Here is a 54,950-nt window from a genome sequence, read left to right on the forward strand (position 1 = left end):
GCGGCCGAATCTGCAGTAGAACCGATCGGGGGTTCCGACTGGTGACCCGTACTGTCTGTCCCCAGTGAACCGACTGTACGAAGGCGTTACCGTGTGTATAATCGTTCTTATATAATCGGGTCGATGGGGTAGATCGCCTGGGGCCCACGACCGACGGAGAACGGGCCGATACTTTATATAAGAATGCTTACTATCGGGGGAACGTCGGTATCGAGAGCGTGTCGGGGGTAGTTCCGGTCGTCGGGGTCCGAAGGAATTAGCCGCGGGGCGGCCAACGGACGAGTGTGACACGGGACCAGAACGTACTCGGAACCGAACTAGCGACGTGTAGCGAGGACCCGATGACCGGCTACGGCCGCGACGGCTGCTGTCGGCACTTCCCGAACGACGCTGGCCGCCACGAGATCTGTGCCGTGATGACCGACGAGTTCCTCCAGTACAGCAAATCCCGGGGCAACGACCTGATCACCCCGCGGCCGGAACTGGAGTTCCCCGGCCTGGAAGCCGGCGACCGCTGGTGTCTCTGCATCGACCGCTGGCTCGAAGCCGAGGCCGCCGACGCCGCCCCGCCCGTCGTCCTCGAAGCTACCGCCGAGGAGGCTCTAGAGCGAGTGCGCCTAGAGACGCTCGAAGCGTACGCCTACGGAGAGTAACAGTACGCGCGGATCTGACGGGAGCCGCCGACGCTTCTCGCCAACACTCTGGTACGACCGACTGCCAGCGAGCCAGAGGCTCGCGAGGAAACGCCGTCCGGAAAACGGTGGTAGTGGACTCGCGGGGGTCTCGCGAGCGGAGCGAGTGAGACCACGCGAGGGAACGAACGAAGTGAGTGGACTCGCGGGGATTTGAACCCCGGGCCTCTTCCTTGCGAAGGAAGCGATCTGCCACTGATCTACGAGCCCGCGTATATCGCTCGCAGCGCGGAGGGGATAAGTCCTGCGCGTGAGAGCGGCTTCGGCAATCGGTCACACGGTCGCGCCGTCGGGCGACCGGGCGACGGCGGTGGCCGCTGCCACCGTCCCCTCTAGTCCTCGAGGACGATCTCGATGGAGACGTCGTTCGGGACCTGGATCCGCATCAGCTGGCGCAGCGCGCGTTCGTCGGCGTCGATGTCGATGAGCCGCTTGTGGACGCGCATCTCCCAGTGCTCCCACGTCGCCGTCCCCTCACCGTCGGGGGACTTGCGCGTGGGAACCTCGAGCGTCTTGGTCGGTAGCGGGATGGGCCCCGACAGCTCGACGCCGGTCTTGTTGGCGATGTCGCGGACCTCGCCGCAGATCGAATCGAGGTCTTCGGGACTGGTACCGGCCAGCCTGACGCGTGCTTGCTGCATGGATCAGTCGCGCTCGTTGACGGACATGACCTGCCCGGCCGCGATGGTCTGACCCATGTCGCGGATGGCGAAGCTCCCCAGTTCGGGGATCTCGTTGGCCGACTCGATGCTGAGCGGCTTCTGCGGACGGATGGTGACGACTGCGGCGTCGCCGTTCTGGATGAAGTCCGGGTTCTCCTCCTCGGCCTCGCCCGTCGCGGGGTCGATCTTCTGGTCGATGGACTCGATGGTACACGCGACCTGCGACGTGTGGGCGTGGAAGACCGGGGTGTACCCCGCCGTGATCACGGACGGGTGCTGCATCACGACGATACGAGCCTGGAAGGTCTCGGCGACCGACGGCGGGTCCTCGGCGGGACCGCAGACGTCACCGCGGCGGATGTCGTCCTGACCGATGCCGCGGACGTTGAACCCGACGTTGTCACCGGGGCCGGCCTGGGGCACCTCTTCGTGGTGCATCTCGATGGTCTTGACCTCGCCACCGACGTCCGAGGGCTGGAAGCTCACGTTGTCGCCCGTGTTGAGCATGCCCGTCTCGACGCGTCCGACCGGCACCGTACCGATGCCGGAGATGGTGTAGACGTCCTGAATCGGGAGGCGCAGCGGCGCGTCCGTCGGCGGCTCCGGCTCGGGCAGCGCGTTGAGCGCCTCGAGCAGGATCTCGCCGTCGTACCAGCCAGTGTTCTCGGACTCCTCGGCGATGTTGTCGCCCTCGAAGGCCGAGACCGGGATGAACTTCGCGTTCTCGGTGTCGAAGCGGACCTGATTGAGCAGGTCGGTGACTTCCTCGACGGCCTCCTGGTAGCGACCTTCCTCGTAGTCGACGAGGTCCATCTTGTTGATGGCGACGATCATCTCGCCGATGCCCAGCGTGCGGGCCAGGAAGACGTGCTCCTGGGTCTGGGGCTGGACACCGTCGTCCGCGGCGACCACGAGCACGGCGTTGTCCGCCTGGGACGCGCCCGTGATCATGTTCTTGACGAAGTCGCGGTGGCCCGGACAGTCGACGATGGTGAAGAAGTACTCGTCGGTGTCGAACTCCTGGTGGGCGATGTCGATGGTGACACCGCGCTCGCGCTCCTCGGCGAGGTTGTCCATGACGTAGGCGAACTCGAAGCCGCCCTTGCCCTTCTCCTCGGCCTCTTCCTTGTGCTGCTCGATGACGTGCTCGGGGACGCTGCCTGTCTCGTACAGCAGTCGCCCGACGAGCGTGCTCTTCCCGTGGTCGACGTGGCCGATGATGGCCAGGTTCTGGTGCGGTTTGTCGCTCATTGATTATCTCACGCGCAGAGGCGCTATGTGGGATTCTTTTGGCGGTTAGTGTTAAAACCATTTCGATAGCGATTCCACGCGATCCCCGCGCCGTCTTGCGATTTGGCAACCGGTCTCACGGACCACGGGCCGACAGTCGAAAAGCTGGGACGGCTGGTGTCGGGGGTCATCCCAGCTCTTCGACCAGTTCGCGGGCACGACTCTCCCGGACTGCCTCTTCGGCGACCATCCGCGCCGCGACCGCCTCGACGAGTTCGGCCGGAGCGCCGGCCTGCCGGGCGACGTTCTCGGCGTGAAGTTTCATGTGCCCGGCCTGGATACCCTCGTCGACGAGCGCACGCAGGCTCGCCAGGTTCTCCGCAAGGCCGAGCGCCGCGACGACGCCCGCGAACTCGTCGGCCCCCTCGACGTCGAGCACGTCCATCGCCGCGCGGCCGGCAGGGTGGACCGCGGTCGCACCGCCGACCGTCCCGACCTGGACCGGGAGTTCGATGCTGCAGACCAGATCGCCGTCCGCGCCGACCTCGTAGGTCGTGAGCGGCCCGTACCCGTCTCTCGCGGCGTACGCGTGCGCACCCGCTTCGAGCGCGCGCCAGTCGTTGCACGTCGCGACCGCCAGCGCGTCGACGGCGTTCATGATCCCCTTGTTGTGGGTCGCGGCCCGGTAGGGGTCGCCCGCGGCGAACGCCCACGCCTCGACGATCCGGTCCCGGACGGTCTCGCCGTCGAGGCTCGTCTCTCCATCGAGGCCGTCTCCGCGGTCGACGAGCGCGTCGTGCTCGACGCGACACCGCGCGCGCGCCAGCCGGCAGTCGGCCAGGTTCGACAGGACCCGTAGCGAGACGCGGCCACCGGTCGCGTCCGCGACGACGGGCGCGACGGCCTCGCACATCGTGTTCACCGCGTTGGCCCCCATCGCGTCGCACACGTCCACGAGCAGGTGGACGACGACCATCTCGCCGGCGGGCGTGTCGACCACGCGCGCGGTCACGTCCTCGCAGCCGCCCCCGTGGCTCACGAGGACGCCCTGGTCGTCGGCGACGGCCGCGATCTCGTCGGCGCGGTCGAGGACGCGCTGGCGCGCCGCGGTGGGGTCGGCCACGTTCGCGACCTGGACCTGCCCGATCATGTACGGTCCGTCGGTGTCCGTGGTGAAACCGCCGGTCGAGCGAGCCAGCAGCGCGCCCTTCGAGGCGGCGGCGACCACGCTCGACTCCTCGACGGCCATCGGAACGAGGACGTCTTCGCCGTCGACGACGAAGTTCGTCGCGACGCTCAGCGGATAGGAGACGCTCCCGACGACGTTCTCGCTCAGTCCGTCGACCGTCTCGGCCACCTCGTCGTCGGCATCGAGCGCATCGACCGCGTCGTCGTCGAGCCCACAGCGGTCCGCGACGGTCGCGAGGCGATCGGAGCGATCGCGCACGTAGAATTCGGGGATTCGCGAGTTCATGGCCGCCAGAACAGACGGGTCCGCATAGGGCGTTTCGGTCGACTGACAGCCTGCGACGGAGCCGGCGAGTCGTCGGCTATCGCCCCGGCAGCCGACCCACGTCGGCCAGCACCGCACTCGCGGTTTCGGGACCGCCCGCGCCGCGCCCGGAGATGTTGAGCTGGCCGGCGTGCTCGGTCTCCAGCTGGACGATGTTCTCGGTGCCCGTCACGGCGAGGGTGCCGTTTTCGGGGACGAGGCGCGGGCCGACGCGCACCTCGCCGGCGGGGGTGACTTCGCCGATGAGCCGGACGGTGCGGCCGTCCTCGGTCGCCAGGTCGAGGGCGCTCCCGGGGATGTCCTCGATGCCCTGGACCTCGGCGTCGTCGAGCGTGTACTCGCGGCCGTTGCCCGCGAGGACGTTCGCGACGATGACGCACTTCAGCGCGGCGTCGGTTCCCTCCACGTCGAAGGCCGGGTCGGCCTCGGCGACGCCCAGGTCCTGGGCCTCCGCGAGGACGTGCTCGTAGTCGAGCCCCTCGGCGGCCATCCGGGTGAGGATGAAGTTCGCCGTCCCGTTGAGGACCCCGCGGGCGGCCGTGATGTGGTCGGAGTCGAAGTCGGCGATCGTCGAGAGGACCGGCATCGCGCCGCCGACTGTCGCCTCAAACAGCACCTGCCCGTCGCTCTGGTCCTCCAGTTCGCGCACCTCGGCGTAGCGCTCGGCGACCGGTCCCTTGTTGGCGAGGACGACGTGGCGGTCGCGTTCGAGCGCGGTCCGGACGTGACCGAAGCCTGGCTGGGCGTCGCCGAGCGTCGTCGGCGTCGCCTCGACGAGGACGTCGTACGCGCCGTCCAGTGCGGCGTCGGGATCGTCGCCGCCAACGGCGCCGTCGGTCCGTTTCGAGTCGAGGGCTGCGGTCACGTCGATCCCCTCGGGGTCGACCGCGGCCGACGAGGAGTCGGCGAGCGCGGTGACGGTGTGGCCGTAGTCGGCGGCCAGCTCCGCGACGGAAGCGCCGACGGCGCCGGCGCCCAGTACCGCGAGTCTCACGCCCCATCACCTACCGTGAGCGGCTCGACCAGACGCAGGTCCTTTTCCGCGGCGATGTCGCGCACGGCGGTGAGCGTCGAGTCGGTCTTTCCCTCCTCGGTGGCCAGTCGCAGGCGCGCGCTCGAGACGTCCTCGGTCCCCTCCGGCGCCGACAGCGAGAGGTCCGTCACCGTCGCCTCGGTCGTCTCGCGGATGCGCGAGAGGGTGTTCGAGAGGTCGCTGTCGACGATGTGGCCCGAGAGGACGATCGTCAGCGACTCGCTGTAGTGTTGGGCCCCGGCCTGGATGACGTTGATACCGGCGTCGCGGAGCGCGTCGACGATCTCCTCGAAGCGCTCGGGGGTGGCCTCCAGGTCGACCTCGACGGGGATGTGCCCGCGCGGCGTGAGGTTGCCCCGCTCGTGGAAGATCGAGAGGAGGTTCCCGCCGTTGTCGGCGATCGGGTGCAGCGCCCGCAGGAGCTCGCCCGGCTCGTCGACGAGTTCGAGTCGAACTGTGTACGCGCGTACCTCGTCGGTCGAGTCGCTCATCGCCCGATCACCTCCTCGGTGCGCTCGCGTGCGCTCATTAGGGGAGACTCACAGCGGGCGGCTATATCAATCCGGCCATTCCGGTCGTCGGACTCCGGCCGCTCGGCCGCGACTTCGGTCCCGGCGACGGCCGATCCCCAGACCGATACTTATTACTGACATGTTTGCGTACGACCGAACGGAATGCCCTCCATACCAACAGGCACACTCAGTAGTACAGCGGCCAGGGTGGCCGTCGTCGCCGCGTTCGTCGCGGTCGTCGCGGTCGGCGGTGTCGCCGCGGCACAGATGGGCGCCCTCGACGGCGTCACTGGCTCGCAGGACTCGGCCCTGCTCGAGCCGGTGCCCGACGACGTCGACAGCGTCGCCGTCTTCGACGGCAGCGTCATCGAGTCCGACACGGCCGAGCGCCTCTACGCGACGGGGTACAACGCTACGGTCGACTCGGCCGACGAGACGGAGTCGAGCGAGGCCAACGAGACCGACGACGGGACAGACGACGAGACGTTCGAGACGACCTCACCGGTCGAGATGGTCCCGGCGAACCTGACGGGCGCGTTCGACGAGGTCGAGAACCGGAGCGGTCTCGACCCGCGCGCGGTCGAGCAGGTCATCGTCTACAGCCAGCGCCAGGCGAACTTCACGTCGCCGCCCTACCAGGGCGCCATCGTCGAGGCCGACTGGGACAAGTCCGACGTGGTCGACGCGGTCTCCGAGAGCGCCAACCGGACGTACCGTAACACGACCGTCGACGGCGTGACCGTCTACAAGCCCGAAGCCCAGGAGGAGGAAGACAACGTGACGACCTTCGGGCCGCCCGAGCCCGACCAGTGGGTCGCAGTCTTCGACGAGGACGAGTACGTCTTCGGCACCGAGCAGGCCGTCGCCGACGCCGTCGACGTCGAAGCCGACGAGGCCGAACCGGTCGACGGCGACCTCCGCCGCGCGTTCGACGACACTCGTGACGGCTATCTCAGGTACGCCCAGAGCTCCCAGAGCGTCAACGTCACGCGGATCAACGAGACGATGGGCCAGTCGACCGGCCTGAACGTCACCGCGTACGCCGAGGCGTACAACGACCTCCACATCACCTCGGGGACCTACTACATCACCGAGGACGGCGAGACCCTGGGCACCGAGTCGCGCGTCCTGACGAACTCGACCGACACGGCCCGGGACGTCAAGGACCTCGCCCAGGGGTTCATCTCCATCCAGGCCGGCGCCATCCAGAACGAGACCCTGGAGACCGAACTCCGCGAGACCGACGTCACCCGTGACGGGACGACGGTGACCGTCTCGCGGGAGACGGACATCGAGACCGCGGAGATGCTCGTCCGCTGGTACGGCTCGATCCTGTCCGGCGGCGCGAGCAACCCGACGACTGGCGTCCCGACCGGTGCGGCCGCGGCAGGGATCGCGTAAGGCGGTCCCCGCCACACTGTTTTCGAATGGACGCACCGCTCCTCCGGAAGGAACTGTTCTGGCTCCGCCGCAACTGGCGAGCCGTCGCCGTCGTCTTCCTGCTCGCGCCCGCGCTGTTCGGCGTCGCCACGACCTCCTTCGACCGAACCGTTCCCCAGGACGTACCGGTCGCGGTCGTGCCGACCGACGACGCCGTGACCGAAGACGAACTGCAGGCCGTCGCCGGCCTCGCGCGGACGGTCTCGGACCCGCGGGCGTACGACTCGGCCGAGGCCGCGCGGACCGCACTCGACCGCGAGCGCGTGTACGGCGTCGTCACCGTCGGTCACGGCCTCTACGAGTCGGGTGCGAACGTCACCCTCTCGCTGGCCGTCGACGGCGGGATGGTGACCTACGTCGACCCGTCGCTGGCGGTGACGGGGACGCTCCGCGACCGCGCGGGCGTGTTTCCCTCGACCGTCACCGTCCAACGAGAGATCGTCGGCGCCCAGCGGACCCTCCCGGAGTTCCTCTTCGCGACCGGACTCGTCTACCTGCTCGCCATCTACGCATTCACCTACGTCCCCTACCACCTGGCCCGCGAGCGGCGGGTGTTCGACCGCGTGCGCGTCGAGTCGTCGCTGTGGGCGCTGCTCGCCGCGAAGGCCGCGTTGTTCGCCGCGCTCGGCGCCGCCGCGGTCGCGAGTATGACCCTCGCCGGCGTCGCGCTCGGCTATCGCGTCTCGGTCGTCGACCCCGCAACGCTCGGCGTCGTCGGACTGACGGGCGCGGCGCTCGTCGCGGTGAGCCTCGGCGTCACCTTCGCGACCCGCTTCTCCGTCGCCGGCCGGTTCGTCAACGTCGCGCTTCTGGCCGGGGTCGTCGCCTTCTCGAACCCCGTCTACCCGACCGGCTTCTTCTCGGCGGTCCGCCGGACCATCGCCGGCTGGAGCCCGGTGTACCACGCGACGGTCGTCGTCCGTGCGGTCGCGCTGAAGGACCTCTCGGTCGCCCTGTTCGCCGACCGACTGCTCCTGCTCGGCGGCGTCGCCGTCGCGGCGGGTTGTTGGCTCGCGGCGAGCGTCGTCGCCTACGAACGGAGGGGTCGCGATGGCTGACCGCGCCGCGAGCGGGGAGCGGGACCGCGCTGGAGACGGGACGCGAGACCCCGACCGCGAGATACGACTCGACGGCGTGGTCAGGCGCTACGACGGCGTCACCGCGCTCGCGGGCGTCGACCTGCGGATCGACTCGGGCGACCTGCACGCGCTGGTCGGCCCCAACGGTTCCGGAAAGTCGACACTACTCGCACTCGTGCTCGGTCTCGACCGGCCGACGGCGGGGACGATCACTCGTCCGGACGGTCGGATCGGTTGTGGCTTCCAGACGCCGAGCGTCTACCCCGACCTGACCGTCGACGAGAACCTGCACGTCTTCGCCGCGATGGGTGACACCGACGACGATTGGCTCGCCGAGGTCCGGTCGGGCCTCGAACTGGACGAGGTCCGCTCACGCGTCGCCGCGGACCTCTCGGGCGGCTACCAGCGCCTGCTCGACGTGGCGCTGGCGTTCGTCCGCCGACCTGGATTCGTCCTGCTCGACGAACCGCTGGACGAACTCGACGACGCCGCCCGCGAACGCGTCGTGGGGTTCGTCGCCGACTACTGCGAGGGTGACCGAACCGTGGTGGTCTCGACCCACCACCTCGACGCCTTCGGTCCCTCGCTTGACCGGCTGACCGTCCTCGCCGACGGCGTCGTGCGCTACGACGAGCGCGTCGACGGGAGCGACGACTACCGCGCGATCTATCGCGACCTGGTCGAGTGAACCGGGACCGCTCGCGGACGCCGACGCAATTCTCTTTCGTCGCGAGCCGCGATCCGAGGACATGGGGACGCTCTCGAAACTCAAGAAGCTCCTCGGTCTGGCCGAGAAACACGACGACAGAGTGGCGAAGGAGGTCAGCGAGCGCACCGACAGGGTCGACGAGAGCCAGGTGAAAGACGCGGTCAACACCGCGGCCTCGAAGGCCCGCGAGAGAGACGAGTAGGTCGACGACGGCGGAGTGTTCCTGCCGAGAGCCGCCGAGCCGGCGAGGAGACGAAGGCAACGTCCGCGCGAGCGGAGCGAGCGCGGTTCACCGGAATCGAGTGAAACGGGATTCCGGCTTTTTCACCCATGTTTTTGCCGTTCGGCGGGTCGCGGGCACGCCCGCGACCGAATGACGTGGCGGCGGCGCCGCCACGCTGTCCCCGCAGCGAGCCTCCGGCTCGCGAGGAAACTCGGACGGCAAAAAGATAGAAACTAGATGATTTAGAAGTAGGTGATCGCTTCGTGGAGCTCCTGCTTCATGCCCTTGCGCTCGCGGATCTCCATGATGGTCTCGCGCTGGAGGTTGTCGGCCATGACCTGGAAGCCGGCGTTCTCGGTGTTCCAAGAGGCGCGACCTTCCGTGGCGCTGCGGATGTCGCTGGAGAAGCCGATCATCTCGTCGACGGGCGCGACGCCCTCGACGACCATCAGATCGCCTTCCTGATACATGTCGTCGACGCGGCCACGACGACCCTGGATCTCGCCGGAGGCGGCACCCATGTGGTCGTTGGGCACGTCGATGCGGACCTCCTGGATCGGCTCCAGCAGGCGGACTTCGGCGTCGATGAGGGCGTTGTGGATGGCCTGGCGGGTCGCCGGGATGACCTGGGCCGGGCCGCGGTGGATGGCGTCCTCGTGGAGGCGCGCGTCGTGGAGGCGGATGAGCGAGCCCTGGACCGGCTCGGCGGCCAGCGGCCCGTCGTTGAGCGCCTCTTCCATCCCTTCGAGGACCAGCTCCATCGTCTCGTTGAGGTGCTGAATCCCCTTCGTGTCGTCGATGATGACGTTGGTGTTGTGGATGTGCTCGACGTTCTGGGAGGTGTCCTTGTCCATGCCGGCCTCCTGGAGCGCCTCGCGGCGTTCCAGCTCGGGCATGTCCATGGAGGCCTCGCCGTGCTGGATGGCCTCGACGATGTCCTCGCCGAGCGGCGTCACGGTGATGTAGAAGCGGTTGTGGCGGTTCGGGGAGATGCCCTCGACCTCGCGCGAGTCGCCCTGGGGCGCTTCACGGAAGACGACGATCGGTTCGCCGGTGTTGATCGGGATGCCCTGGTTGCGCTCGATACGCTGACCGATGACTTCGAGGTGGAGCTCACCCTGGCCGGAGATGAGGTGTTCGCCGGTGTCCTCGTTGATCTCGATCTGGATGGTCGGGTCCTCCTTGGCGACCTGCTGGAGCGTCTCGATCAGCTTCGGCAGGTCGTCCATGTTCTGTGCCTCGACGGACTTCGTGATGACCGGCTCCGAGATGTGTTCGATGGACTCGAAGGGCGTCATCTCGATGGACGAGACGGTCGAACCTGCGATTGCGTCGCGCAGGCCGGTGACGGCGGCGATGTTACCGGCGGGGACGCGGTCGACTTCCTGGCGCTCGCCGCCCATGTAGATGCCGACCGACTGGATGCGGTTCCTGCCGGCGGTCCCGGAGACGTACAGCTCCTGGCCTTTCTCGATGGTACCCGAGAAGACGCGGCCGGCGGCGATCTCGCCGGCGTGGGGGTCGATCCCGATGTCGGTGACCATCAGGACGACCTCGCCGTCCTCGTCGACCAGCTGCATCGTCTCGGCCACGTCGGACTCGGCGTCGCCGCGCCAGATACGCGGGATACGACGGGGCTGGGCGTCGATGGGGTTCGGGAAGTGCTCACAGACCATGTCGAGCACGACGTCCGAGAGCGGCGTCCGGTCGTGGAGCTCCTGGCGCTTGTCCGCGCGTTCGAGCTCCATGATCTCGCCGAAGTCCATGCCCGTCCGCTGCATGGAGGGCATCGAGACGCCCCACTTGTACAGCGCCGAGCCGAAGCCGACGGTCCCCTCCTCGACGGAGACCGTCCAGTCCTCGTCGATGTCGTCCATCTCCTCGGTCATGCCGCGGATGAGCTCGTTCACGTCGCGGATGACGTCGAGCAGACGCTCTTGCATCTCCTCGGGGCCCTCCTGAAGCTCGGAGATCAGGCGGTCGACCTTGTTGATGAACAGGGTCGGCTTGACGCCCTCACGGAGCGCCTGTCGCAGGACGGTCTCGGTCTGGGGCATCGCGCCCTCGACCGCGTCGACGACCACGAGCGCGCCGTCGACGGCGCGCATCGCGCGGGTCACGTCACCGCCGAAGTCGACGTGGCCCGGCGTGTCGATGAGGTTGATGAGGTGGTTCGTGTCCTCGTACTCGTGGGTCATCGAGACGTTCGCCGCGTCGATGGTGATACCGCGTTCCTGCTCGTCCTCCTCGGTGTCCATCGCGAGCTGCTCGCCCGCGGTCTCGTCGGAGATCATGCCCGCACCGGCGAGCAGGTTGTCCGTCAGCGTCGTCTTCCCGTGGTCGACGTGCGCCGCGATGGCGATATTCCGGATCTGCTCCGGCTTGTCCATCAGTGTCTCGCATTCCTGTACGATTTTCTTACGTCGGCCCATTATACGGCCTTCTATCAATGGGGGCGTCAAAAGGGTGCTGTTTCCGTGTGACCGTGTCATCGACACGCGAACACGGAGGCTCGTCAGACGGTGACCGGCAGGGAGCCGTCTGGCGGTGTTTCCGTGTGCGGGGACAGCTGTCTCGATGGCGTCGGCAGCCGTGAATAATTCGACGCTTGTCGTAGTAAAATATATCCATTGTCGAATGAAACGGGCTGATGATGAGCGAAGCCCGCTACAAATGTCCCGAATGTGGGACAGAACTGAGCTACCAGACGACCAAGCACAACGGCTGTACCGGGTGCGGTTTCGTTCCGGCCCACGGCGCGGAGTAATCCGACCTGAGGCCGGAACCGACGCGTTCGACCAGCGACGAACGAGGTCGGTGGACGGTCTCGTCTCCACCTATTAGACCGATCCCGGCCACCGGCCCCGGAGAGTCGGGCGGCGGTCACGTGAAGTGCCCGCAAGAGTCATGCCCCAGTAACCCTTGCCTACGTGCGTATGGACGTGCGAGTGCGCGGCCCCGGCCCGGACGGGCCGATTCTGGGGGCGCGCGACCTGTTCGAGACCGAACGGACGCTGAAGCGACCGGTCACCGTCGAGATCCGCGAAGACCCGGACGAACGGACACGCGTGAGCCACGACGAGGAGAGTCACCTGTTCGTCATCTCCCGGCAGGCGGCCACGTCGGCGATGGCGCGGGAACTCGCGCTCCACGAGTTCGCCCACATGCACCACTACGAACGGGACCATCCCTCTCACACCCAGTCGATGGAGGAGGTCATCTTCCTCGCGCTCGCGGGTCGCTCCGTCGAGCGGCGCAAGCTCACTCACTGTTACCAGATCGCCAACCACATGAAGGACATCTACGCCGACGACGTGTGGCTGGAGGTCGCCCCGGCCGACAAGCTGGTCGCCTTCCTCGAATCCAGTCTCGCGGCGGCCGTCGCGGACCGACCCCGTGATCGCCCGGCTTGGGACCGCCTCACTCCCGCGGCCGACCCGGACATCACTGCCGTCAACGCCGCGTTCGCGCTCGGACTGGTCGAACGCCACGATCTCGTCGACGACGACCACCGGATCTACGACCTGGCGCACGCGGCCGCACAGGACGCACCGGAGATCGACGTGGCGGCGTTCACCCGGCGGTTCCGAAATCTGGTACGCGACCCCGACGACAGCGAGTACCGGAAGGCGCTGGTGGACGTGACTCGCGCCTACGCGACCGGCAGCGAACGAGCGGCGGACTGACCGGGAAAGGAAGCGACGGCGAACGGAACGGATCGCCGGCGAACGGTCTACGCCTGCGTCAGCCGCACCAGCACGTCGTCCCGCTCGCGGGGGAACTCGCCCTTCGCGCGGCCGTCGCGGTTGGAGGTGATGACGTAGACGTCGCCGTCGGGCGACTGTTCGACGTGACGGACGCGCCCGAGTTCGTTTTTCATCGTCGTGTGGACCGTCGCGGTGTAGGCCTGGTCCGACCAGTCGTCGGTCACCTGCGCGTAGGCGTTCTCGGCCGGCGGGAGCGTCCTCCCCTCCGGGGTGAGCGTCGTGATGATCAGCTGCTGGCTGACGAGCCCGCCGGTGACCATCCGGTTGCGCAGTGCGGGGACCGAATCGCCGGTGTAGAACAGCGACCCCGTGGGAGCGAAGCTCGTGGCGCCGGTGTTGAACAGCGGCGGGTGGAAACCGCTCCCGGGGTAGTCCTCGGGCTCGAACACCTCGTTCCAGCTGTAGTTGTCGCCGGGCACGAGGCGATTGATCTCGTCGCGACCCGTGGGACCGTGTTCGGAATTGACCGGCGTGCCGTCGGGCAGCCAGACGATCCCCTGGGGGTTGCGGTGGCCGTAGGTGAACACGCGCGGGTCGGCGCCGTCGCCGAGGTCGGGGTTCCCGGGCGCGGGATCGCCCGCGGGCGTCACCCGGAGGATCTTCCCGGCGAGGCTGCTCGGGTCCTGAGCGTCGTCGGGCTGGCCGCCGTCGCCGCAGGTGACCCAGAGGTAGTTGCGCGGGCCGAAGGTGATCCGCCCGCCGTTGTGGTAGCTGTTCGCCGGGATGCCGTCGACGACCGTCCCGACCGGCTCGCCCGGAGTCTCCGAATCGACGTCGAAGGCGGCCACCTTGTTGTATTTCGTTCGTTCGCCGCCCTCCGTGGTCGTGTAGGTGTAGTAGACGTAGATGCGCGCGGGGTCGGGGAACGTCGGATGGACGGCGACGCCGAGGGTGCCGCCTTCGCCGCCCTCGACCCACCAGGGCCGCTCGTCCGAGCCCGGTTCGATCGAGCCGGCGTCGATGGCCTCGGTCGGCTCGGCGACGGTACTGACGGTCTCGCCGTCGAACCGCAGCACGCGTCCGACGCGTTCGGTGACGAACATGTCCCCGTCGGGGGCGAACGCGATGTCCCACGGGACCTCCAGGTTCTCCACGAGGACCTCGGTGCGGAGCGTCGCGTCGAGCGGCGAACTCGTCGGCGGCGCCCACTCGGGGTCGTAGCCGGACCACGACTCGAGCGGACGGCCGAGGACCGACTCCGGAGTGGTCGTGTCACCGGTCGACTCGCCCCCCGTGTCGCCGTCCGACCCGTCGCTGCCGTCCGAACCGCCGTCGCCGTCGTCGTTCCCGTCGCCCGGGTCGCTGCCGCCGTCGGTCGGCGTCGCGGTCTCGGTCGAACAACCCGCCAGGCCGGCGACGCCGGCGGCGGTCAGGGCGAGGAACCGTCGGCGCGACCGTCCCCGAGCGGCCGCGACGCGGTCCGTCGGATCGCTTTGCATGTCCGATTCCTATTACCCGACCGGAATGAATCTTCCGGGACCCGAGACGGTGCGACCGGACCCCCGGGCGTGACCGACCCCGGCTCGGTCGCTTGGCTCCGGGCGTTTTATCAGCGACTCGGGAGTCCGTCAACCATGAACTCAATCCAGGTTGACGAATCTGGCGGTCCGTCGGTGCTCTCGACGGCCGCTCGACCGGATCCCGAACGCGGTCCGGACGATTTCCTCGTCGACGTGGCGGCCGCCGGGGTCAACTTCGCCGACCTCGCCAAGCGTCGCGGCGCGTATCCCGGCGGACCGAAGCCGCCCTACACGCCCGGGATCGAGGTCGCCGGCCGCGTAGCCGAAGCGGACGCGGAGGCCGACTTCGCCGTCGGGGACCGGGTGATGGCCTACGTCCGTCGGGGCGGGTACGCCGAGCGCGTGACCGCCGACCCAGGGCGGACCTTCCGTGTGCCCGACGCGCTCTCGCTGGTCGAGGCCGCGGCCGTCCCGATCCAGTGGCTCACGGCCCACAACGCGCTGCTCGAGTGGGGCGGCCTCGCCGGCGACGACCGCGTGCTCGTCCTCGCGGGCGCGGGTGGTGTCGGGTCGGCCGCGGTCCAGCTGGCCGACAGCGCCGGCGCTGCGGTGCTCGCGACGGCGAGCACGGCCGAGAAACGGGCGTTCGCACGGAGTCTCGGCGCCGACCGCGCCATCGCCTACGCGGACGTCGACCTGGCCGACGCCGTCGAGGCGCACACCGGCGGCGCAGGCGTCGATCTCGTACTCGACGGAGTCGGCGGGGGCGCCTTCGAGGCGAGCCTGAACGTGCTGGCACCGGGCGGCCGGGTCGTCACCTACGGTGTCGCCAGCGGCGAGGTGCCCAGCGTCTCGACGACTCGCCTGCTGTTCGAGAACCGGAGCGTCGTCGGCTACCACCTCGGCGAGGCGGCCGACCGCGAACCCGCTCGCGTGTTCGGCGCGATGGCCGACGTACGCGAGCGGATCGCGGCCGGCGCGGTCGAGATCCACGTCGATCGGACGTTCCCGCTGGCCGCGGCGGCCGACGCCCACCGCTACGTCGCCGACCGCCGGACGACCGGGGCCGTCGTTCTGGAGACCCGATGAGCGGCGCGACCCCACCCGCGAGCGACGGTCCAGCCGACCGCGAGGTCGCCGTCGCCGGCGCCGCGATGACGCGCTTTGGCGAGCGCGACGAGCGGCTGTTCGGCCTGCTCGTCGAGGCAGCGACCGGCTGTCTCAGAGAGGCGGGCGTGGATCCCACCGCCGTCGACGGCTGTTACGTCACCGAATCGGGCGGCAGCTACGACGGCGGACAGGGGCTCGCCGGACGACTGGCGGGCGACCTCGGGCTCGTGCCCGCCTACGCAACCTGCATCGAGCAGACCTCGGCCGCGGGCGCCGCCGGTGTCCACGCCGCAGCCCGGGCCGTCCGCGCGGGCGCCTACGACTGTGCGCTCGTGGTCGGCGCCGAGAAGATGACCCACGCCCCCACCGAAGTCGTCACCGACCGCGTCTCGGCGGTCACCCACCCCGCCGCCCACCGCCACGGTGTCACCGTCCCCGCCTTCGCCGGGATGACCGCCCGTCGCTACCTCGATCGGTTCGACGCGCCCCGGGCGGCGCTGGCTCGCGTCGCGGTCAAGAACCACCGCCACGGACTGGCCAACCCGAAGGCCCACCTCCGGACGGCCGTCGACGTGGAGACCGTGCTGGACTCGCCGATCGTCGCCGACCCGCTCCGGCTGTACGACTTCTGTCCCATCTCGGACGGCGCCGCGGCCGTCCTCGTCACCTCCCGGTCGTGGGCGCGCGAGCGCGGCCTCCCGCACGCAACCCTCGCCGGGGTCGCGGGGGCGACCGACACCCACGTCGTCCACGAGCGCCCGGACCTGACCACGCTCGGCGCAGTCGAAGAAGCCGGCGAGCGAGCCTTCGAGCAGGCCGGGGTCGCGCCCGGCGACGTCGACCTGCTGGAGGTCCACGACATGTTCACGATCCTCGAACTCCTTCAGCTCGAAGCGCTCGGATTCGCCGACCGCGGGACGGCCTGGCGGCTGGCCGAAGGGGGCGAGACCGCCCGGGACGGTCGGCTGCCGGTCAACACCTCCGGCGGCCTCAAGTCGAAAGGCCACCCGATAGCCGCATCGGGCATCGCGCAAGTCGTCGAGTGTTTCGAGCAACTGACCGACAGGGCGGGCGAGCGCCAGGTCGACGCCGACACCGCCGTCGCCTGCAACGTCGGCGGCTTCGGCAACTGCGCGATAGTCTCAGTGCTCGAATCGACGGCGTGACCGACGACCGTCAGGGGAGCAGTGCGAGCAACGGCGAAGCCGCCAGCGCCGCACCCAGCGCGGCCACCGGATAGTCCCGCCGTCGGAAGGCCAGGCTCGGTAGAGTGGGATTCCAGGCGAAACACCGCGCCCGCAGCGCCAGCGTCAGTCGGTCGGCCCGCAGGAACGACCGCTGGAGGCCACGCGTGAGGATGCGCCGGACACGGTCCCGGAGCGGCCGGCGTCGTCCCGCCCTGGCGTGGACCGCCCGCCGGGTCGCTCGCAGGTCAGCCAGCACGACCGGGAACAGCCGGAACACGAGCCCGACGCCGACGCCGAACAGCCGACCGACTCTCCCCGGAACGAGCCGCTGGATCGCCGCCCGCGTCTCGCGGACGGGCGTCGTCCGCACGTAGACCGCACCGACGAAGACGACCGGGACGACCCGTGCTACCGACCGCAACGACTCGACCGCCGGCCCGACCCGGAACCACGGGTCGCCCAGCGCCACGCCGCCGACCAGCGGCCCGACCGCGAGGAACAGGAAGACCGCCCAGTAGGCGCGAACCACCCGCAGTGGCGAGAGCCGACCCGCGGCCAGCGCGGCCAGAGCAACCGCCCCACCGACGGCGAACCCGCGGGCGGTCGGGTAGGCGACCACCGCGACCGCGAGGCCGAACTGGACGGCGAGTTTCGCCCGCGGGTCGAGCCCGTGGGCGAGCGAGTCGCCCGGCTCGTACGTCAGCATCGCGGGTCGCGAACGCCCGCTTCGTCCAGTCGATCCAGCGCCCGCTCGGTCTCGGCGTCCAGCACCACGCGGCCGTCGCCCATCCCGACGACGCGGTCGACCAGATCGACCACGTCGCGAAGGTCGTGGGTGACGACGACGAGTCCGGTCCCCGAGGCGCTCAGCGACCGCAGGTGTTCGAGCACCGACTCGCAGGTCGAACGGTCGAGGCCGACCAGCGGCTCGTCCAGCACGAGGTGGTCGGGCTCCATCGCCAGCGCGCCCGCGACGGCGACCCTCGCCTGTTCGCCGCCGGAGAGGCGGTCGATCCGCTCGTCGCCGCGGCCGGCCATCTCGACCGCCGCCAGCGCCTCGTCGACCCGCCGGTCGATCTCGGTCCGATCGAGCCCGAGGTTCTCCGGGCCGAACGCCACGTCGGCGCCGACCGTGCCAGCGACGAACTGGTCGCGGGGGTTCTGGAACACCATCCCCACGCGCGTCCGAGCGTACACCGGCTCCTCGGTCACGTCCCGACCGTCCACGCGGACGCTCCCCTCGTCGGGCTCCAGCAGCGCGTCGAAGTGGCGAACGAGCGTCGTCTTGCCGCTGCCGTTGGCGCCGACGACCGCGACGGCCTCGCCGTCGTCGATCGTGAGCGAGACGTCGTCGACGGCCGCGGTCTCGTCGTAGCGGTGGACGAGTCCGTCGGTCTCGATCATTCCCGGAGCGCGACGGCGCCGCCCTCGACGACGGCGACCGTGACGAACACTTTCACCACGTCCGGCACGGCGAACGGTGCCATGATCCCGGCCGCCGCGCCGACGGAGATTCCCAGTACCTCGGCCATCCACGGCACGCCGACGGCGTAGACGACGGCCAGGCCGGCGAACACCGCCAGCAGTTCCACCGCCGTCGATAGTTCCGACAGCGGCCGCGCCTCGGTCCCGCGATGGGCGACCGCGCCCACGACGACCGCCGACAGCGCGAACCCGACGAGGAAGCCGCCGGTCCGCCCCGCGAAGTGGCCGATCCCCGCCGCGCCGTTGGAGAACACCGGCGCTCCGGCCGTCCCAGCGGCGAGGTACAGCGCCATCGCGAACCCGCCCCACAGCGGCCCGAGCAGCAGGCCAGCGAAGAAGGGACCGAACGGCTGCAGCGAGAACGGCACCCCGACGCTGGGGATCGGGATAGATAGCTGCGCGAGCGCCGCCGTCAGCGCCGCCAACACCGCCGCCCCCGCCAGGTTCCGCACCGTCTCGTCACCCACCAGCTCGACCGATTCGTACTCCTCTGCCATGCTCCTCCCTGCACCGTCAACCGGTAAATAGCCACTGGTAGACGAGGTCGGACGGTCGGTACCGGTCGCGTCCGCCGCCGGTCGCGTCCGCCGCCGGTCGCGTCCGCCGCCAACCGGGGATTTACCTCCCGGCAGTTCGCAGTCGGCTCATGGAACACGTCACCGTCCAGGGTGCCGATATCCCCGCCGTCGGCCTCGGGACGTGGCAGCTCACCGGCGAGGAGTGCTACGAGACGGTCTCGGCCGCCCTCGAACTCGGCTACCGCCACATCGACACCGCCCAGCTCTACGAGAACGAACAGGAGGTCGGCCGCGCCCTCGCCGACTCCGACGTGGACCGCGACGACGTGTGGATCACCACCAAGGTCACGCCGGGCAACGCCCGCCGCGACGACGTCGTCGAGAGTACCGAGGAGAGCTTCGACCGCCTCGGCGTCGGCTACGTCGATCTGCTCCTGCTCCACTGGCCCAATCCCCTGGTCTCCTTCCGCGACACCGCCCGCGGCATGGCGGAGTTGCGCGACGACGGCCTGATCAGCCACGCCGGCGTCAGCAACTTCCGCCGCTGGCGACTCCGCCGCGCCCGCGAGAAATCGACCATCCCCATCCTCGCCGACCAAGTGCGCTTTCACCCCTTCTACACCCACGGGGCGCTGCGGGAGTACTGCCAGAAGGTCGATACCATGTTGACCGCCTACAGCCCGCTCGCCCACGGCGGCCTCCTCGACGACCCCGTCCTCGCCGAGATCGGCGAGCGCTACGACAAGACCCCGGTTCAGGTCGCGCTCCGCTGGGTCACCGGCTTCGAGAACGTCGCCACCATCCCCAAGACCACCTCTCGCGACCATCTCGCCCAGAACATCGAGATCTTCGACTTCGAACTCACCGACGACGAACGCGACCGGATCAGCCGTCCCTCCTATCTGAAATCCACCGGTCTGTTCCTCCGCAACGAGATGGGGATCTGAACGGAAACCGAGAGAGAACCGACTGCGGTGGCGCGCGCTGTCGCGCGTGCTCGAACTCTCGTGAGAGCCGCGCGACGTAGCCGTGCGAGGGATGAGCATCGCAGGCCGCAGGCCGAGAAGCGCAAGAGGCTGGGGAGGTTCGAGGCCATCTGCCGTGCTGTGCGGGGCGGGTGCTGTCGCGGGGCGGGTGCGGTGCGGTTCCTGGTGGACTGAAAGGGCGAGACGCGCTCGCGTCCAGTGTAGTCGTCTGAGCGACCCCTATCCGCGCGGGCTGTGTGGAGAGCGCGGATATGTCGCTCAGCGACCGCGAGCGGGTCGAGGGCTTTCATCGCCTGCTGTCGAGTGCGGTCACTGCGGCTCCTAGCGAGCGGGTCGAGGGCTTTCATCGCCCGCGGTCGAGTGCGGTCACTGCGGCTCCTAGCGAGCGGGTCGAGGGCTTTCATCGCCCGCGGTCGAGTGCGGTCACTGCGGCTCCTAGCGAGCGGGTCGAGGGCTTTCATCGCCCGCGGTCGAGTGCGGTCACTGCGGCTCCTAGCGAGCGGGTCGAGGGCTTTCATCGCCTGCTGTCGAGTGGGGTCGCTTCTCCAGCGCGCGAAAACGCTCGTCGATCACGACCGTTCACTCACTCTCGGACTCTAACTCCTCGACGCGCTCCTGCAGTTCGTCGATCTCCCGGTCCCGACGGAAGGCGCGCTTCAGGAAGACGCCGACGAGAAGCACCACGGGAACCGACAAGACGGTCGCGAACAGGAAGATAGTCAGCAACTCCGCGGAGCCGCCAGACTGGAGGGGGACCACGGCCGACGGTGCGAACGGGGACGTGTTAGCGCTTGCGCACTTCGACTCCGGGGACAGCCACGGCTCACGACCGAACGAAGACGGAAAAGCGGAGAGAGATTACCGGGCGGCGGCGGCGACGCGTTCCTTCTCCTCTTTCTGGTTGACGGCGTAGGCGGAGACGTCGTCGTTGGCGGCGGAGGCGAGCTGGTTGGCCAGCGCCTCCTCGGCGTCGGTCGGCGTCTTGAACGAGTCGTTGTAGACGCCCTCGGCGATGAACTTCAGGGCCTGGTCGACGCGGCGCTGGGGCGCGACGTCGACGGCCTTCGGGACGGAGATGCCACCATACTTCAGGCGAACGGTCTCCTCGCGGGGCGCGCTGTTCTCCACGGCGGAGACGAGGACCTGCACGGGGTTCTCGTCGGTGCGCTCGTGGACGATGTCGAAGGCGTCGCGCGTGATGCGCATGACCTTCTGCTTGTCGCCGGTGTTCTCTTCGGTCTGCATGAGACGGTTGATCAGCCGCTCGACGATGCTGATCTCCGACTTCTGGAACTGCTTGCCGGCGTGGCGACCCATCGTGTGGGCGATGGGCGTGACGGTGATGTACCGCTCGGTCGAGGGGTCGGCGTAGTCGATGTCGGTGACCTCCCACTCGCCGAAGAGCTTGGCGGGCGCGTCCTCGTCGTCTGTCCCGGCCGGGGCGTCCGGTTCGGGCGCTTCGTCGTCAGCACTCATGGTTATCGGACCGGTTTCTCCGCGTTGCCGCGAACGAGTTCGATCATCGAGACGCCGTTGACCTTCTCGACCTTGTAGTTGACACCCGAGAGGTCGCCCATCGCGCGGCCCTTCGCGCCGCCGATACCGGCGATGGTGACCTCGTCGTGCTCGTCGATAAAGGAGATGGCGCCGTCACCGGGACAGAACGCGGTGACCTGCTTCCCGTTCTTGATGAGCTGGACCCGCACGCATTTGCGGATCGCGGAGTTGGGCTGTTTCGCTTCGATACCGACCTTCTCCAGGACGATGCCACGTCCCTGCGGCGCGCCCTCGAGCGGGTCGGACTTCTGTCCGAGACCCCGCTCGCGACGCGCGTAGTCGGAGTCGGACCACCGATGCTGTTGGCGGTCCTTCTTCAGTTTGCGGGCGGCGTATTTGCCGTTCGCCATAGTGGCCGTGGGTACCCGACGGAGGTACTTAAGCGTCCTCTTTCGGCGCGTGGCCTGTGACGGTCCCACGTGACCCGTCGACACCGGTTCCATCAGTTCGGGTCGCCGGCGAAGCCGGCGACAGTCCGGACCACACCGGGTCTTATACCGCTGGGCGTTCCATGCACGGTATGTCTCGCCCGCTCGACGCGGTCATCGACGACCTCGCCGGCGAACGCCGCGAGCTCGTCGCGGTCAACGCCACCGAGGGCGCACCACTCGACGACGTGGTGGCGTATTTCGATCGGTTCAACTTCTCCGACGTGAGCCACGTCGACGACTCGGCGCTTCCCACCGGGGCGCTGTTGGCCACCGACGGCGACCGCTGTCTGGGTGCAGTCGACATCGCCGACCTCCACACGTATCTCTTCGATCCCGGCGTCGGAACCGGCCCGCCCGCCGACGCCGATGGCGGACCGCACGCGACCGACCCGTCGGACGAGGGGCCCGAGACGGGACCGCTGACAGAGACGGAAGTCACCGGTATCAGGCAGTTCCTCGCCAGACTGGACAACCGAGTGTACACGGTCACCGGCGAGACGGTGACGCCGATGGTCGGCGTCTCCCGTCACATCGAACAGCGGGCACTCGCCGCCAGCGAGGGCGCTGTCCACGCCGGGTTCCAACAGCTCTCCCGGTTGCGTGACAAGCGCCACACGCTGGACACGTACCTCACGCTCGCCGAACGGGGTGTCGACGCAAACCTCTACGGCGTGCCCGACTGGCGGCCACCGGCTGCCGACGGATTGACCGTCCACGCCGACGACGACGGCGACGTGATCGGTGAGTACTGGCTCGTCGCCGTCGACACCGACCGAGGCGGCGGCGCGCTCGTCGCACGCGAGGACGCCCCCGGCACCTACAGCGGCTTCTGGACGTTCCGCCCGTCGCTGGTCGCCGACGTGGTCGACGCGATAGAGACCGACGTGCAGCCGCGACTGCGACGGATCGGTGAGTAGCGGACCTCACCGGCGACCCACGGCGCCCCAATCGTGACCGTTCTACGACTGGTTCTTCCACCATAATTTATTACCGCCCGATAGTATGGCGGTGACATGAGTGTGACAGATACGGTGGCGTCGACACTCCCCGACGGCGTGACGGAGCGAGTGGACGACCTGGAGTCGGCCGCGCTGCTGGGTGTGGTCCTCGTGGTCGCGCTGGTGGTCCGTCTCCGCGCGCTGACGGCCGAGAGCCTCTGGATGGACGAAGTGTACTCGATCACGTACGCGACCGAGCGCTCGACGCTGGCGATACTGACGGAACTGCCCCTCGAGGACCCGCATCCGCCGCTGTACTACCTGCTGCTTCGCGGGTGGACCGCGGTCTTCGGCGCGAGCACGGTCGCGACCCGAGCGCTGTCGGTCGTCTTCGGCGTCGCGGCCGTCGGGTTGCTGTTCGCGCTCGGACGGCGCCTCTACGACCGCGAGACCGCGACCGTCGCGGCGGCGATGCTCGCGCTGTCGGGAATGCACCTCTACTTCTCCCAGGACACGCGGATGTACTCGCTGTACACCGCGCTGGCGGTCGCCTCGCTGTACTGGTACGTCCGCCTCGTGTTCGACGGCGACCGCTCGCGACGAACCGCCGCCGGCTACGTCGCGACGACGGTGTTGCTCGGCTACACGCACGTCTTCGGCCTGTTCCTGGTTCTCGCCCAGAACTGCTATCTGGCGATACACGCCCTCCGAGTCGAGCGGTCGCAGGCGGTCGAACTCCTCCGGAACTGGGTCGGGACCCAGGCCGTGACGGCGCTGCTGCTCGGCCCGTTTCTGGCCGTGCTCGGGATGCGGCTGCTGGGCTATCCGCCGTTCGACACCGCCTCGCCCACCTGGATCCCCGTTCCCGAGCCGGGGCTGCTCGTCGACACCGTCGCCCGCTACTTCGAGTACGGCTGGCTGTGGGACTCGTGGGCGATAGGGTTCATCGCCGCCTCGCTCGCGCTCGCCGGCTGGGCACTGGTCAGCGATACCGACCCCGACGAGTTCCCGACCGGACGACTCGACCGACTGCTCCCGTCGCGGCGGACGACGTTCCTGCTGGTCGTCCTCGTCGTCCCGGTCGTGGTCCCGTTCGCCGTCTCGCTGACGGTCGAACCGATCTACCGGGCGAAGTACACCGCCGCGGCGTCGATCGGACTGTTCCTCCTCGTCGCCCGCGGGATCGCCGAACTCCGCTGGACGAACCTCGGCGTCGGCCGTTTCGCCGTCGCGGGGCTGCTCCTGCTGGCGATGGCCGGCTCCGTCGTCGCGCTCCAGGGCTCGCCACAGAACCCCCAGTGGGAGGACGCGGTCGAGGGCGTCGAGCGACACGGCGACGACCCGCACATCGTCGTCGTCGGCGGGAACGTGCCCGAGCGGTTCTACCCCGCCGTCCACGTCGCCGGCGAGGAGTCGGCTACCGCCGTCCAGACGAGTGAGCTCGACACCATCGGGGACGTCGTCGCGGAACGGCACGCACGGGGCGACCAGGTCTGGCTGCTGATCTCGCGGTGGCGGACGAACCGCTCTCAGCGCCGCGTCATCGGCGACCAGCTCGGTGACCGGGAGTTCCGAACCGACGGGCGACTCGAATACTTCGCTGTCTGGACGCTCCGGATCGGCAACGCCACAGACAGCGAGACGACTGCCGGGAGCCGGCAACCGGCTACCGTCCGGACGGACGGCGCCGTCCGAAACGGGTGACGTCCTGTCGTCGAAACGCGAGCCAGATAAGTCGGAGATCGCCAGCCGAAAGTCCGAAACGAGAAGTCGAAGTCTGGTCCGACCGCCCTACGTCAGTTCGATCTCGTCGACGTCGAAGTGGCGGGCGGCGAGTTCACGGGCGGCGTCGATGTTGCGGCCGCCTTTGCCGATAGCGGCGCCGCGGTCCTCGTCGGCCACCTCGGCGTAGGCGACGGTGGAGTCGTTCTCGCTGATGGTGACGTTGTACACCGCCGCTGGCGACAGGGCGCTGGCGACGAAGTCCTCCGCCGTCGGCGCGTCCTCGACGAGCTTGATCTCCCGGTCGAGCTGCCCTTCGAGCGACTGGACGTGCTGGCCGCCCGGGCCGATGGCCTCGCCCATCTCGCCGGCGGCGACGAGGAAGACCAGCCGGTCGTACTCCTCGTCGACGACGCAGTCCCGGGCCGTCGCACCGGTCTCGTCCTCGAACAGCGTGATCAGCCGCATCGCCTCGTCCGAGAGAGTGACGGTCATGCGTATCGCACCGTCAGTCTGCCTCTTCGGCGCCGTCGCCCCGGCCCGGCGCCATCCGGAGGTCAACGTCGCCGGTGCCCAGCTTGATCGGCTTGCCGACGATGACGTTCTCGGTCACGCCGTTGAGGTCGTCGACCTCGCCGTGGATGGCGGCGTCGAGCAGGTGGTTGACCGTCACCTCGAACGCCGCACGCGCCAGGACGGACTCCTTGTTGCCCGAGATGCCGTGGCGACCGATCGACTCGATGCTCCCGCGGTTGGTCATGATGTCGGCGACGAGCATCAGGTGACGGATGTTCACGTCGTCGAGCCCCTGCTCTTCGAGCGTGTTCATCGTCTCGTTGATGATCGCTTCCCGGGCGGCCTCGATACCGAGCTGGCGGTGGATCTCGTGGATATTGTTACACGTCGTCCGCGAGGCGTCCACCCCGTCGAGCCCGAGCACGTCGCCCAGGGCCGACCCCTCGGTGTAGAGGACGAACTCCTCGCCCTCGTCGGTCTCCTCTTTCCGGATGACGACCCGGGAGACCTCTTCGATCCCCTTGAAGACGATGTCGCGCAGCTCCTCGACCAGCTGCAGCAGGTCGCGGTAGCTGGGCTCGTCCGGACCGAACTGGACCACCGTCGGCGCCGGCGTCTGCACCTCGACGCCCAGCTTCGACTCGATGGTCGAGGCGATGTCGGTGACGACCGATTCGAGGTTGTCGGCGGTCGGCCACCGCTCCTCGAGGGTGTCCTCGTTGAGGTCGACCTGGACGAGCATGTCGGCGACGTTCGTCGACACGTCCCCCAGCTGGAGGATCTTCGTCGACTCGATCCCCCAGACGACCTCGTGCGCGCGTTCGCGCTGCTCGGCGTACTCGTCCTCCAGATGGATCGTCATCATCGGAGTGTCGGGCTCCTTCCGGGCGTCCACCAGCTCGATGAGCCGGGGCAGCCCCTGGGTCACGTCGATCTCCGCGACCCCCGCGTAGTGGAAGGTGTTCATCGTGTTGTGGGTCACGACGCCCTGTGCGGTCGTGAACGTCTCCAGCCCCGACACCGAGAAGTCGTAGACGTACTCGTGGTCCGGTTCGACGGTCTCGATTGACTCGATCCGTTCCCAGACCACGTCGCCGTCGACCGCGCGTTCGAGCGCGGCCAGGTCGCCCGACTCGTCGTCGAGTTCCGCGTCCATCTCGGCCACGAGCTTCGAGAGGCGGTTGCGCCCGATACGCTGGCGCTGGTGGGCGCTGTTGACCTGTCGCGACGGGATACCGGCGTCCGAAGCGGCCTCGACGAGCGAATCGCCGAAATTGGGGATCTGATCCGTCGCGTCCGGACCGTCGGTGTCGACCGTCTCTGCGACCGCGTCGAGTTCGTCGCCGCGCTCGCCGACCATTTCGACCCGCTCCGCGAACGCAGGTACGTACTTGGTCGGGATCCGAAGCGTCGTCGACTCGTCCTGCTCGCCGAAGGTCGCGTACACGTCGAACCGACCGAGCAGGAGTGCGACGCCTTCGGTCAGGTGCCGCGAGGTCGAACTCGCTCGGACGGCGTTCTCGGAGACGTTTCCGTCGCCGCTGAAGTACCCCGAGAGCAGTCCTCGGACGAACGAGCGCGGCGCCCCGAACGCGAAGTCGGGAACGGTCTTCTCGCCGTTGTCGTAGCAAGCCGCGTGCAGGAAGTCAGCGAGAACCTTGCCGTTGACGCGGATATCGTGGCCGTCAGCGAACCCGCTCTCGTTGTCGTACTCGTTGGTCGAGAGGTCGAACCGGTCGGCGAACGACCGGACACGCTCCTGGAACGTCTCGTCGACGTTCGACACGGAGACGTAGTAGTCGGTACCGTTCCCCTCCGCGAGGAAGGCACCGACGAAGAAGCCGGTCTCCCGGTCGAGCGGGAACCGCTCCGGCAGACCGGTCGTTCCCTGAACGGGGTAGACCGCGTTCTCGTCCAGCTCCCCGTCTTCGAGCGCGGCGCGCTTGTTGCGGATCTGGTCGGATCCTCCGGGTTGCTCGGCGACCGCTCCGCCGTCGGTCAGCGTCGACGTGTACCAGTACTCGTCCCCAGGGAGGTGTTCGCGAAGATCGACGGTGTCCGGTCCGTCGCCGTCGTACGAGCGGACGACCGGCAGCCAATCGCCCGCTTCGAGTTCGTCGCCCGCGACGGGGACGACTTCGTTGTCCCGCCGGGTCACGAACGAGTGGGACTTCGTCGCCCGGATGTCGCGACCGGATTCCAGGTCGAACCGAAGCAGTTCGTCTGGTGCGTCGTGGCGGCTCACCTGCTCCAGCGGCTTCCATTCGACGCGTTCGTCGGCGCGGAGCGAGAGCACTTCCATGCCCTCGGGTGCCGAGATGACCTCGTGGCCCTCCACGTCTGTCGTCTCACGGACTGCCGCGAGGCCGTCGACGAGCGACCCGATCTCCGTCACGTCGGTCTCGCCGCTGCGCCGGACGACGACTCGTTCGTCGTACGGCACGGACATCTGCGTCCCCGGTTCCCCGATGGACTGGGCGCTGACAGTCCCGACGGGGTCGAGCGGGTCGACGCGCGTGTCGACGTACTTGCTCTCGACCGCCTTCGCGATGTCGTCGACCTGTTCGAGCGTCAGGTCACCGCGGGATTCGAGCCGCTCGTAGACGTCGTCTTTCAGTCGGCGCGGCAGCTCGGTGTCCTCGACCAGGGCCCGCACGTCCTCGGTGATCTCCATGGTCAGTCACCTCCGGCCGCTTCCATCCACCAGTCGTCGGCGTGCTCGGAGATGTTCGTCGGCTCCGGCTCGCGCTCGATGAACTTCGCCTTGTCCGCCTCGGAGTCGAACTCCGCGTCGACCACGCGGTCGACGATGTCGTCCACGTCGACGGCCGGCCCCTCCTCGTTCGAGGAGACCTCGACCGGCGAGGTGCCGTCCTCGCCGAACTCGAACTGGACGATGGTGTCGCTGGTGTCCCGGACCGTCCCGTCGTACTGGGTTTCGAGTTCCGAGAGCGCGTTGATGAGCCGGCGCTGGAGGTAGCCGGACTTGGACGTCCGGACCGCCGTGTCGACCAGCCCCTCACGGCCGCCCATCGCGTGGAAGAAGAACTCCCGCGGTTCGAGCCCGCTGCGGTAGGAGTGCTCCACGAAGCCGTGGGCCTCGGCGGAGAGGTCGTTTGGCTTGTAGTGGGACAGCGTTCGGTCCTCGTAGCCGCGGTTGATCCGCTCGCCGCGAACTGCCTGCTGGCCGACACAGCCGGCCATCTGCGTGAGGTTCAGCATCGACCCACGCGCCCCCGAGTCGGCCATGACGACCGCCGGGTTCGCGTCGCCGAAGTGATCCTCGGCGATGTCCCCCGCGGTGTCGCGGGCCTTCGAGAGCGTCGACATGATCTTCATCTCCAGCGTCTCGTCGACGGACCGACCGGGCAGCGACTCCAGCTCGCCCGCCTCGTAGGTCTCGATGAGCTTCTGGACGCGGCTGTAGGCGTCGTCGATGGCCTCGTCGATCTGCCCCTCGGCTTCGGCCGGGATCGACTCGTCGTCGATACTGATGGAGAAGCCAAAGTGCATGATCGACCGCATCGCCAGCGTCGACACCTCGTTGACGAAGATGCGCGCGCGGGTCTTCGAGTACTCCTTGGCGATGGTGTCGACGACCTCGCCGCCGAAGCCGCCGACCGCGTCCTCGTCGATGGTCCCCGAGAGGTGCTGACCGTTCTCGATGACGACCTCGTCGCCCGCCGAAGCGGTGAACTCGACGCTCAGGTCGTCGGGCAGCAGCTCCGAGAACAGCGTCCGACCCGTCCAGTACTCCGCACCGCTATCGTCGACGCCGTCGGCCTCGGGCAGCTCGTCGATGCGCGTCGCGCGCAGCAGGTCCAGCGCCTGCGTCTCGTTGAACTGCGGGTTCGTGTGGGTCAGCAGGTACGTGCCCGTGATGTGGTCCTGAATGGCGCCGATGATGTTCTCGCCGAAGCGCGGCGAGAGCATCTGCTCTTGCACGCGCATGAGGACCCGGGCCTCCGCGCGGGCCTCCTCGTTCTGCAGTGCGTGCATGTTCATCTCGTCGCCGTCGAAGTCGGCGTTGTACGGCGGGCAAACCGTCGTGTTCAGCCGGAACGTTTTGTACGGCATCACCACGACCTCGTGGGCCATGATGGACATCCGGTGCAGCGACGGCTGGCGGTTGAAGATCACGATGTCGCCGTCGATGAGGTGACGGGAGACTTCCCAGCCAGGCTCGACCTTCTCGGCGAGCTCTTCGCAGTTCTTCTCGGTGACCTTCAGGCGACGACCGTCGTGGCGGCGGACGTAGTTGGCGCCCGGATGGGCCTCGGGCCCGTTGGACACGTAGCGCTGGGCCTCTTCGAGGTTGCGCTCGTTGACGTTCATCGTCTGGGTCATCTCCGTCGCCACGCGGTCGGGGACGCCGACCTCGTTCAACGACAGCGTCGGGTCCGGCGAGATGACGGTCCGCGCGGAGAAGTTCACGCGCTTCCCCGAGAGGCTCCCGCGGAAGCGTCCCTCCTTGCCCTTCAGGCGCTGGGAGAGCGTCTTCAGCGGCCGACCGGAGCGGTGTCGCGCCGGCGGCGTGCCCGAGATCTCGTTGTCCATGAACGTGGTGACGTGGTACTGCAGTAGCTCCCAGAGGTCCTCGATGATCAGCTGAGGGGCACCGGCCTCGCGGTTCTCCATGAACCGCTGGTTGATGCGGATGATGTCGACCAGCTTGTGAGTGAGGTCGTCCTCCGACCGCTGGCCGTTGTCCAGCGTGATAGAGGGACGAGCGGTGACCGGCGGGACCGGCAGCACCGTCAGGATCATCCACTCCGGTCGGGAGCGCTCGGGGTTGATCCCCAGGGCCTCGATGTCCTCGTCGGGGATCTCCTCGAACCAGTCGCGGATGTCCGAGGGCATCAGCTTGTCCATGTCCTCCTCGACGAGGTACTCCGCGGCGGAACTGACGTCCTCCTCGAGTTCGTCGAGGTCGTTGAGCCGACCGAGCGCGCGCCCGAGGTTCTTCAGGCGCTCGATGTCGTTGCGGTCCGGGCGATACGTGCCCGAGAGCAACTCGCGGATGCGCTCGGCCTCGAAGTCGCCGTCGTCGAGTTCCTCGGCGATGTCGCTGGGCCGGACGGCCTCGCCCTCTGGCGGGTCCATCGCGCGTTCGAGGCGCTTGGACAGCTCGCCGTGGGGCACCTCGATGATCTCGTAGTAAGTGGTCGGCTTCTCGTGTTTGATGTCGAACTGCTTTGCCCCGCAGTACGGGCAGTAGTCGACCTTGCGGCACTCGCGGATGGCCGACTTGAGCACGTCCGACATGTCCTCGTTGAGTTCCGCGGTGCGTTCGAGCTTCTCGCGGTACTCCCGTTTTCGCTCCTCGGCCTTCTGCTCGGCGTCGGCGACGCGGCGGCCGTCGACGGGCGTCAGCCGTGAGCACTCGCGGCAAGTCCCGCGCAGCAGGCGTCGGATGAGCTTCGCGAAGCCGACGTGGATGACCGGCGCGGCCAGCTCGATGTGGCCGAAGTGGCCGTTACAGGACCCGGAGTGCTTGCCGCAGGTCTTGCACTCCAGCCCGGGGTCGATGACGCCCAGGCGGGGGTCCATCAGGCCCATGTCGATGGGGAAGCCGTCGTCGTCGTAGGTGTCGGCCGTGATGACCTTCGTGGCCGACATCTCGCGGTACTCCTCGGGGTCCATCAGCCCGAAGCTGATCTGACCGATCTCCTGTGGTGTTCCTTGTGCAGACATCTTAGACCGCGTCCTCCAGTTCGATGCGCGGCGCGATGCCGAGCGCCTTCATCTCGTCGAGCAGGAGCTTGAACGCGTAGCTCATCTCGACCTCGTGAATCTCGGTCTCCTCGTCGCAGTTGGGGCAGTAGACGCGCCGTTGCTCGACGTTCTCGACCGCCGTCATCCCGCACTCGCCACAGACGTTGATGAACTCGCGGTCGGACTCGTCGAGCAGGCGTTCTTTCAGTGCCATCGCTGCGCCGTGGCCGATGAGCACGTCCCGTTCCATCTCGCCGACGCGCAGGCCGCCCTCGCGGGCGCGCCCCTCGGTCGGCTGGCGGGTCAGGACCTGCACCGGCCCGCGCGAGCGAGCGTGGATCTTGTTCGAGACCATGTGGTAGAGCTTCTGATAGAAGATGGTCCCGAGGAAGATCTCCGCCTCGATCTTCTCGCCCGTGATGCCCGAGTACATGATCTCCTTGCCGCTGGACATGAACCCGTGCTCTTCCAGCGAGCCGCGGAGCTCGTCCTCGTCCTCGCCGGTGAAGGCGGTGCCGTCGACACGACGGCCTTCCAGCGAACCGACCTTCCCGCCGATCATCTCGAGGATGTGCCCGACGGTCATCCGCGACGGCAGCGCGTGCGGATTGATGATCAGGTCCGGCACGACGCCCTGCTCGGTGAAAGGCATGTCCTCCTGAGGTGCGATGTGACCGACGACACCTTTCTGACCGTGCCGAGAGGCGAACTTGTCCCCGAGTTCGGGGATACGCTCGTCGCGCACGGAGACCTTCGAGAGCTTGGAGCCGTCCTCGCCCTCCATCAGGGTGACCGTGTCGACGACGCCCGATTCACCGGACCGCATCGTCACGGAGGTCTCGCGGCGTTTCTGCGGGGAGAGCCCGCCCATGTCGTCCGGCTCTTCGAGGAACCGCGGCGGCGAAGTCTTCCCGAGCAGCACGTCGTTCTCGCCGACGTGGGTCTCGGGGTTGACCAGACCGTCCTCGTCGAGGTGGGTGTAGGCTTCCTCGCCGCGAGCGCCTCGGACCTCGTCGTCGGGGATCTCGAAGTGGTCCTCCTGACCGCCGGGGTAGCGGCGTTCCTCGCCCTCGTAGGTTCGGAAGAAGTGCGACCGGGAGAGGCCACGGTCGACCGACCCCTTGTTCATGACCAGCGCGTCCTCGATGTTGAACCCCTCGTAGGACATGACCGCGACGACGAAGTTCTGCGCGGCCGGGCGGTCGTCGTACCCGATCTGCTCGGTCGTCTGGGTCTTGACCAGCGAGAGCTGGGGGTAGTGCAGGAGGTGCTGGCGCGTGTCCGGGCGGATCCGGTAGTTCGCGCTCGGCAGCCCCAGCGACTGCTTGATCATCCCCGACCCCATCGTAATCCGGGGCGAGGCGTTGTGCTCGGGGTAAGGGATCATCCCCGCGCCGATACCGAACATCAGCTGCGGGTCGACTTCGAGGTGCGTGTGGTCCTCGTTGAGTTCCTCCTCGTCGACGGCGACGTAGATGTCCTCTTCCTCCTCGGCGTCGATGAACTCGATGTAGCCGCGTTCGACGAGCTCCTCGAACTCCATGTCGCCGTCCTTGACGGCCTCGACCTCCTCGTCGGAGACGATCGGCTCGCCGTCCTCGATGACGAGCAGCGGGCGCCGGGCGCGACCGGCGTCGGCGTTGACGATGACCTCGCGCGTGCGGTTCTTGACCGAGACGTTGACCATCTCGCTCACGTCGCCGCGCCGGCGGGCCTGTCGGATCTGGTCTGCGAGCTGATGCGGGTCGGGGTGGGTCCCGACCAGGCTCCCGTTGACGTAGACTTTGGCTTCTCGTGTTTGCTGGCTCATGTTAGTCGTCCGCTGGCTGCTGGTCGATGGACTCGATGCCCGGGATGCCCGAGACGCCCATCGCCGCCAGTTCCTGTTTCAGTCCCTGTTCGTCCTCGACGTTCTGGGAGAGCTCCATCGCCTGTGCGAAGTTCTTCACCAGACCGCAGTTCGGTCCCTCCGGCGTCTCCGAGGGACAGATGCGACCCCACTGGGTCGCGTGCAGGTCCCGCGCCTCGAAGTGTGGCTGCGAACGACTGAGCGGCGAGCGCAGCCGACGCAGGTGAGAGAGAACGCCCATGTAGTCCGTCCGGTCGACGAGCTGGCTCACACCGGAGCGGCCGCCGACCCAGTTGCCCGTCGCGATCGGGTGCTCCAGCCGTTCGGTCAGCACGTCCGAGCGAACGACGGTCGACACGGAGAGCTGCCGATTGCGCATGTTCGCGCGTTCGAGCTGGTACTTCACGTCCCGGGCGAGCTTGTTCAGCGCCGTCCGGAAGAGGTCCTTCATGAGGTCGCCGCTGACCTTCAGGCGCTTGTTGGCGTAGTGGTCCTTGTCGTCGGCCTCGCGGCGGTCGAGGGCGAGCTCGAAACACGCCTCGGCCATCCGACAGAGGTAGTACGCCTTGTTGATGCGCACGTCCTCCTCCTCGACGCCGTCCTCGTGGAGGTGCGGGAGGAGATAGCGGTCGATGACGTAGTTGGCCCGCTTGAGCTGGTAGTTCTTGCCTTGGCCGGAGGCGACGCGCTTGCCGAGTTCCTCGATGGCGCCCTCGGTCGACTGGACCTCGGCGGCCTCGAGGTTCTCGAGCATGAACTTCACGATCTCCGGGTCCTCGGAGACGCGGTGGACGATCTCCTCGTCGGATTCGAGCCCGAGCGCCCTGATGAGTGTCACGAAGTTGATGCTCCCCGACACCGAGGGGAACGAGACTTCGAGCAACCCGTCTCGGGTCCGCTCGACGAGCACCAGCGCGCGGTAGCCCCGGCGCTGGGAGAAGGTCTTGGCGACCTCGATGGTGTCGCCGTACTTCGTGTCCGTCTCGGCGAGGATCTTGTTCGGCGCGAGGTCCTCGCTCGTCATCAGCACCCGCTCGGAGCCGTTGACGATGAAGTAGCCGCCGGGGTCGGCGGGGTCCTCGCCGATGTCGATGAGCTCCTCGCGCGTGAACCCGGCGATGTTACACTTGTCGGAGCCGACCATGACCGGCATGCGGCCGATCTTGGTCTCGGTCTGGTCGACGACGCGTTCCTCTTCTTCCTCGCCGCCCTTGATGATCGCCATCTCCATGAAGACGGGCGCGGCGTAGGTGATGTTGCGCAGGCGCGCCTCCTGGGGGTAGAGGAGCTCTTCGGAGCCGTCCGCCTCTCGAACGCGGGGGGTGACCACCCGAACGTCCCCGAGTTCTACGTAGACGGGCTCCTCGCCCTCCTTGTCGCCGATGTCCGTCTCGATGGTCGCCTTCTCGTCGACGACCTCCTGCATCCCCCGGTTGAGGAACGCGTTGAACGAGCGGAAGTGGTGTTCTGCGAGCCGTTCCCTCGAGAAATACTCACGCGATATCTCGCGTCTGTCCTGAATGTTCATGTTATTCTACGACGAGTCGGTATACGACTGCCCGGTCGGTCGTCCGCGAGTCCCGCGTGACCTGAACCACGTCGCCGGCCTCGACGTCCGCATCGAGGTCGCGCATCGCGGGATCGGTCCGCTTGATCTTCGGCAGGTCTGTTTTCTTGATGTTGTACTCCTCGAGCACGCCCTCGATGTCGTCGCTATCGAGGACCGTGTGGTCGGGAACGAGTTCGTGTTGGCTTACGTCTACCATGTGTTGGCCTGTCTGGGAGAAGTTGCTGTCACGAGATACTACAGGCGCCTATAACCGCGAGCTATAAAACGCTTACCAAGTTCGCCGAGCGGGGCTACTCGCACCGCGAGCGGCCGCCGTGAGACCGCGACGTGTTCGGTTCGTGCCCAGGGATACGCGGAAGTCCCTGATAGGTGTTGGGGTACGGGAGGTATTGGCACGGTCGAGACGGCCCGATCGGCCGATGGCGCCGTCGTAACTGGAAAGCCTTTTCCGTGTAACCCTCGCAGGTGTGGATGTAGCCCGGGTGGTGTAGTGGCCCATCATACGACCCTGTCACGGTCGTGACGCGGGTTCAAATCCCGCCTCGGGCGCTTTCTGTCGCGAACAACTCGGCGAGCACCTCGTGTGCTCGCCATCGTGAGCGACGAAACGGCCTCACGCGGGATTTGAACCCTATCAGTCGCGCGCAGCGAACGGAGTGAGCGAGCACGTCTGATTCCGGTTCAAATCCCGCCTCGGGCGCTTCTTCGATTTCAACGGCGCGGAGTTTCATCTCCGCGGCTCTCACGAAATCGAAGTGCGATCTCCGGGATTTGAACCCTATCAGTCGCGCGCAGCGAACGGAGTGAGCGAGCACGTCTGATTCCGGTCCAAATCCCGCCTCCGATCATACTTATTCTCGCTGGTCAGTGGCAGCAATCGACAGCAAGCGATGAAAGCCCTCGCCGCGCTCGCTCACGGCTCACTTCGTTCGCCGTTCGCATGTCGAGGCGCTCGCTTCGTTCGCGCCTCGCACTCGCGGTCGCTGAAGCGGGATATCCGTGCTCTCAGCACCGCCCGCGCGGATAGGGTCCGCTCGGGCGACTGAAGTGAACGCGAGCGCGTCTCGCCCGTTCAGTCCGCCGGAAGACTCACTACGTTCGTCTTCCGAGCCTCGGCTCACTCCGTTCGCCGAGACGCCAGGGACCGCGACCGTCCCGCACAGCACCGCAGACGACCACGAACCTCCCCAGCCGATTCGCTCGTTCGTTCCACTCACTCCCGCATCCCTCGCGTGGTGTCGTCGCGAGACGAGACTCGCGACAGCGCGTGCCGATTCGGAGGGGTCCCGTCGGAGGCACTCACCGCGGTGGTGGCAGGCGGCACTCTCACGGTGGCGGTGTTCGTGGCGCTGCACGTGGCGTCTCGGAGAGCCGTCGAGGGCTGGTGAGCGGGTCCGCCAGAGCGATATGGTTGGCTGTGAATGGGCTGGTATGGACGAGATCGACAGTCAGGCCATGCCACGGGTCCTCGTCGAGGAGTTCCTCGAACGCGAGGAGGGGACACGAGCGTTGCTCGACGACCTGGAGCGGGAGACGCTGGAGGGCGACCACGAGACCGTCCGCGAGCGCATCCGGGACCTGGCGGCGAACAACCAGCACGTCTTCTACGCGGTCGCGCTGTCGCTGTCGGGATCCAAGCAGTTCTACGGCGACGTGGAGGCCCAACTCGGCGTCGAGGCCGCCGACGTGCTCCGCGACCTCGGGGACACCTACCCGGCGCTGGCCGAACCGTTCGGCGTCGTCCGCACCGAGCAGACCCGCGAGCGGCGCAACCCGGTGACGGAACTGGAGGCGACGACGACCTACCACGGGGAGGCGGAGGTCCCGGTGGTGAGCTACACGCCGAAATCGGGCGCGGTGGACCTGTTCGATGGCCAGGGCTCGCCCGAGGAGGTGCTACAGTTCGCCTCGTATCTCGTCCAGGCGACGACGGACTCGCTCGACAGCGCGCTGGACCACGACTACTCGGTCAACACCGAGGAACTGGGGGCGCTCATCGACCGCCAGGAGGAGTTAGAGAGCGAACTCGGTCGGCTGCGCGACCAGATCGACGAGCTCCGGCGGACGCCGGTCGGCGACGAGTGAGCCCGTCGGTGCCGGTCCCGACCGGGTGACCCGCGCGTGCGTCACGTCGGATTGGGCACCTGCGACATTTATTACGGACGGGGGGAATAGACCCGGTGGGCTTTCATGGTGGAACGACTGACCAAACAGGTCGAGAAGGAGGAACGGGACCTGCGGATTCTGGAAGCGGTGATCGAGTCGGGACCGATCGGGATCGTCCGGCTGGCCGAGGAGACGGACGTGCCCGAGCACAAAGTGCGCTACTCGTTACGGATGCTAGAGGACGACGAGCTGGTCGAACCGACGCCCAACGGGGCGATTCCGGCCGACGGGCTCGACGACCGGGTCGCCCGGATGAACGACGGCATCGACGACCTGATCGCGCGACTCGAAGCCCTCGAAGACGTCTTCTGACGCGAGCGCTGGAGTCATCGACGGGACCGAGCGGCGGTGGGACTGCGGGCGGGGCGGTTACGGACGTCGCTGTCGCGGGCCCGACGACCGCGAGCGTGTCGTGTGGCTGGTCGGAGAGGAGTCGTTCGGACCGGCCGAGTCTCGGCGAACTCCAGTAGGTCGCGACTACCGTCGAGACCGGGACCGAGGGGTCGTCACCGCGTCGATCGGTCACAGCCGACGCGTCCGTCAAACGGAATTTGAGATTGACCAACCTTCATGAGGGGGTCGTCCGTTCTCCGGTGTGTATGGTGGATAGAACAGAGTCGACCGCGACGACCACGGTACTGTACGTGATCGTCGTGGTCGTCGCCGTCCTGATTGGCACCGTACTCGCGCCCGTCGTCTGGAGCGCTACACAGGCCTCCTCCGGCGACTCGGGGGACCCCACCGTGTCGGTCATCACGCTGCGGGCCGGGACAGACGCCGGTCCGGTGAACGACATCAAGGAAGACCTCCGGCAAGCGAGAACCAACGAGTCCGTCGAGGGGGTCGTGTTACGGATCGACAGCCCCGGCGGCGCCGTCGCGTCGAGCGAGGAGTTCTACCTGGCGGTCAACCGGACCGCCGCGCAGATGCCGGTCGTCGCCTACGTCGAGGGGACGGCCGCCTCCGGCGGCTACTTCGGCATCGCGCCCGCCGACCGGATCTTCGTCAAGCCGAGTTCGACCGTCGGCTCCATCGGCGTCATCGTCAGCGCGCCGCTGAGCACGGTCGAACGGTCGGAAGCCCAGAGCAAGACCTACCTCCGGACGGGCCCGGACAAGGCCACGACGGAGAAAGACCAGCTGCGCGAGCAGATGGAGACGCTGCACAACGCCTTCGTCGACACGATCGTGAAACACCGCGGCGCCAACCTCACGATGAATCGCAGCGGCGTCGCCCACGGTGAGGCGTACATCGGCCCGACCGCGCTCCGGAACGGCTTCGCCGACGAGATGGGTGACCTCAACTCGGCCATCGCGGAGGCCGCGGCGCGGGCAGACGGCATCGACGGCGACCAGTACAACGTCGAGTACAACCAGCCAGTCAGCCCCTCCGGCGGCACCATCGTGCTCTCCGAAGACCCCGCGAGAGTGGACGGGAACATCGTCTACGTCGAGGGTTCCGACGACGGAGGGACGGAGTTCCAGCAGCCCTACGAGTTCCACGCGGTCTGGGGCGTCCCGGTCACCGAGGACGCCCGGGAGGTGACCAATGAAAGCGAGTGAGATACTCAAGCCGCTCGGCGTCTTCGTCGTCGTGATCGCGGTCGTCCTCGCGGGCACGGCGCTCGTCGGGACGCTCGCCGGGTCGGGATCTGCCGGCCCGGCCGACGGGGAGGAGATAGAGGGACAGTCCCCCGGTCAGTTCGCGCCGGAGAACGTCCTCGCGACGAGCGCGCCCGAAGACGGCGAGATATCGATAGACGGTGCCGGCGAGAGCAAGCGTATCCTCGTCGACAGCGGCCACAGCAATCGGTACTCGCGGTCGGACCTGGCGCCGCTCGTCGAAGCGCTGGCCCAGGCCGGGCACGAGGTCGACTTCACGCCGGACACGCCCGGTGACGGCGGCGGATTCGGCGAGACCAGCTACAACGCGACGCTGCGGGAGTACGACGCCGTGATGATTCTCCAGCCGACCGCGTCGTTCTCCGACGGCGAGATCGCGGGGCTGACCGCCTACGCCGACGGCGGCGGTCGGATCGCGGTGCTCGCCGAGCCGCCCCAACTGTCGGTGGGGAGCGGCCTGAGCGCACAGGTCACGCAGGTCCGCTTCGGCGCCCAGGACCTGGTCGGGGAGTTCGGCCTCCGGATGGGGACCGAGGGACTCTACAACATCGAGGACGGCGGCAACGACAACAACTACGAGAGCATCGTCGCGAGCCCCGACGGGTCGAGTCCGCTGACCGAGGGCGTCTCCAACGTCACGTTCGACTCGGCGGGCTACGTCGTCCAGACCGGCGACGACCCAGAGGTTCGCATGCGCGCCATCTCGGGCACGCGAACGCTCGAACGGCGCCAGGCGGGTCGGTACCCCGTCGCCGCCCAGAACGACAATCTGGTGCTGGTCGCCGACACCTCCTTCCTCAAGTCCTCCGAGCTGTACGACCTCGACAACGAACGCTTCGCCGGGAACCTCCTGGAGTTCCTCGTCTCCGGCGACAAGGACGAGGGCGTGCCGGAGGGGAGCGGCGGGACCGGCGACGGCGGCTTCGGTGAAGACGACGGCGAGGACGACGGCGGCGAAAACGGTGGCGGCGGCACCACACCGATAACCGCGGCCCCGTAACCCCCCGGGAGGCCCTTCGAACCGTCTCTCCTCCCGACTGCTGTGGCCGCGAAACGAACGACGACGACCTCGGCTATCCCTTCTTGAAGCCGACGAGGAACCCGCCGGCGAACCCGGCGCTGACGGGGACGACCGACAGTAGGCTCACGACGATTCCGGGGGGCTGGCTCCCGGTCGCGGCGTCCGTGGCGGCGTTGCTCGCGTTGACCAGACCCGCGGAGAGGCGCTCCCAGTCGACGACGAGGATACCCTGCGACTCCAGAAATTTGAACAGCGCCAGTTCGACGCCGACCAGGACCGCGATGATCTTCGCGACTTTCTTCGCTGCGAAACCGATCAGCCCCCCGATCACCGCGCCCGAGCCCAGTTCCAGCCCGATCTGTTGCAAGCCGATGTCTACCATATCCGTCTCGGTGACGGCGGCGGAATAAGGCTCTTGTGTCCGCCGGTCGGGCCGAGTAACACTGGCCTACCGACCCCCGTCGCACGCCGTTCGACACCGACCTACCGGCCCGAGATGGGCTGACGCGGTCCGGTTCGGCGGGTGTCGGCCACGCCCGACCAGAGTTTAAATACGCGGGCGCCGTACTCTCGCGCGAGTGACGGAGACAGGATCCGAACGGCGGGCTGTCGTCGCCAAGCGCGTCGACAGCGGACGACCCGATACGACGGAGATACGCGACCTCGCGCGCGCGGCCGGGTACGAAGTCGCCGGCGAGGTCACCCAGACGAGGAAGGAAGACCCCGCGACTCATATCGGGGAGGGGAAAGTCACCACGCTTGCGCGAACCGTGGTCGAGACCGGGGCGACGGTCGTCGTCTTCGACAACCAGCTCGGCCCGTATCAGACGTACAACATCGGCAACGAACTCCCCGAGGGTGTCAAGCTGGTCGACCGCTTCAGACTCATCCTCGAGATATTCGGCCAGCGCGCACAGACCCGGAAGGCCCAGCTGCAGGTCGAGCTCGCGGAGCTGCGCTACGAACTCCCGCGAGCGGAGGCGAAGGCCAGTCTCGCCCGTCGCGACGAGCGACCGGGGTTCATGGGGCTCGGTGAGTACGACGAGAGCCGCGAGCGAGACATCAAGTCCCAGATCTCGCGCATCCGCGACGAACTCGAACGGATCGAGGAGACCGAGGAACACCGCCGCGAACAGCGCCGCGAGTCCGGGTTCGACCTGGTAGCGCTGGCCGGCTACACGAACGCCGGAAAGTCGACGCTCCTGCGTCGTCTGGCCGAGGACGTCGACGTGGACGAGAACGAGGATCTGCATCCGGACCTGGACGCGACCGCCGAGTCCGAAGACCGACTGTTCACGACGCTCGGGACGACGACGCGACGGGCCGAGATGGACCAGCGGGACGTGCTCGTCACCGACACGGTCGGGTTCGTCTCGGATCTCCCCCACTGGCTCGTCGAATCGTTCAAGTCGACGCTGGATTCGGTCTACCGGGCGGATCTCGTCTTGCTCGTCGTCGACGTGAGCGAGCCGACCGAGGAGATACGCGAGAAGCTCGTCACGTGTCACGACACCCTCGCCGAGCGCAACGAGGCCCCCATCGTGACGGTGCTGAACAAGATCGACAGAGTCGACGACGAGGAGATCCAGCGCAAGCGCGACGCGCTGTCGGCGCTGGCCCCCAATCCGGTCGCGGTATCGGCCCGGACCGGCGAGCGCGTCGACGACCTGCGCGAGCGGATCCACGCGGAGCTGCCCGACTACGAGCGCGAGCGGCTCGTCCTGCCGATGACCGACGACACGATGTCCGTGGTCTCGTGGATCCACGACAACGCACAGGTCGACTCGGTCGACTACGGCGACCAGGTCGTCATCGAGTTCGAAGCCCGCCCCGCGGTCGTCGAGCGCTCCCGAGCGAAGGCCGGTGAACTCGTCGAGGCGTCGGTCTGAGGCGGTCGCGCCCCGAGGGACGTCACCGTTCTCTGTCGTTGGCGTCTCGCCAGGCCAGCGCGCGGTCGCGCAGTTCTCGGCAGCGCTCGCCCTCGACGGTCAGGTCGGGGACGGTCACGGGCGAGCCGTCTTCGTCGATGGCGACGAAGACGAACTGCGACTCGGTGGTCATCTCCTGCTCGCCGCTCCGGGGGTTCTCCCGGGCGGCGCGGAGGTGGACGTTGACGCTGGAGCGCCCCTCGTCGAAGACGAACGACTCGATGACGACCGTGTCACCGGTCGGGACGGGGCGGTGGAAGTCCATCCGGTCGATCGAAGCGGTGACGCAGGGTTCGCCCGCGAAGCGCATGGCCGACATCGCGCCGAGTTCGTCCATCCACTTCATCACGTTGCCCCCGTGGACGGTCCCGTAGTTGTTGGCGTGGTTCGGCTGGACGCGCCAGCGGTTCTCCAGGTAGGTCTCGCTGATGTTCGGCACGAGTCTCCCGACGGGCGGGAGGGTTGTCGGTCTACCGGCGTAGGCCGCGCCGTCGATCGTTGGGTTACGGCTCGACGAGCACCTTGATCGCCTCGCGTTCGTCCATCGCGCGGTAGCCCTCCGCGATGTTCTCCAGCGACACCGTCTTGTCGAAGATAGGCGAGGGGTCGAGCGTTCCCTGGAGGACGTCGGCGAGTAGTTCGTCGGCGTAGGCGCGGACCGGCGCGACGCCGCCGCGGATGGCGACGTTGTCGCCGAAGAAGTCGAACAGGTCCAGCCCGTCGCCCATACCGTGGGGGACGCCCACGTAGCCGACGGTCCCACCTGGGCGGGCGACGGCGGCGGCCGTCTCCATCGCGCTGGCCGCGCCGACGCACTCCATGACGTGTTCGGCGCCGCCGTAGGTCAGGTCCGTGACGTGGCCTTCCACGTCGTCGACGCCGTCGGATCCGCCCAACACCGTCTCGGTGGCGCCGAACTCCTCGGCGATGTCGAGCCGGTCGGCGTGGTGGCCGACGGCGACGATGCGCGACGCCCCCAGTCGTCTCGCGGCGAGCACGCCACAGAGCCCGACCGCTCCGTCACCGACGACGACGCACGTGTCGCCCTCGCCGACCCCGGCGCTGACCGCGGCGTGGTGACCGGTACCCATCACGTCGGTCAGCGGAAGCACCGACCGGAGCGTATCCTCGTCGTCGGCGTGGCGGTCGGGGATCCGGACGAGCGTCCCGTCGGCGTGGGGCGAGCGGACGTACTCACCCTGGGCGCCGCCGTTGTCGCCGCCCCACCCGTCGCCGTTCACGCAGGAGGTGTGCAGGCCGCGGCGACAGAACTCGCACTCGCCGCAGCTGACGACGAAGGGGGCGTAGACCCGGTCGCCGGGCTCGACGCTCGTCACGTCCTCGCCGACATCCTCGACGATTCCCATCGGCTCGTGGCCGATCCGCGACGGCGTGTCGCGGTCGCTCTGCCCGCGGTAGGGCCAGAGGTCCGACCCGCAGACGCAGGTGTGGGTGATCCGAACCAGCGCGTCGCCGGGGTCCTCGATCTCGGGGCGGTCCACGTCTTCGACACGGACGTCCCGTTCGCCGTGGTAGATAGCTGCGCGCATGTGTGGTGTTCCTGCGTGTTCTACGGGCAAAAAGACGGAGGAAGCGGCACTGTCGGTCCGCGGACCGGTCGGGGTGGCGGAGACCGGCGAGCGTGACGGCTCAATCCAGCACCGTCTCGAGGTGGTCGGCGACGCCGTCGCCGATAGCCATCATGCCCTCGTCGCCCGGGTGGAGCACGTCCCACGTCAGGTCAGCGGCCGAACCCACGTCGGTCCCTTCGACGAGCGAGAGGTTGTCGTGGGGCGACGCCGCGACGACCGAGCGCAGCGCCTCGCGGAACGCCTCGGCCCGGTCGGGGTCGCCGCTCGCGGTGACGTCCGCGAAGTAGGGGAACAGCGTCACGGCGACGACCGGTTTGTCCGGATGCGATCCGGCGACGGTGTCGAGGAAGTACTCGACGCGGTCGCGAAACGCCGCGGTCGAAAAGTCAGCGTTGGCCATGTTGACCGACAGCGCCAGCGTCGCCACGTCCCAGTCGTCCCGGCCGGCGACGTAGTCCGCCAGCTCGGGCTCGCAGTGGGCCGACCCCGAACAGCCGAGGTTCACCGCGTCGAGGCCGCAGTTGCGCGCGACCCGGGAGACGTAGCTCAGATGGGCCGCCGACGCCTTGGCGCCCTCGGTGATCGAGGTGCCGTAGGCGAGATAGCGCCGGTCGGGGAGCTCGTCGGGGCCGGGCGGTCGGCAGTCCCCGGAGACGCCGTGCAGCGCGACGGGGACGAACCGCTCGAAGACGAGCCGGCAGACTCGCGGGTCGAAGCGGCCGGTGTCGACGCTCCCGTCGAGTTCGGCGAGCCGGTCGGGGACCGAGAGCGTCAGCGTCTCCGTCCCGGGACCGATCTCGCGGCCCTGCCAGGGCTGGAACGAGCCCCAGAAGACCCGCATCTCCGCGCGCTCGGGCGTCGACAGCGTCACCTCGATTTCGGCGTCGTCGCCGTCCGGCACGAAGCGGATCTCGCTGTGGGAGACACAGGACAGTCGCTCGCGGGCCATCTCGTTGAGGTGGGTCCGGACCGGGGCGGAGACCCGACAGAGTCGGTCGCCGCCGTCGGCCCACTCGGCGGGTTCGGTCTCGGCCACGTTGTGCAGGGAGACGGAGGGGTACGTATCGGTCATTCGAGCGTCCCGTGAACGGCACCGGACATACCGATTGCGTCTCCGGCGAGGCCGGCCGACGGCCCGAGTCGGCGCGGTCCGCGACCGTCAGCGTCGGGCGATCACAGCGGTCGCTTGGTCTTCTCGACGACCTCGACGGACTCGATGCCCGTCTCGGGATAGTCGCCGTCGGCGTCTTTCTCGGCGGACTTCACCATGTCCCAGACGACGTTGAGGCCGGTCGTCGTCCCTTCGAGAGCCTCCATCTCGCAACCGGTCTTCCCGGTCGTCTCGACGGCGACGGTGAGTTCGACGGCGTCCTCGCCCGGCGAGAAGTCGACGTCGACGTTCGTGATCGGGATCTGGTGGCACATCGGGATCGTCTCCCAGGTGTGTTTGACCGCCTGGATAGCCCCCACCCGAGCGGTCGCGAGTACGTCTCCCTTGTCGATCGAATTCTCGCGGACGGCGTCGACGGTCTCGGGGCGCAGGCGGATGGTCCCGCGCGCGACGGCGCGGCGGGCGGTGTCGGGCTTGTCGCCCACGTCGACCATCTGGGCCTCGCCCGACTCGTCGGTGTGGGTGAGGTCGGCACTGGGTTCGGCGTCCGCGCCGTTGCTCTCGCGATCGCTCACGCTTCGCCACCCCGGTCGGTCCAGAGGACGGCCGGGATCTCCTCGTGGAGGTCGGTGGCGACGAGGCCGTTGTTGCGGCGTTCGTAGGCGCGGTCGCCCGCTTTTCCGTTGGCGTAGACGGCCATCGCGGCGGCGTGGACGGGTCTCTCGGTCGCCGCGAGCGCGCCGGTGATCCCGGCGAGCACGTCTCCGGTCCCGCCGACGGTCATGCCGGCGTTGCCGGTGCGGTTGACTCGCGTGGTCTCGCCGTCGGAGACGACGTCGTACTCGCCTTTCACGAGGACCGTCTGGCCCAGGTCGGCGGCGAACCGTTCGACGATGTCGGTGCGTTGCTCCCAGTCGTCGGTGACGCGCCCGCCCATCTCGGCGAACTCCCCCTGGTGGGGCGTGCAGATCAGGTCGGCCTCGGTGTCGACGTTCGGGACGCGGGAGAGCGCGTCGGCGTCGACGACCGCGGTCCCGGAGTAGCCCGAGAGGACCCCCTCGACCGCTTCGAGGGTGTCTTCCTCGTCGCCGAGTCCGGGCCCGATGACCACGGTGTCGTGGTGGCGGGCCATCTGGAGGAGGTAGCCCACCTGTTTGGGTTCGAGCTGTTTGCCCTGGTACGGCCGGACGATGAGGTCCTCACCGAACCCCTGGAGTTCGCGGCCGACGACCATCGGGCAGGCCACGCGGACGAGGTCGGCGCCGGCGCGGAGCGCGGCCTTCGCCGAGAGGGCGGGCGCGCCGGCGTAGGGGCCGCCGCCGATCACGAGCACCTCGCCGTTCTGGCCCTTGTGGCTCCCGGGGTCGCGGTCGTCCAGCCGCATCAGGTCGCCTCGCTCGACGAAGCGCTCGGCGGCCGCCGGGATACCGATGTCGGCGACGGTCACCTCGGCGTCGAGGTCGGCCAGTCCGGGCTTGGTGTCGTGGAACGTGACCACGCGGTCGGCCTCGACGGCCGTCTCGGCGAGGACGCCCCGCTCGGCGTCCATTCCCGAGGGTACGTCGACCGAGACGACGGTCGCGTCGCTGGCGTCGATCGCCGCGGCAGCCGTGCGCTCGGGCTCGCGCAGATCGCCCGCGATGCCGGTCCCGAGCATCGCGTCGACGACCACGTCGGGACCGTCCAGTTCGAACGCCGAGGAGTCGCGGACCGTCTCGGTGTCGTACTCGCCGGCCGCGAGTGCGTCCCAGTTCTCGCGGGCGATGTCGGTCGTGATGGTCTCGGGGCGCCCCAGCAGGCTCGTAGTCACGTCGAAGTCGTCGAGAAAGCGCACCGCGACGAAGGCGTCACCGCCGTTGTTACCCCGGCCGGCGACGACGCGGACGCTCGCACCCGCATCGGCGACGTCGCGGACTGCGCGCGCGACCGCGTGCCCGCTCGACTCCATCAACTGCTTGCGCGGGATCCCTATCGCCGCGGCGTTCTCGTCGACCACGGCCATCTCGCTGCCCGTAATCATGAACGAGCGTTCGCCCGCCCACCGGATAAGGGTGGGGGCAACGGCCGTCGACTCCGGTGGTTTCGCCAGGCTGCGGCCGGACGACCACCGGTCACCGGCGGATCTCGAACCCGTCCAGTCCCTCCGGCTGGCCGTACTCGGCTTCGACACCCTCGACGCGCGCCCGGTCGCTCCCCTCGTGACACCACTCGACCATCGCCTCGACCGCGGGCTCGGAGCCCTCGAACACCGCTTCGACCCGACCGTCCTCGAGGTTCGTCACCCACCCGTCGACCCCGCGCTCGCGGGCCGCGTCACGGGTCGTCGCCCGGTAGAAGACGCCCTGTACCCGTCCCGAGACGTACACGTGCGCTCGCGTCCGATCCGTCATAGACCTCGATACGACGCCCCCGTTCAAAAATACGCGCGACGGGCGCCCGAGCCGACAACCGGCCCCCGCCGGGAGCGTTAGGAGGGGCGACGGGTTGTACGTCTGTCGATGTGGGCGTCGACAACTGGACAATGACGGAACGATTCGCCGGAACAGTGTCGGAAATTCGACCTCGATCGCGGAAAATCCCGGTGTGTTTCAACAGTACTTTGGTTACCTCCTGCGGAGGCGTGGCCATGAGTGACGAGGATCTGAATCGCGGGCTGGAAGGTATCAGGGTCGCGGAGACGCGACTGAGCGATATCGACGGGGAGGCGGGCGTGCTCACCGTCGGCGGGTTTCCGGTGGACGAGCTGGCGCGCAACGCCACCTACGAGGAGAGCGTCTTCCTGCTGTTCGAGGACCGACTGCCCTCGAGCGAGGAACTCGACGAGTTCCGGGGGGACCTGGCAGGACGGCGAGCGATCGGCGACGAGGTCGAGGCGGTCCTCGAACGCGCCGCCGAGGAGGGCAAACCGGCGATGGACGCGCTGCGGATGGGCGCGGCGGCGGCGAACCTCGGCGCCGGCGAGGCGGACCCGGAGGCCGACGCGCGCCGCGTCGTCGCGGTCTTCCCGACCATCGTCGCGACCTACTGGCGCTACCGCGAGGGCGCCGACCCGGTCGAACCCCGTGAGGACCTGCGCCACGCCGCCAACTACCTCTACATGCTCCAGGGCGAGGAGCCCGACGAGGCCGCTGTCCGCGGGCTGGAGACGTACCTCAACACGGTCGTCGACCACGGGCTGAACGCCTCGACGTTCACCGCCCGCACGGTCGTCTCTACCGAGTCCGACGTGGTCTCGGCGGCGACCGCGGCGGTCGGCACGCTGAAGGGGCCGCTCCACGGCGGCGCGCCGGGGCCCGTCCTCGACATGCTCCAGTCGATCCACGAGTCGGGCGATCCGGAGGGGTACGTCCGCGAGAAGCTCGAAGCTGGTGAGCGGCTGATGGGCTTCGGCCACCGCGTCTACCGCGTCCGCGACCCGCGGGCGGCGGTACTGGAGGCCGCCGCCGCGGAGTTCTACGACGAGGCCGGCGACTCCGACTTCTTCGAGACGATCAAGGACTTCGAGGACGTAGCCGTCGACCTGCTGGCCGAGCACAAGCCCGGCCGCGACCTGGAGACCAACGTCGAGTTCTACACCGCCGCGCTGCTGGACGGCGTCGGCGTCCCCAAGGAGCTGTTTACCACCTGCTTCGCCGTCTCGCGGGTCGGCGGCTGGACCGCCCACGCCCTCGAACAACTCGACGACAACCGCCTCATCCGCCCGCTATCCGCCTACGTCGGCGACCACGACCGGACGTGGACGCCCGTCGACGAGCGGTAGAGTCGGTCGGCGTCGCCGGTCGACCCCGTTCCGTATTGCCGCCTTACCGCAGGTAGTGGAACACGTACGTCTGCGTGTACCCCGCGTACTCGCCGCCGAAGGCCGCGCGGATGGCGCGGGAGGTCTCGGCGTAGTTGCCGCGGTCGCAGTCGGGGTAGTACTCCTCGATGGTCGTCCGGATCCAGGTGTCCAGCGGCACGGCTTCGAGGTACTCGAGCGCGAACAACAGGACGCAGTCGGCCACCTTGTCGCCGACGCCGACGAATCGGGTGAGCGACTCGCGGGCGTCCTCGTAGTCCAGCCCGGCCGCCTCCTCGGGACGGGCCTCGCCGTCGGCGACCATCCGCGCGGTGTCGCGGACGTACGGCGCCCGGTAGCCCAGGCCCAGGTCGCGGAGGTCGGCCTCGGTCGCTTCGGCCAGTTGCTCGGCGGTCGGAAACGCGTGATACGTGCGGCCGTCGAACTCGACCGTGGCGCCGAAGGCACGTTCGAGTTCGCGCTGCATGCCGTGAATACGGCCGACGCGCATCTGGGCCGAACAGATGAACGATATCAGCGACGGGAACGGGGGGTCGTCGACGAGGCGCATCCCCCAGTAGGCGTCGAAGGCCGACTCGACCACGTCGTCGTCCGGCGTGGCCGCGCGGATCGCCGGCAGGTCGTCGTCGAGGCGCAACCGCTCCCGCAGTATCGGGGCGGCCTCGACCGACGACTCCCACTCCAGACGGTCGTCGATCTGCCGGACGCGCACGACCGCGGGCTCGCTGTCGACACGGACGACGCTCTCGTACCAGGCGTCGCCGCCGTAAGCGCCGCTCTCGTCGTACATCCGGCCGTCGGCGCGGTCCCAGAGGTACGACTGGCCGCTCTCGACGGTCGACTGCAGGTCGAACGGGCCAGGGAACTCCCCCAGCGGAATCGCGCCGCGTTCCACGCTCATACCCCGGCCAAGCGTCGGTCCGGCTTTGGCCTTTCGAGACCGACTCGCCTCGCTCGTCGAGTCGGACAGCGGTCGGACCAGCGCCGCCTACCGACCGAGTGTGTGTCGTGCTATCGAGGCGAACCTTCATGTCACTGCGAGACGAAGGCGGGCACATGAACTGCAGAGTTGTCGTCGAGGCCGCCGTCCCCGTCTACGACGTGGAGACAGCGGACGAGGCCGTGCGGATCGCTATCTCGAAGACGGGCGAGATGCTCAACCCGGACCTCAACTACGTCGAGATCAACATGGGCGAGCGGTCGTGTCCCCACTGCGGCGAGGAGCTCGAACCCGCGTTCCTCGCCGCCGACGAGAGCCTGGTCGCGCTGGAACTGGAGATAACGGTGTTCAACGTCGAGCGCGAGGAACACGCCGCCCGGATCGCCCGCAAGGAGATCGGTCAGCGTCTCGAGAACATCCCGCTCGAAGTGCTCGAGATCGAGCAGATCGACGACGAAGACGACGAAGACGACGAGGAGGAAGCGTCGTCCGAGGAGAGCGAATCGCCGTCGGACGACTCGCCGTCCGAAGCGGGTGGGTCGTCGGACGACGGGGGGTCCGACGACGACCGAGGTGACGACGTGCTGCCGGAGTTCGAGGAGCTCATCGACGAATCCTAACGGAGCCGAAGCCCGTCGGTCGCTGTTTTCACCGATCCGAGTCAGGCACCCACCGGTTCGCGCGCGGACGACGAGACCGAGCTCGACAGCGCGACCGCTGGACGATCGTGAGTACGACAGAACGGGACGGTTCGTTCAGTCGGCGGACGCCGGAACGCGCTCGCGCGTCTCGGTCTCCATCTCGGACGTGATGCCCTTCGCCAGGGCGAAAACGGCGTTCTTGTGGTCGGTCTTCGATTTGTGGATCGAGGTCGGCCGTACCCCCAGAGAGGTGTACTCGTCGTGTTCTACCTCCTCGCCTGTGTCCATCTCGTAGTGATTCTCCACCTGAGCAAGCAGGCCGTGAAGGTGAATGAGCTCCTGCTTTTTCATAGTCAACCGGTCCTAACCACTGGAGGTTAATAGTAGTATCCTGAGTCGCGTTAACACACCCCTGCATAAAAACCGTGTACAAAAGGCTCTCGATATCGGTTTCGGTGCCGCGATCGAACCGAGAGTGGGGTCCTCGGGCCGCTGGGGCCGTCGAACCGAGGGCGCCGCCGGACCGCCCGCTGGGGCCGTCGGACCGACCGGTTCGAGCTCCGGGCGACGCGAACGCGGGGTTGAAAGACTTTTAGGCGGTGACGGGCTTCTCACGGGTATGGACTACGACGACATGCTCGACCGGGCGATGGAGGAGACACCGGATATCGAGGGGAGCTCCGACCGGTTCGAGGTGCCGGACCCGGACATCCGCCAGGAAGGGAACGTGACCGTCTACGAGAACTTTCAGGACACCTGCGACCGCCTCGGTCGCGAGGACGACCACGTCATGCAGGCGCTCCAGAACGAACTGGGGACCAGCGGACACATCGACGAGAGCGGCCGCGCCCGCTTGACCGGCGAGTTCAGCGAGCGACGGGTCACCAACGCCATCGACGAGTACGCCGAGGAGTTCGTCCTCTGCTCGGAGTGCGGACTCCCCGACACGCACTTCGAGCGCGAGGGTGGCGTGCTTCTCCTGCGCTGTGAAGCCTGCGGCGCGCGGTCTGCGACGAGCGGTTAACCGAGACTCTTCAGCGTCTGTAGGTCGCGGTCGGTCCGCGTGAACTCCGCGAGCCGCCGGCTCGCGTGACAGTTAGGGCAGTGATAGAGTGCCGTGTGTTCGGGGAGCTCCGTCGGCGTCGACTCCCAGTCTTTCGTGCATTCGGGGCAAAGCAATCGGACGTACGCTTCCTCCATGCGTGGTATCATCACACACGACGAGTACAAAAAGGCTAGTGCGGCGGACGCCGCGAGCGACAGGTGCCGGCCGAGAGGGGAGAGCCGCCGACCGAGGCGGCGGAACCGGCCGGTCAGGCCGGTGCGTCGACGGATTCGAGGAGTTCCTTGTAGCGGTTGCGGATGGTGACCTCGGAGATGTTGGCTACCTCGCTGACCTCGCTCTGGGTGACCTTCTCGTTGGTCAGCAGGGCGGCGGCGTACACCGCGGCGGCGGCGAGGCCGACGGGGGACTTCCCGCTGAGGATGCCCTGGTCGCGCGCGCTCACGATGAGTTCGCGGGCCCGGCGCTCGGTGTCGTCGCTGAGTTCGAGGTCCGAGACGAACCGCGGGAGGTAGCTCTCGGGGTCCGCGGGCTTGATCTCCAGGTTCAGCTCGCGGACGACGTAGCGGTAGGTCCGCGTGAGCTCCATCTTGTCGACGCGGGAGACGGCGGTCATCTCGTCGAGGCTACGCGGGGTGTTGGCCTGCCGGGCGGCGGCGTACAGCGACGCCGTCGCGACGCCCTCGATGGAGCGGCCGGGCAGGAGGTTCTCCTCCAGCGCGCGGCGGTAGATGACACTGGCCGTCTCGCGCACGGTCTTCGGGAGCCCGAGCGCGCTCGCCATCCGGTCGATCTCGCCCAGCGCTTGCTTGAGGTTGCGCTCTTTGGAGTCGCGGGTGCGGAAGCGCTCGTTCCAGGTGCGCAGGCGCTGCATCTTCTGGCGCTGGTTCGAGGACAGCGAGTTGCCGTAGGCGTCCTTGTTCTGCCAGCCGATGTTGGTCGAGAGGCCCTTGTCGTGCATCATGTTCGTCGTCGGCGCGCCGACGCGGGACTTCTCGTCCTTCTCGGAGGGGTTGAACGCTCGCCACTCGGGGCCGCGGTCGATCTCGTCTTCCTCGACGACCAGTCCGCACTCCGCACACACGGTCTCGCCGTGTTCGGTGTCGGCGTCGAGCCGACCGCCGCACTCGGGGCACTCCTGCTCGCTCGTCGATTCGGCCTCCTCCTCCTCCCGCAGCCGTTCGCTCGTCTGTTCCTCGGCGCCGGTTCGAATTGTCGTGTCGCTCATGATTGGTCTCCGGAGCGGCTCACCGGTGGCGAAAGCCATAAAAATCCGATGCCGCGGTTCCTAACAATACGTAAGTCCGAAAACTACTTAAATGTTTTGGGGGGCTGCAGCGTGATAAGCGGTCACAAATAACAGGATAGCGGCGGGATCCCTCTGAGCGCGAGCGGGTCCACAGCGGGACGGGTGACGGGGGGTTGTCGTGGGTTCGGAGGCGGAGGCGGGCGAGCGTCAGGCGCGTTCGACGCGCAGGAGGATCACGGCGAACACCCACATGAAGAGGGCGCCGACGGGGACGGTGGGCTGGTGCTGGAAGAACATGGCGGTCGAGACGGAGAACGCGACCGCGAGCACCGCGAAGCATGCGCCGAAGACGCGGACGGGGTCGAGCGTCAGGCGGGCCGTGAGGGGGGCAGGGAGGGCGTCGGCGAGCGCGTCCGGGGCTGCGTCGGCGATCCGCCGTTCGGCCCGCTCGGCAGCGGCTTCGAGCCACTGGTCGCGCGCGTAGTAGACGAGACTGAACAGGAGCATGCACCCGAAGAGAACGGCGGTCGCGAGCCAGAGTCGTCCCTCGGGCACCTGATTCGTCGGGACGAATTCGGGGATCTCGAAGACGAACTGGACGAGCCCGTCCAGCGACTGCTGGCCGAGGGCGATCCCGAACAGATAGTGAAACTGGAGGAAGACGAAGCGGATGTTGACGACGGTGAACGTGCCGTCGATCCACGACGGCGACTCGCGCAGCACCGAGACCGACCACGGCAGGAGGGCGGTCAGCCACGTCGCGAGGACTGCCAGTTCACCGGCGTACTCCGAGCGGACCCACATACTCTGGGAGAGTCGGCGTCGCCGCGTGTATAAAAGCTACCGGCTCGGCGGACGGTGCGTCGGTGTGCGTCAGGACCGAAGTAGTTCGGAGGCGGGGCAGTCGCCGGGACCGAAGTAGTTCGGAGGCGGGGCGGTCAGCGGGCGCGGTCGGCGGTCGCGTCGGCGTTACGTTCATGCACGACCGTTCCCTAGTGGCAGGTATCGAATGAGGCGCGATTACGTCACGCTGGAACTCCGTCACGTCGACCGGGACGGCGACCACCTGCCGACGGCCGTACTGGCCTACGACGGCCCGTCGGACCTCCTCGAGGAGCGGCTCACGGACGCGGTGGGTGAGCCGCTGGATCGCGAGCGCGTCGACGTCGCCTTCCGTCTGCGGACGGCCGACGGCGACACGACCGGCGTCTTCAGCCTCACCAACCGGCTGACCGGGGAGTTCGTCGTCGAGGTCAACGCCGACGCCGAATCGGTGCGCGGTCTCGTCGACGCCGCCCGCCGGGACGACGACCCCGACGACGCCGACGGCTGCTACCGCGTCGTCGTCGAGCGCGACGGCGAGGCGGTCGCCGACTACGAGAAGCGGACGCTGCTCGTCTACGACGACGAAGGCAGCCTCCTCCGACAGCGGAGTCTGATCCCGAGCGGCGTCGAGTTGTAGCCCCGCCCGGGACGCCAGCGGCCACGTTCTCCGTCCTTCGCCCGGTCGCCCTACTCGTCGAGCGACGTCACCAGCGCCGGCAGCGCCTCGGTCGCGTCCGCGCGGAGGTCGTAGTCGGCCCGCTCGGAGTACGCCGTGGCTTCGAGGTTACAGACGGCGAGCGTCGCACCCGACTCCGCTGCGATCTCGGGCAGCAACGCCGCCGGTCGCACCGTCAGCGACGACCCGACCGCGAGGAACACGTCGGCACGCCGCGCGGCGGTCTGTGCCCGGTCGAACGCCTCGTCCGGGAGCGCCTCCCCGAACAGCACCACGTCCGGTTTGAGCACGCCGCCACAGTCGCAGGTCGGCGGTCGGTCCCCGTCGCAAACGCGCCCCCAGACGGGACCGGCCGACTGGGTCGCACCGCAGCGGTCACAGACCACGCGGGCGCTCGTACCGTGGAGTTCGACCACCGACTCCGACCCCGCCGCCGCGTGCAGTCCGTCGACGTTCTGCGTGAGGAGGGTGTCGAGGTGACCCCGTGCTTCCATCGCCGCCAGCGCCTCGTGAGCGGCGTTCGGTTCGACACCGTCGCCGTACATCGTCTCCCGGAGCGCGAGCCGGTCGGTCCAGAACCCCTCGGGGTCGGCGTCGAAGCGCCGCCGGTGGAACTCGGCCGGGTCGTAAGTCTCCCAGACCGGGTCCGGCCCGTCGTCGCTCGGCTCGCCGCGGAAGGGGGGAATCCCCGACGGGACGCTCACGCCCGCGCCCGTGAGGACGACGACCCGCTCCGCGTCGGCGATTTCGGCCGCCAGCGCCGACAGTACCGCGCCGTCCGCCCCCGCGGCGCCCGCCGCGCCGTTCGCGTCGCCGCCGTCGGTCGTGTCGTCGCGCTCCATGGGACTCCCGAGGGACGAGACGGGGAAAAGTCACCCGGCGCGGTGGCCCCCACGACTAAGTGCGACGACTGCCGAGGGGAGCGTATGTGCTACGAATCGCTGCTGAACGGCGAGGCGGCCGAGCGATCGCTCGGAGCCCTCCTCCGGGAGGAACGGCGGGCGGCGCTGCGCAACGGACTGGCCGCCGCGGTGCTGGTCGTGGCGGTGCTGATCGCCGAGGGCGCGACGGCGTGGACGGTCGGCGCGCTCGCCGTCGCCGCGGTCGCGCTCGGCGCGGTCCTCCACCAGGCCGTTCTGGTCGCCGGTGCGGTCGCGGTTCGCCTCCACCACCGCGTCGGCGGAGCGGACCCGGCGACGGCCTGAGCGACGCCCCGGTGTCGCCGCTGGCGACTGAGTTCGAAACGGAAAGAGAGGGGGGAGAGAGTGGCGGAACGAAACGATGGAATGGGGTGGGTGGGGGAGAGGTGGTCGCGTGCGGCGCCTGACAGCGCCGACACGCGTAATCGCCGCAGCCGGCGATAAATGCCTTGTGTGCCAATTTTCGTGAACGATACTCGTCGGTATCGTTAATCCGAAGCCGGTCGATACCGGCGGGATTTAAGCGCTCGCCGACCGCGAATTCGAGTGACATGCGACTGCACGAATATCAGGCCAAGCAGGTCTTCTCCGACGCCGGTATCCCGACACCGGCATCGGAGCTCGCGGGGACCGTCGACGAGGCGGTCGCCGCGGCGGAAGAGATCGGCTATCCGGTCGCCATCAAGGCACAGGTACACGTCGGTGGGCGCGGGAAAGCCGGCGGGATCGAGCTCGTCGACGACAAAGCGGAGGCCGAGGAGGCAGCCGACGACATCCTCGGCATGGATCTCAAGGGCTACACCGTCGACCGCGTCCTCGTCGAGGAGGCCGTCGACTTCGAGAACGAGCTGTACGTGGGCGTCACGATGGACCGCGGCGAGGGCAAGCCCGTCGCCATGGTCTCGACCCGCGGCGGCGTCAACATCGAGGAGGTCGCCGAGGAGGACCCCGACGCCATCGCCCGCGAGCACATCGACCCCGCCTTCGGCATGCACCCCTATCAGGCCCGCAAGGCCGTCTACGACGCTGGCGTCGATCGCGAGATCGCCGGCGACGTGGCTTCTGTCTTGACGACGCTCTACCAGCTGTGGGACGACCGCGACGGCGCCGACGCCGAGATCAACCCCCTGATGGTCACCTCGGACGACGACGTCATCGCCGCCGACGCCGTCTTCAACGTCGACGAGGACGCCATGTTCCGCCAGCCCGAACTCCAGGAGATGGAGGAGGAAGGCGAGTTCGCCGAGAGCGAGCTCGAACGGAAGGCCGACGAGTACGGCTTCGACTACGTCCGCCTGTCGGGCAACGTCGGCATCATCGGCAACGGCGCCGGCCTCGTCATGACGACGCTCGATCTGGTGGACTACTACGGCGGCGAGCCCGCCAACTTCCTCGACGTGGGCGGCGGCGCCAAGGCCGACCGCATCGCCAACGCGCTCGACATGGTGTTCTCCGACGAGAACGTCGACTCGGTCGTGTTCAACATCTTCGGC

General features: G+C 68.2%; 54 protein-coding genes and 2 tRNA genes (1 of these 56 running past the window's edge). 23 read left to right on the top strand and 33 right to left on the bottom strand.

Annotated elements, in window-relative coordinates; all coding sequences use genetic code 11:
• Nucleotides 1–284 precede the first annotated feature (284 nt).
• Nucleotides 285–653 (top strand): DUF2237 family protein, encoded by a 369-nt coding sequence (locus I7X12_RS03330; RefSeq protein ID WP_198062463.1) that lies wholly within the window; start codon nt 285–287, stop codon nt 651–653.
• Nucleotides 654–830: 177 nt separating this feature from the next.
• Here the strand turns inward: I7X12_RS03330 and I7X12_RS03335 are convergent.
• The 6 genes from I7X12_RS03335 to I7X12_RS03360 all read right to left on the bottom strand — a co-directional run bounded on the left by I7X12_RS03335 (nt 831) and on the right by I7X12_RS03360 (nt 5,621).
• Nucleotides 831–902 (bottom strand) — tRNA-Ala (locus I7X12_RS03335).
• A gap of 122 nt (nt 903–1,024) precedes the next feature.
• Nucleotides 1,025–1,333 (bottom strand): 30S ribosomal protein S10, encoded by a 309-nt coding sequence (gene rpsJ / locus I7X12_RS03340; RefSeq protein ID WP_135364173.1) that lies wholly within the window; start codon nt 1,331–1,333, stop codon nt 1,025–1,027.
• A 3-nt stretch (nt 1,334–1,336) separates the two neighbouring features.
• A complete protein-coding gene (gene tuf, locus I7X12_RS03345) occupies nt 1,337–2,605 on the bottom strand; it encodes a translation elongation factor EF-1 subunit alpha (RefSeq protein ID WP_198062464.1) in 1,269 nt (422 codons plus the stop codon).
• 166 nt (nt 2,606–2,771) lie between these two features.
• Complete coding sequence (locus tag I7X12_RS03350) at nt 2,772–4,058, bottom strand: hydroxymethylglutaryl-CoA reductase, degradative (protein ID WP_198062465.1); 1,287 nt, start codon at nt 4,056–4,058, stop codon at nt 2,772–2,774.
• A 76-nt stretch (nt 4,059–4,134) separates the two neighbouring features.
• Nucleotides 4,135–5,091 (bottom strand): homoserine dehydrogenase, encoded by a 957-nt coding sequence (locus I7X12_RS03355; RefSeq protein WP_198062466.1) that lies wholly within the window; start codon nt 5,089–5,091, stop codon nt 4,135–4,137.
• Nucleotides 5,088–5,621, bottom strand: a complete 534-nt coding sequence (locus I7X12_RS03360) for an amino acid-binding protein (protein WP_198062467.1) — start codon at nt 5,619–5,621, stop codon at nt 5,088–5,090. Before I7X12_RS03360 ends, I7X12_RS03355 begins: the two co-directional genes overlap by 4 nt.
• A gap of 183 nt (nt 5,622–5,804) precedes the next feature.
• On the opposite strand from I7X12_RS03360, the gene I7X12_RS03365 reads away from it, so the two are divergent.
• From I7X12_RS03365 to I7X12_RS03380, 4 genes are all read left to right on the top strand, one after another.
• Nucleotides 5,805–7,043 carry a hypothetical protein gene (locus I7X12_RS03365; protein WP_198062468.1) on the top strand — a complete coding sequence of 413 codons (1,239 nt, stop codon included), beginning with the start codon at nt 5,805–5,807 and terminating at the stop codon, nt 7,041–7,043.
• Nucleotides 7,044–7,069: 26 nt separating this feature from the next.
• A complete protein-coding gene (locus I7X12_RS03370) occupies nt 7,070–8,140 on the top strand; it encodes an ABC transporter permease (RefSeq protein WP_198062469.1) in 1,071 nt (356 codons plus the stop codon).
• Nucleotides 8,133–8,849 (top strand): ATP-binding cassette domain-containing protein, encoded by a 717-nt coding sequence (locus I7X12_RS03375; protein WP_198062470.1) that lies wholly within the window; start codon nt 8,133–8,135, stop codon nt 8,847–8,849. Before I7X12_RS03370 ends, I7X12_RS03375 begins: the two co-directional genes overlap by 8 nt.
• A gap of 61 nt (nt 8,850–8,910) precedes the next feature.
• Nucleotides 8,911–9,072, top strand: coding sequence for a hypothetical protein (locus I7X12_RS03380; RefSeq protein ID WP_198062471.1), 162 nt, complete (start codon nt 8,911–8,913; stop codon nt 9,070–9,072).
• 263 nt (nt 9,073–9,335) lie between these two features.
• On the opposite strand, the gene I7X12_RS03385 is transcribed toward I7X12_RS03380, so the two are convergent.
• The gene (locus I7X12_RS03385; protein WP_198062472.1) at nt 9,336–11,525 is read right to left on the bottom strand and encodes an elongation factor EF-2; all 2,190 of its coding nucleotides are present in this window, start codon (nt 11,523–11,525) and stop codon (nt 9,336–9,338) included.
• A gap of 504 nt (nt 11,526–12,029) precedes the next feature.
• Here I7X12_RS03385 and I7X12_RS03390 point away from each other — a divergent pair.
• A complete protein-coding gene (locus tag I7X12_RS03390) occupies nt 12,030–12,779 on the top strand; it encodes a DUF5781 family protein (protein ID WP_198062473.1) in 750 nt (249 codons plus the stop codon).
• 47 nt (nt 12,780–12,826) lie between these two features.
• Here the strand turns inward: I7X12_RS03390 and I7X12_RS03395 are convergent, their stop codons facing one another.
• Nucleotides 12,827–14,299: a PQQ-dependent sugar dehydrogenase gene (locus tag I7X12_RS03395; protein WP_198062474.1), complete on the bottom strand. Its 1,473-nt coding sequence runs from the start codon at nt 14,297–14,299 to the stop codon at nt 12,827–12,829.
• A gap of 135 nt (nt 14,300–14,434) precedes the next feature.
• Here I7X12_RS03395 and I7X12_RS03400 point away from each other — a divergent pair, with 135 nt between their 5' ends.
• A complete protein-coding gene (locus I7X12_RS03400) occupies nt 14,435–15,409 on the top strand; it encodes a quinone oxidoreductase family protein (protein WP_198062475.1) in 975 nt (324 codons plus the stop codon).
• Nucleotides 15,406–16,596 (top strand): thiolase family protein, encoded by a 1,191-nt coding sequence (locus I7X12_RS03405; RefSeq protein WP_198062476.1) that lies wholly within the window; start codon nt 15,406–15,408, stop codon nt 16,594–16,596. Before I7X12_RS03400 ends, I7X12_RS03405 begins: the two co-directional genes overlap by 4 nt.
• A 10-nt stretch (nt 16,597–16,606) precedes the next feature.
• On the opposite strand, the gene I7X12_RS03410 is transcribed toward I7X12_RS03405, so the two are convergent.
• From I7X12_RS03410 to I7X12_RS03420, 3 genes are read right to left on the bottom strand one after another with little or no spacing between them, the layout of a single operon-like run.
• Nucleotides 16,607–17,323 (bottom strand): energy-coupling factor transporter transmembrane component T family protein, encoded by a 717-nt coding sequence (locus I7X12_RS03410; RefSeq protein ID WP_198062477.1) that lies wholly within the window; start codon nt 17,321–17,323, stop codon nt 16,607–16,609.
• Nucleotides 17,317–18,021, bottom strand: coding sequence for an energy-coupling factor ABC transporter ATP-binding protein (locus tag I7X12_RS03415; RefSeq protein ID WP_198062478.1), 705 nt, complete (start codon nt 18,019–18,021; stop codon nt 17,317–17,319). Before I7X12_RS03415 ends, I7X12_RS03410 begins: the two co-directional genes overlap by 7 nt.
• Nucleotides 18,018–18,599, bottom strand: a complete 582-nt coding sequence (locus I7X12_RS03420) for a biotin transporter BioY (protein ID WP_198062479.1) — start codon at nt 18,597–18,599, stop codon at nt 18,018–18,020. Before I7X12_RS03420 ends, I7X12_RS03415 begins: the two co-directional genes overlap by 4 nt.
• 149 nt (nt 18,600–18,748) lie before the next feature.
• Between I7X12_RS03420 and I7X12_RS03425 the strand changes: the two genes are divergently transcribed.
• Nucleotides 18,749–19,567, top strand: coding sequence for an aldo/keto reductase (locus tag I7X12_RS03425; RefSeq protein ID WP_198062480.1), 819 nt, complete (start codon nt 18,749–18,751; stop codon nt 19,565–19,567).
• A gap of 618 nt (nt 19,568–20,185) precedes the next feature.
• Here the strand turns inward: I7X12_RS03425 and I7X12_RS03430 are convergent.
• The 3 genes from I7X12_RS03430 to I7X12_RS03440 form a co-directional block, all read right to left on the bottom strand.
• Nucleotides 20,186–20,365, bottom strand: coding sequence for a hypothetical protein (locus I7X12_RS03430; RefSeq protein ID WP_198062481.1), 180 nt, complete (start codon nt 20,363–20,365; stop codon nt 20,186–20,188).
• Nucleotides 20,366–20,464: 99 nt separating this feature from the next.
• On the bottom strand, nt 20,465–21,082 hold the full coding sequence (locus I7X12_RS03435; protein WP_198062482.1) for a 30S ribosomal protein S7: 618 nt from the start codon (nt 21,080–21,082) through the stop codon (nt 20,465–20,467).
• Between the two features lie 2 nt (nt 21,083–21,084).
• Nucleotides 21,085–21,513 (bottom strand): 30S ribosomal protein S12, encoded by a 429-nt coding sequence (locus tag I7X12_RS03440; RefSeq protein WP_006885266.1) that lies wholly within the window; start codon nt 21,511–21,513, stop codon nt 21,085–21,087.
• Between the two features lie 170 nt (nt 21,514–21,683).
• Between I7X12_RS03440 and I7X12_RS03445 the strand changes: the two genes are divergently transcribed.
• Nucleotides 21,684–22,511, top strand: a complete 828-nt coding sequence (locus tag I7X12_RS03445; RefSeq protein ID WP_198062483.1) for a DICT sensory domain-containing protein — start codon at nt 21,684–21,686, stop codon at nt 22,509–22,511.
• Nucleotides 22,512–22,607: 96 nt separating this feature from the next.
• Nucleotides 22,608–24,236 (top strand): glycosyltransferase family 39 protein, encoded by a 1,629-nt coding sequence (locus tag I7X12_RS03450; protein ID WP_198062484.1) that lies wholly within the window; start codon nt 22,608–22,610, stop codon nt 24,234–24,236.
• 87 nt (nt 24,237–24,323) lie between these two features.
• Here the strand turns inward: I7X12_RS03450 and I7X12_RS03455 are convergent, their stop codons facing one another.
• The 6 genes from I7X12_RS03455 to I7X12_RS03480 are packed head-to-tail and all read right to left on the bottom strand — an operon-like array spanning nt 24,324 to nt 34,100.
• The gene (locus I7X12_RS03455; protein ID WP_198062485.1) at nt 24,324–24,749 is read right to left on the bottom strand and encodes a NusA-like transcription termination signal-binding factor; all 426 of its coding nucleotides are present in this window, start codon (nt 24,747–24,749) and stop codon (nt 24,324–24,326) included.
• A gap of 13 nt (nt 24,750–24,762) precedes the next feature.
• Nucleotides 24,763–27,444, bottom strand: coding sequence for a DNA-directed RNA polymerase subunit A'' (locus tag I7X12_RS03460; RefSeq protein ID WP_198062486.1), 2,682 nt, complete (start codon nt 27,442–27,444; stop codon nt 24,763–24,765).
• Between the two features lie 2 nt (nt 27,445–27,446).
• Nucleotides 27,447–30,464 (bottom strand): DNA-directed RNA polymerase subunit A', encoded by a 3,018-nt coding sequence (locus I7X12_RS03465; protein ID WP_198062487.1) that lies wholly within the window; start codon nt 30,462–30,464, stop codon nt 27,447–27,449.
• A gap of 1 nt (nt 30,465) precedes the next feature.
• A complete protein-coding gene (rpoB, locus tag I7X12_RS03470) occupies nt 30,466–32,295 on the bottom strand; it encodes a DNA-directed RNA polymerase subunit B (RefSeq protein ID WP_198062488.1) in 1,830 nt (609 codons plus the stop codon).
• Between the two features lies 1 nt (nt 32,296).
• A complete protein-coding gene (locus I7X12_RS03475; protein WP_198062489.1) occupies nt 32,297–33,862 on the bottom strand; it encodes a DNA-directed RNA polymerase subunit B'' in 1,566 nt (521 codons plus the stop codon).
• Nucleotide 33,863: 1 nt separating this feature from the next.
• The gene (locus tag I7X12_RS03480) at nt 33,864–34,100 is read right to left on the bottom strand and encodes a DNA-directed RNA polymerase subunit H (protein ID WP_198062490.1); all 237 of its coding nucleotides are present in this window, start codon (nt 34,098–34,100) and stop codon (nt 33,864–33,866) included.
• 280 nt (nt 34,101–34,380) lie between these two features.
• Between I7X12_RS03480 and I7X12_RS03485 the strand changes: the two genes are divergently transcribed.
• From I7X12_RS03485 to I7X12_RS03505, 5 genes are all read left to right on the top strand, one after another.
• Nucleotides 34,381–34,453, top strand: a tRNA-Asp gene (locus I7X12_RS03485).
• Nucleotides 34,454–35,335: 882 nt separating this feature from the next.
• Nucleotides 35,336–35,989: a hypothetical protein gene (locus tag I7X12_RS03490; protein WP_198062491.1), complete on the top strand. Its 654-nt coding sequence runs from the start codon at nt 35,336–35,338 to the stop codon at nt 35,987–35,989.
• 105 nt (nt 35,990–36,094) lie between these two features.
• Nucleotides 36,095–36,382, top strand: a complete 288-nt coding sequence (locus I7X12_RS03495) for a winged helix-turn-helix transcriptional regulator (RefSeq protein WP_198062492.1) — start codon at nt 36,095–36,097, stop codon at nt 36,380–36,382.
• Between the two features lie 287 nt (nt 36,383–36,669).
• Entirely contained in the window at nt 36,670–37,632 is a 963-nt protein-coding gene (locus tag I7X12_RS03500) for a S49 family peptidase (protein ID WP_198062493.1), read from the top strand.
• Nucleotides 37,619–38,692 (top strand): Gldg family protein, encoded by a 1,074-nt coding sequence (locus I7X12_RS03505; RefSeq protein ID WP_198062494.1) that lies wholly within the window; start codon nt 37,619–37,621, stop codon nt 38,690–38,692. Before I7X12_RS03500 ends, I7X12_RS03505 begins: the two co-directional genes overlap by 14 nt.
• A gap of 73 nt (nt 38,693–38,765) precedes the next feature.
• On the opposite strand, the gene I7X12_RS03510 is transcribed toward I7X12_RS03505, so the two are convergent.
• Nucleotides 38,766–39,095 (bottom strand): FUN14 domain-containing protein, encoded by a 330-nt coding sequence (locus tag I7X12_RS03510; RefSeq protein WP_198062495.1) that lies wholly within the window; start codon nt 39,093–39,095, stop codon nt 38,766–38,768.
• 196 nt (nt 39,096–39,291) lie between these two features.
• Here I7X12_RS03510 and hflX point away from each other — a divergent pair, with 196 nt between their 5' ends.
• Entirely contained in the window at nt 39,292–40,602 is a 1,311-nt protein-coding gene (gene hflX, locus I7X12_RS03515) for a GTPase HflX (RefSeq protein WP_198062496.1), read from the top strand.
• A 22-nt stretch (nt 40,603–40,624) separates the two neighbouring features.
• On the opposite strand, the gene I7X12_RS03520 is transcribed toward hflX, so the two are convergent.
• From I7X12_RS03520 to I7X12_RS03545, 6 genes are all read right to left on the bottom strand, one after another.
• Nucleotides 40,625–41,080, bottom strand: coding sequence for an acyl-CoA thioesterase (locus tag I7X12_RS03520; protein WP_198062497.1), 456 nt, complete (start codon nt 41,078–41,080; stop codon nt 40,625–40,627).
• A gap of 64 nt (nt 41,081–41,144) precedes the next feature.
• The gene (locus I7X12_RS03525; RefSeq protein ID WP_198062498.1) at nt 41,145–42,191 is read right to left on the bottom strand and encodes an alcohol dehydrogenase catalytic domain-containing protein; all 1,047 of its coding nucleotides are present in this window, start codon (nt 42,189–42,191) and stop codon (nt 41,145–41,147) included.
• Nucleotides 42,192–42,291: 100 nt separating this feature from the next.
• Nucleotides 42,292–43,305, bottom strand: a complete 1,014-nt coding sequence (locus tag I7X12_RS03530) for an SGNH/GDSL hydrolase family protein (RefSeq protein WP_198062499.1) — start codon at nt 43,303–43,305, stop codon at nt 42,292–42,294.
• 101 nt (nt 43,306–43,406) lie between these two features.
• The gene (gene moaC, locus I7X12_RS03535) at nt 43,407–43,838 is read right to left on the bottom strand and encodes a cyclic pyranopterin monophosphate synthase MoaC (protein ID WP_232343139.1); all 432 of its coding nucleotides are present in this window, start codon (nt 43,836–43,838) and stop codon (nt 43,407–43,409) included.
• Nucleotides 43,839–43,915: 77 nt separating this feature from the next.
• Nucleotides 43,916–45,364, bottom strand: coding sequence for an NAD(P)H-hydrate dehydratase (locus tag I7X12_RS03540; RefSeq protein WP_198062501.1), 1,449 nt, complete (start codon nt 45,362–45,364; stop codon nt 43,916–43,918).
• Between the two features lie 91 nt (nt 45,365–45,455).
• The gene (locus I7X12_RS03545; protein ID WP_198062502.1) at nt 45,456–45,734 is read right to left on the bottom strand and encodes an acylphosphatase; all 279 of its coding nucleotides are present in this window, start codon (nt 45,732–45,734) and stop codon (nt 45,456–45,458) included.
• A gap of 236 nt (nt 45,735–45,970) precedes the next feature.
• Between I7X12_RS03545 and I7X12_RS03550 the strand changes: the two genes are divergently transcribed.
• Complete coding sequence (locus I7X12_RS03550) at nt 45,971–47,104, top strand: citrate synthase (RefSeq protein ID WP_198062503.1); 1,134 nt, start codon at nt 45,971–45,973, stop codon at nt 47,102–47,104.
• A 43-nt stretch (nt 47,105–47,147) separates the two neighbouring features.
• Here the strand turns inward: I7X12_RS03550 and I7X12_RS03555 are convergent, their stop codons facing one another.
• Nucleotides 47,148–48,038: a DNA-3-methyladenine glycosylase family protein gene (locus I7X12_RS03555; RefSeq protein WP_198063775.1), complete on the bottom strand. Its 891-nt coding sequence runs from the start codon at nt 48,036–48,038 to the stop codon at nt 47,148–47,150.
• Between the two features lie 161 nt (nt 48,039–48,199).
• Here I7X12_RS03555 and I7X12_RS03560 point away from each other — a divergent pair, with 161 nt between their 5' ends.
• Nucleotides 48,200–48,703, top strand: coding sequence for a DUF555 domain-containing protein (locus tag I7X12_RS03560; RefSeq protein ID WP_198062504.1), 504 nt, complete (start codon nt 48,200–48,202; stop codon nt 48,701–48,703).
• Between the two features lie 135 nt (nt 48,704–48,838).
• Here I7X12_RS03560 and I7X12_RS03565 read toward each other — a convergent pair whose 3' ends face one another.
• On the bottom strand, nt 48,839–49,075 hold the full coding sequence (locus I7X12_RS03565; protein WP_179911545.1) for a UPF0058 family protein: 237 nt from the start codon (nt 49,073–49,075) through the stop codon (nt 48,839–48,841).
• Nucleotides 49,076–49,343: 268 nt separating this feature from the next.
• Here I7X12_RS03565 and I7X12_RS03570 point away from each other — a divergent pair, with 268 nt between their 5' ends.
• The gene (locus tag I7X12_RS03570; RefSeq protein WP_198062505.1) at nt 49,344–49,748 is read left to right on the top strand and encodes a translation initiation factor IF-2 subunit beta; all 405 of its coding nucleotides are present in this window, start codon (nt 49,344–49,346) and stop codon (nt 49,746–49,748) included.
• Here the strand turns inward: I7X12_RS03570 and I7X12_RS03575 are convergent.
• The 3 genes from I7X12_RS03575 to I7X12_RS03585 form a co-directional block, all read right to left on the bottom strand.
• Entirely contained in the window at nt 49,745–49,924 is a 180-nt protein-coding gene (locus I7X12_RS03575) for a DUF7836 family putative zinc-binding protein (protein WP_198062506.1), read from the bottom strand. The genes I7X12_RS03570 and I7X12_RS03575 overlap by 4 nt on opposite strands.
• Nucleotides 49,925–50,037: 113 nt before the next feature.
• Nucleotides 50,038–51,015 carry a transcription initiation factor IIB gene (locus I7X12_RS03580; protein WP_198062507.1) on the bottom strand — a complete coding sequence of 326 codons (978 nt, stop codon included), beginning with the start codon at nt 51,013–51,015 and terminating at the stop codon, nt 50,038–50,040.
• A 228-nt stretch (nt 51,016–51,243) separates the two neighbouring features.
• Complete coding sequence (locus I7X12_RS03585; RefSeq protein WP_198062508.1) at nt 51,244–51,840, bottom strand: DUF7549 family protein; 597 nt, start codon at nt 51,838–51,840, stop codon at nt 51,244–51,246.
• A gap of 205 nt (nt 51,841–52,045) precedes the next feature.
• Between I7X12_RS03585 and I7X12_RS03590 the strand changes: the two genes are divergently transcribed.
• Nucleotides 52,046–52,498 (top strand): DUF5793 family protein, encoded by a 453-nt coding sequence (locus I7X12_RS03590; protein ID WP_198062509.1) that lies wholly within the window; start codon nt 52,046–52,048, stop codon nt 52,496–52,498.
• Between the two features lie 50 nt (nt 52,499–52,548).
• Here I7X12_RS03590 and I7X12_RS03595 read toward each other — a convergent pair whose 3' ends face one another.
• Nucleotides 52,549–53,379, bottom strand: coding sequence for an SIR2 family NAD-dependent protein deacylase (locus I7X12_RS03595; RefSeq protein WP_198062510.1), 831 nt, complete (start codon nt 53,377–53,379; stop codon nt 52,549–52,551).
• 84 nt (nt 53,380–53,463) lie between these two features.
• On the opposite strand from I7X12_RS03595, the gene I7X12_RS03600 reads away from it, so the two are divergent.
• Both I7X12_RS03600 and sucC read left to right on the top strand, forming a co-directional pair.
• Nucleotides 53,464–53,742: a hypothetical protein gene (locus tag I7X12_RS03600; protein ID WP_198062511.1), complete on the top strand. Its 279-nt coding sequence runs from the start codon at nt 53,464–53,466 to the stop codon at nt 53,740–53,742.
• 266 nt (nt 53,743–54,008) lie between these two features.
• Nucleotides 54,009–54,950: the 5' portion of an ADP-forming succinate--CoA ligase subunit beta gene (gene sucC, locus I7X12_RS03605; protein ID WP_198062512.1), read on the top strand. It continues 210 nt past the right edge of the window; the window shows 942 of its 1,152 coding nt (coding positions 1–942); its start codon is at nt 54,009–54,011; its stop codon lies off the right edge, out of view.

Origin of the sequence: Halosimplex litoreum (genome assembly GCF_016065055.1) — an archaeon.
Classification (GTDB): domain Archaea; phylum Halobacteriota; class Halobacteria; order Halobacteriales; family Haloarculaceae; genus Halosimplex; species Halosimplex litoreum.

Excerpts from the sequence above, each read along its gene's own strand:
- I7X12_RS03500 (WP_198062493.1), top strand. The coding sequence starts at position 36,670 with ATGGTGGATAGAACAGAGTCGACCGCGACGACCACGGTACTGTACGTG.
- I7X12_RS03425 (WP_198062480.1), top strand. The coding sequence starts at position 18,749 with ATGGAACACGTCACCGTCCAGGGTGCCGATATCCCCGCCGTCGGCCTC.
- tuf (WP_198062464.1), bottom strand. The coding sequence starts at position 2,605 with ATGAGCGACAAACCGCACCAGAACCTGGCCATCATCGGCCACGTCGAC.
- I7X12_RS03415 (WP_198062478.1), bottom strand. The coding sequence starts at position 18,021 with ATGATCGAGACCGACGGACTCGTCCACCGCTACGACGAGACCGCGGCC.
- I7X12_RS03560 (WP_198062504.1), top strand. The coding sequence starts at position 48,200 with ATGAACTGCAGAGTTGTCGTCGAGGCCGCCGTCCCCGTCTACGACGTG.
- I7X12_RS03460 (WP_198062486.1), bottom strand. The coding sequence starts at position 27,444 with ATGGAGATCACCGAGGACGTGCGGGCCCTGGTCGAGGACACCGAGCTG.
- I7X12_RS03590 (WP_198062509.1), top strand. The coding sequence starts at position 52,046 with ATGAGGCGCGATTACGTCACGCTGGAACTCCGTCACGTCGACCGGGAC.
- rpsJ (WP_135364173.1), bottom strand. The coding sequence starts at position 1,333 with ATGCAGCAAGCACGCGTCAGGCTGGCCGGTACCAGTCCCGAAGACCTC.
- I7X12_RS03455 (WP_198062485.1), bottom strand. The coding sequence starts at position 24,749 with ATGACCGTCACTCTCTCGGACGAGGCGATGCGGCTGATCACGCTGTTC.
- I7X12_RS03380 (WP_198062471.1), top strand. The coding sequence starts at position 8,911 with ATGGGGACGCTCTCGAAACTCAAGAAGCTCCTCGGTCTGGCCGAGAAA.
- I7X12_RS03480 (WP_198062490.1), bottom strand. The coding sequence starts at position 34,100 with ATGGTAGACGTAAGCCAACACGAACTCGTTCCCGACCACACGGTCCTC.
- I7X12_RS03435 (WP_198062482.1), bottom strand. The coding sequence starts at position 21,082 with ATGAGTGCTGACGACGAAGCGCCCGAACCGGACGCCCCGGCCGGGACA.
- I7X12_RS03570 (WP_198062505.1), top strand. The coding sequence starts at position 49,344 with ATGGACTACGACGACATGCTCGACCGGGCGATGGAGGAGACACCGGAT.
- I7X12_RS03395 (WP_198062474.1), bottom strand. The coding sequence starts at position 14,299 with ATGCAAAGCGATCCGACGGACCGCGTCGCGGCCGCTCGGGGACGGTCG.
- I7X12_RS03580 (WP_198062507.1), bottom strand. The coding sequence starts at position 51,015 with ATGAGCGACACGACAATTCGAACCGGCGCCGAGGAACAGACGAGCGAA.
- moaC (WP_232343139.1), bottom strand. The coding sequence starts at position 43,838 with ATGGTCGACGTGGGCGACAAGCCCGACACCGCCCGCCGCGCCGTCGCG.
- I7X12_RS03365 (WP_198062468.1), top strand. The coding sequence starts at position 5,805 with ATGCCCTCCATACCAACAGGCACACTCAGTAGTACAGCGGCCAGGGTG.
- I7X12_RS03505 (WP_198062494.1), top strand. The coding sequence starts at position 37,619 with ATGAAAGCGAGTGAGATACTCAAGCCGCTCGGCGTCTTCGTCGTCGTG.
- I7X12_RS03450 (WP_198062484.1), top strand. The coding sequence starts at position 22,608 with ATGAGTGTGACAGATACGGTGGCGTCGACACTCCCCGACGGCGTGACG.
- I7X12_RS03575 (WP_198062506.1), bottom strand. The coding sequence starts at position 49,924 with ATGGAGGAAGCGTACGTCCGATTGCTTTGCCCCGAATGCACGAAAGAC.
- I7X12_RS03420 (WP_198062479.1), bottom strand. The coding sequence starts at position 18,599 with ATGGCAGAGGAGTACGAATCGGTCGAGCTGGTGGGTGACGAGACGGTG.
- I7X12_RS03510 (WP_198062495.1), bottom strand. The coding sequence starts at position 39,095 with ATGGTAGACATCGGCTTGCAACAGATCGGGCTGGAACTGGGCTCGGGC.
- I7X12_RS03385 (WP_198062472.1), bottom strand. The coding sequence starts at position 11,525 with ATGGGCCGACGTAAGAAAATCGTACAGGAATGCGAGACACTGATGGAC.
- I7X12_RS03375 (WP_198062470.1), top strand. The coding sequence starts at position 8,133 with ATGGCTGACCGCGCCGCGAGCGGGGAGCGGGACCGCGCTGGAGACGGG.
- I7X12_RS03390 (WP_198062473.1), top strand. The coding sequence starts at position 12,030 with ATGGACGTGCGAGTGCGCGGCCCCGGCCCGGACGGGCCGATTCTGGGG.
- I7X12_RS03530 (WP_198062499.1), bottom strand. The coding sequence starts at position 43,305 with ATGACCGATACGTACCCCTCCGTCTCCCTGCACAACGTGGCCGAGACC.
- I7X12_RS03440 (WP_006885266.1), bottom strand. The coding sequence starts at position 21,513 with ATGGCGAACGGCAAATACGCCGCCCGCAAACTGAAGAAGGACCGCCAA.
- I7X12_RS03475 (WP_198062489.1), bottom strand. The coding sequence starts at position 33,862 with ATGAACATTCAGGACAGACGCGAGATATCGCGTGAGTATTTCTCGAGG.
- I7X12_RS03550 (WP_198062503.1), top strand. The coding sequence starts at position 45,971 with ATGAGTGACGAGGATCTGAATCGCGGGCTGGAAGGTATCAGGGTCGCG.
- I7X12_RS03490 (WP_198062491.1), top strand. The coding sequence starts at position 35,336 with ATGGACGAGATCGACAGTCAGGCCATGCCACGGGTCCTCGTCGAGGAG.
- I7X12_RS03445 (WP_198062483.1), top strand. The coding sequence starts at position 21,684 with ATGTCTCGCCCGCTCGACGCGGTCATCGACGACCTCGCCGGCGAACGC.
- I7X12_RS03525 (WP_198062498.1), bottom strand. The coding sequence starts at position 42,191 with ATGCGCGCAGCTATCTACCACGGCGAACGGGACGTCCGTGTCGAAGAC.
- I7X12_RS03360 (WP_198062467.1), bottom strand. The coding sequence starts at position 5,621 with ATGAGCGACTCGACCGACGAGGTACGCGCGTACACAGTTCGACTCGAA.
- I7X12_RS03405 (WP_198062476.1), top strand. The coding sequence starts at position 15,406 with ATGAGCGGCGCGACCCCACCCGCGAGCGACGGTCCAGCCGACCGCGAG.
- I7X12_RS03595 (WP_198062510.1), bottom strand. The coding sequence starts at position 53,379 with ATGGAGCGCGACGACACGACCGACGGCGGCGACGCGAACGGCGCGGCG.
- I7X12_RS03600 (WP_198062511.1), top strand. The coding sequence starts at position 53,464 with ATGTGCTACGAATCGCTGCTGAACGGCGAGGCGGCCGAGCGATCGCTC.
- I7X12_RS03585 (WP_198062508.1), bottom strand. The coding sequence starts at position 51,840 with ATGTGGGTCCGCTCGGAGTACGCCGGTGAACTGGCAGTCCTCGCGACG.
- I7X12_RS03565 (WP_179911545.1), bottom strand. The coding sequence starts at position 49,075 with ATGAAAAAGCAGGAGCTCATTCACCTTCACGGCCTGCTTGCTCAGGTG.
- rpoB (WP_198062488.1), bottom strand. The coding sequence starts at position 32,295 with ATGAGCCAGCAAACACGAGAAGCCAAAGTCTACGTCAACGGGAGCCTG.
- I7X12_RS03495 (WP_198062492.1), top strand. The coding sequence starts at position 36,095 with ATGGTGGAACGACTGACCAAACAGGTCGAGAAGGAGGAACGGGACCTG.
- I7X12_RS03465 (WP_198062487.1), bottom strand. The coding sequence starts at position 30,464 with ATGTCTGCACAAGGAACACCACAGGAGATCGGTCAGATCAGCTTCGGG.
- I7X12_RS03540 (WP_198062501.1), bottom strand. The coding sequence starts at position 45,364 with ATGATTACGGGCAGCGAGATGGCCGTGGTCGACGAGAACGCCGCGGCG.
- I7X12_RS03545 (WP_198062502.1), bottom strand. The coding sequence starts at position 45,734 with ATGACGGATCGGACGCGAGCGCACGTGTACGTCTCGGGACGGGTACAG.
- I7X12_RS03370 (WP_198062469.1), top strand. The coding sequence starts at position 7,070 with ATGGACGCACCGCTCCTCCGGAAGGAACTGTTCTGGCTCCGCCGCAAC.
- I7X12_RS03350 (WP_198062465.1), bottom strand. The coding sequence starts at position 4,058 with ATGAACTCGCGAATCCCCGAATTCTACGTGCGCGATCGCTCCGATCGC.
- I7X12_RS03410 (WP_198062477.1), bottom strand. The coding sequence starts at position 17,323 with ATGCTGACGTACGAGCCGGGCGACTCGCTCGCCCACGGGCTCGACCCG.
- I7X12_RS03400 (WP_198062475.1), top strand. The coding sequence starts at position 14,435 with ATGAACTCAATCCAGGTTGACGAATCTGGCGGTCCGTCGGTGCTCTCG.